The sequence below is a fragment of the Neomoorella stamsii genome, from assembly GCF_002995805.1.
Taxonomy (GTDB): domain Bacteria; phylum Bacillota; class DSM-521; order Neomoorellales; family Neomoorellaceae; genus Neomoorella; species Neomoorella stamsii.
The window spans coordinates 1-57,671 of the sequence record NZ_PVXL01000040.1; the positions used below are offsets into that span (position 1 = coordinate 1).

A 57,671-nucleotide genomic window follows, 5' to 3' on the forward strand; every position below is an offset into this window, starting at 1 on the left:
TATCTTCCGGCTGAATAATATGTCCTTTCTTAAATCGCCTTCCCTTGAACTCGCCAGGAACGATTTTGGTCAGGTCGTGGGCCAGGACCGTGCCCACGCTATCTTCGACCCGGACTTTCTGGAGCATCTGCCCTACCTCCTTTTATGATATGACCCATGGTTAAAATTCCAGTTGATCATTTATTTTTTTCGTAAAAAGTGTTTGACCTTTGAGGTATCCTTTGGGACAATCACAGTAGAACCGCTGGCGGGGCAGTTAAGGTTCTTCGCTATTTCGTGTTGGTAAAAGGTAAAAGCCATAGAAATAAGTAATACTGGCAATATTTCGGCAAACCATAGTCAAGACCCACAATCACCAGGAATTTTTCTACTTCCAGACGATTGTCGCCGGTATTTTTACGCAGTAAAGGATCGCCAACTACCGACTTACGGAGGTAGCCTTCCGCATAGTCCTGCCGCACGCCAGCATTGACGGTTTCATACAGTTTGCCACCCGTCACATGTACTTCCTGTCCCACTTCCACAAAGACTACCGCCACCCCGGTATCCTGTCAAATGGGCTCCCCCCTACTGGCCGTCAGCCTGGTGTTCTCCTGTGCACAAGCCTGGCATTATTATAACATGTTTTCTCTCTGGTGCTAGCCGTTTCATCTGGTCTACCAGGTTAAAAATAAACAACCGGGAAAACCTGATATTTACCCGGTTGTTTTAGTTTCTAACCTTTAAAGGAACTTATTCGGCTTTCTTGAAAATAAACCCGTAGTAATCCTGCCCTACCCCCTCTTTTACTACACCCACAGTGGCTTTCAGCCTCATACCCACGGCCAGATCTTCACAATCAATCTGGCCGGCAACGCGGAGGCCATTGTCAAACTCGACAATGCCGAAGGCCAGCCAGGGCTTCATATAACCCTCGGGGAGGTTATACACCCGGGTATAAGTTAAAAGGGTGGCTTCACCTTCTAACGGTATCGCTTCAAACTGGCGCTGACCGCACTGGCGGCAGACGAAATAGGCCGGATGATGGAGCTTACCGCAGCTGGTACACTTATAGGCATACATCTTCGCTTCCATGGCCTACTCCTCCTCCCTGCTCAAGATGGTAGCTACGACGTTATTGCCAAAGCCACCAAAGTTCACGGCCAGCCCGTTTTTAGCGCTTGCTACCTGGCGGCCGCCGGCTTCTCCCCGCAGCTGGCGAACCAGTTCGACAATCTGGGATATACCGGTAGCGCCCACAGGATGGCCCTTGGCCTTCAGGCCACCGGAGGTATTGATGGGGATCCTGCCCCCGACTTTGGTATCTCCCCGCCGGACGGCCAGGTGTCCCTCACCCTTGGGGAAGAAGCCAACTTCCTCCGAGATAGCGATCTCCAGAATACTGAAGGCGTCATGCAGCTCCGCCACGTCGATATCTTCCGGCTTTAACCCGGCCATCCGGTAGGCTTTTTCGGCCGCCCGTCGCACGGCTAGTAAGTCCGTTGGTACCTCCCGTTCAGCAATCACATGGGTGTCCGTAGCTTGGCCGATGCCGGCGATGCGGACCGGCTTTTTGGCAAAACGGTCAGCTACATCCAGGGCACAGAGGACCAGGGCCGCCGCCCCGTCGGACACCGGGCAGACGTCATAGAGTCTGAGGGGCTCGGCAACGTAGGGGTTAATGACACCGGCGTCTTCGTCTTCGGTAATGGCGTATAAATCGGGTACCAGCTGGATGTGGGCCACCGGGTTGTGCATGGCGTGCTCGTGGTTTTTGACGGCTACCATGGCCAGGTCTTTGGCCGTGACGCCGTATTTATCCATATAGAGGCGGGTAAACATCCCGGCAAAGGCCGGCAGGGTTAGGCCATACCTATACTCTGCTTCGGGGTGTAGCATGGTGGCCACAAAATCGGTAGCCTCCCAGCCGGTGACCACCCGCATCATTTCCCCGCCCACAACAAGGGCCACATCGCACATGCCGCTGGCAATGGCCATAAAAGCCAGCTTTACCGCCGAGGCGCCTGAGGCCGGGCCGTTTTCCACCGTTTCCGCCATGGCCGGGCGCAAATTCAAAGTATCCACCAGGGCTGAAGCCACCCCGCTCTGGCGGTTGAGCATGCCGGCGCCCATGGTGGCCACCAGGACCTGGTCCACGCCATGGCCGGGTCCAGTCTTAATTCCGGCTTCATCCAGGGCTTCGACAGCAGCAGAGCTGAACATTTCGAGAAAAGAGCCGTTGGCGCGGCCAAATTTTGTATGGCCAACGCCAACGATACCGACTTTACGCACTGCCTACTGACCTCCTTCATTAAATTTACAAAAGTTTACATTGAAGGAACAATCAGCTTTTTAGCTGTAGCCAGCATCTCTTCGGGGACCGGGCGGCGGCCGGTGCACTTGGCAGCCTTGTGCTTTTCCCACAGGGCCCTGGTCAGGACATAGGTGGGCACACCGCCGAGTTCATGCCATTGTTCCGGCCGCGGTTCCAGCTCGTACTCAATCATCCAGCGCCGGAAACCTATGGGGCTCTCCGCCACAATCCAGACTTCTTCCTGGCCCAGATAATCCAGGTGGTACTCCATCTTGGCTGCAAAGAGCTGGGCGCCGATGCGCAGGCCCCGTTTCAAAGTTATGGTGTGATAGGACATGCCAACCTTCTCATTAAGCATGCGACCATTGACAATGCCGGCAATAACCCCATTGATGGTACCGACCAGGCAATATTCATCCTTGACCCGGTAGCGGTAATAGCCAAGGAGTTCGGCATACAGGCGGGCGGCGACGATGTCGTAAAAGTCCTTTTCCACGGCAATCATGGGCTTGACGGCTTCTAGAACCCGCGGCACGTCTTCCCGGCTGATCTGGTGTACGACCATTTTCTCGCCGGAAGCCAGGGTGATGTATTTGGGCGGGTAGGGAACCATGGGCGTCTCAGGTGGGCGCAGGGACTGCTCCAGCTTGTCAATTATCATAGAGAATACCTCCTCCTCCTCAAAGTTATGGTTTTTTCAGTACCCTAACTACCTGCTCGACAACTTACAGCCTATTCTTTACAGACGTCAAAATTATCATCAAAAAGGCCAGGAAACAAAGCAGGGCATTTCTATCCTGCCCGCTCCACTACAGTGGCCACTCCCATGCCGCCACCCACGCATAAAGTCGCTAGTCCATAGAGGCCGCCCTGCTTCTCCATTTCGTAAAGGAGAGTTACCATAATGCGCGCGCCGCTGGCACCTATAGGATGACCCAGGGCTATGGCCCCGCCGTTCACGTTGGTCTTGCTTAAATCCAGTTCCAGCTCTTTGGCCACGGCCAGGCATTGAGCGGCAAAGGCTTCATTGGCCTCAATCAGATCCAAATCAGCCACGGTTAGCCCCGCCTGCTTTAAGGCTTTGCGAGAAGCTTCTACCGGACCGATCCCCATGATGCTTGGCTCTACTCCGGTTGCAGCCCAGCTACGGAGTACAGCCAATGGCTTAAGGCCCAGGCTTTCGGCCTTCCAGGCGGAAGTTAAAACCAGAGCTGCCGCCCCGTCATTTATTCCCGAGGCATTGCCTGCGGAGACAGTGCCATCCTTTTTGAAGGCCGGCCGGAGTTTAGCCAAAGCCTCTAGAGTGGTGCCGAAGCGGGGATGTTCATCCTGGACAAAGGTTATAGGTTCCCCCTTTATCTGGGGAACTATTAAAGGGACGATCTCTTCCCGGAAACGGCCTTCTTTTATAGCCTTTTCCGCCCTCCTCTGGCTCTCCAGGGCAAAAAGATCCTGCTCTTCCCTGGGAATGTTATACCGCTGGGCCAGATTTTCGGCGGTAATGCCCATGTGGTAATCGTTAAAGACTTCCCACAGGCCGTCCTTGAGCATGAGATCCACTACCTGGCCATGTCCCATCCTCATGCCCCAGCGGGCCCCGGGCAGAGCATAAGGTGCCTGGGACATGTTCTCCATCCCGCCGGCCACGATTATATCTGCCTCGCCAGCGGCGATAAGGCTGGCAGCCAGGTTGACAGCCCGTAGGCCCGAACCGCAGACCATGTTTATTGTCATGGCCGGGACTTCCACCGGGAGCCCAGCTTTTATGGCTGCCTGACGGGCCGGGTTCTGCCCTTGGCCGGCCTGCAACACGTTACCCAGGATCACTTCATCCACTTGCCCCGGCTCTATGTCTGCCCGGCGCAAGGCTTCTCTTACCACGATGGCTCCTAGCTCGGCTGCCGGAATATCCTTCAAGGTGCCTCCAAAGCTGCCTATGGCTGTACGTACGGCGCTAACGATGACTACATCAGTCATTATGGGTTTCACCTCCTTCTTTCAGCTCCTTTATGGTGTCCACTTGCAGCCTCTCAATTGGCACCTCGTGGGTGACGGCAGTAGTCAAAACAAATAGTGAAGAACAGCTTCATCAGGTGCTGCCGAAAAGCTTACCGGCCCAGGCCATCATCGTTTAAGTCTTCCGGTCTAACACGCTGCTCGCTTCCAAAACAACACCTCCCCCTCGTGGCCTTTATAATACCCGGCTATGTGGCAGAGGGCCCACCGGTCAACCAGGAAGTTGACGAAAACGCCTTTACGCATGTGCCCGCAGAGAGGCAGCACTGGCTAGGTCCCAGTCCACCATGGAGTCAACAATCTCCGGAATCTTCAACACCTCACAAAGCCCGGCGATAACCGTCGAGGGTCCTGCACGGAACAGACGAAAGCCGCTTGTATCTAGGGATATCGAATATTCCTTCAGAAAATATCCATTCTTTGATGCCTCTCAAAAATGCTTACTTGCAACATTATAGGGTGCGGAAAATGGGTCATAAGCCCAAATACTACAGCCGCTAAATCCTCCTGAGGGTTTGATCCGCGCTGTTGCCTAGAGAACAATATCAAGCTTCAAATATCCAGAAAGGCCACAACCCTGCAAATAGATGCTTCGCCCCCCACGAACTTCCACGGAAAGACCCCAATGAGGTTAATTCTCTGATTAAGAAGCTCATCGATATCTCCACCGATATTCTCGACATGTATCAGTTCGTGAGGGAACAGGTGGAAGTGCATCACTTGATAATCCTCTGGAGGAAACGCGTCGTCAAGTGGCCGTCCAATTACTTTTTCGACTCTTGCGGCATGATCTGGCCTAAGGCTCCTTACCACCGTGTTCATAGGATGGTCTGCGGAACCACAGTCAACCCCTATCCATCTAAGTTCCATCGCAAGAGCCCACTCTGCGAATTCCCTTGTCGGGCCCGGATGTTTGCAAAAGTACGCGTCCTCGTCGAAATCTTTACTCTCGCAGGAGTAATGATGAAAGCCCGTATGAATTATCAGCACGTCTCCCTTTTTGACTTCGACCTTCTTCGTAATATTCTCCGGCCTGTATATTTCATATGGACCAACTTCGTCACTTATGTCCACAACAACACCTGGGCCTATAAGTCGCTCAAGAGGAATGCTAGCGATGTCTCTTCCACTGTCCACAAAGTGTAATGGCCCATCCAGATGCGTGCCGACATGCATAGTCGTCTCAACGCGCTGAGCAACGACCCTGTTGGTCGACAGCCGTTTAATATACTGAACAATAGGAGCAGGATAGGTCGGAAAAGGGGGGGTCTTTATGCTCCATGGCTGGGTTAAGTCGACAAATCTTTTCATGCTCTTTCCTCCCAATCAGATTTTTTCTTCCAATTTTGGGCTAATAGCCAACTTTGTCCATTCCTTTCAATCCAAGGATATCTCGAGCTTCATCTGGAGTCGCTATGTCAAAATCTAAGTTCCTTGCTATTTTCACCACCTTCTCAACGAGCTCGGCATTACTCTTCGCGAGGATACCCGGGCTCAGCTTGATGTTATCCTCAAGTCCAACCCTTACGTGGCCTCCCACCAGCATGCCGTGAGTAGCCATTACAAACTCCGCCGGATATCCGATGCCGGTGACAGACCAGGTAAACCGATCTTGAAATAAACGGGTAGCAACAGATTTAAGATGGAGAAGGTTTTCGATAGAAGCACCTATGCCTCCGAGCACACCTAAAACAAACTGTATATGAATTGGCAGCTCAATCCATCCCTCTGAAACCATAAAAGCCACATTGTACAGGTGTCCTACGTCATATATCTCAAGTTCAGGTTTTGTTCCAGTTTCCCTAAAAACGCTACCCATATACTGCAAATCGCTGAATGTGTTCTTGAATACGAAGTCTCTCGTCGACTCCAGATAGTCCCTTTCCCAACTAAACTTGAATTCTGAGTATCGCTTCACTATGTTAAACATTCCAAAGTTCATAGATCCCGTATTAAAGGAAGCAATCTCTGGACGATACCGGCGCACAACGGCTACCCGATGTTCTACCGACATTCCAGGTCCGCCCCCGGTAGAAGGGCACACAACCGCATCGCACTTTGCCTTAATCTTTGTAAGTAGCTCTCCAAAAAGCTCGATACTAGGGACAGGCCGCCCATTTTCTGGATCCCTGGGATGAATGTGTATTATCGCCGCACCGGCTTCCCAACAACGTCGAGCTTCCTCTGCGATATGGTCAGGTTTGTATGGAAGGTACTCCGTTTGAGTGGGAACAACCATGTTTCCCGTAAGTGCTGCGGTCACAATTACTTTACGCACATGTTCCCCCTCCATCATTCGTCTTTAACAAGGCCAGCCCGTCTGTATAAATCCATATCAAAGGGGCTCTGCGCTCCGACCACTATATAATCGTCGGGGCCAAAGCACTTTACAGTATGACGAATCCCCGGCGGAATATATATGACCGAACCTGGTTCAAACTCGTATTCTTTACCGTTGTCTAAGTCAACTACCACGCCCCTCCCTTGCACCACAAAAATGATGTCCTCGGATTCCCTGTGAACGTGAGGAATATTTTCTTGGCCAGGTTTCATCACAACATAGTGAAGAGCACAATTTTTAGCCCCCATACCTGGCCAAACGATCGCCTTTGCTTCTCCGCCATCCACTATTGGTATAGTAACGTAATCCCGATTAACGTGAAGAACCTTGATCACTGTTACTCCTCCTGTTCTCAACCATGTAGTGTTCACCGATAAATGTTAATCCACAGCGTTCTTGTCCTGGAATCTCCAATATTTTCAAACCGGTGAGGCTTCCCCGAATCAATACTGACAGCATCTCCCTCAAATGCGTCAAAAGCGCTATCTCCTACCCAGATCCTCAGCTGCCCTTCAATAATTACGCCATATTCCCTCCCCCGGTGTCTCGTCGGCACGTCTGAACTGCTTGTGCCAGGCTCATAGATATTCTCGGCAACCTCTACGTTCTGCTCGAGGTCGTGAAGCAAAATTCTCCTTACTACACCACTTTTGGTCTGGAAAACCGTCTGTTCCGCTCTCCGTATTATAACCTTCGAAGTTCGTTCTCCACCATCGTCAAACAGGTCTGATAGACTCACCCCGAGCGCGTTAGCTATAGCAACCAAGGTCCCTATCGAGGGATTTGCTTCCCCCCTCTCAACCATACTTAGCATTGAGACACTGAGTCCCGTAAGGTCGGAAATTCTTGCTAAAGTCATTTCCCTTTCTTGGCGCAAACTTCTTATATTTTCTCCCAAGCGCCTTAGGGTTTCCGCCTCAGACCGAGCGAACTCTGTTTCGTTGGCTCCGTTGTTAACTCCCACCTTTTAATGCCCCCTATTTTAGTCGCATTATAACCACATTATAACCAGATTTAACAGATTGGGCAATGTCGCTGCTTAACGTATCTAACCTAGTTTGCCTTGAAAAAGTTTCAAGCTGCAGTTCCGGCATCGGTGGGATATGAGATACTGGCTTCAACAACGTGGTGGCAGAACATTTCCTCCACCTGTCTTTCTGCATGTACCTCTCATTTGCTACCTTAACATAGTGCTATTCTTCCCAACGGGTATTCTACTATATTTAGGCCATCCTGCGGAGGAAGGACACGCATCATTTCAAGCAAAACCTATTGAGTTTTTCAGGATGGAATAATTACTGAAACCTCTCTATCCGCTCGGGTATGCGAAGATCCGCTCCAGTTTTAGCAACCACCTCCTCAACACTCGTCCCCTCCCATAACTCTCGCAACTCCAGTCCCTGCACCGTAACCTCTATGACCGCAAGATCCGTCACTATGAGGTTGACTACTCGCGCAGCCGTAAGCGGAAGGTCACATCGTTTAACGATCTTCGGTCTACCGTCTGGTCCCACATGCTCCATTGCGATGATTACCCTTTTGGCCCCTACTGCAAGATCCATCGCGCCCCCCATTCCAGGAACAAGCTTTCCCGGAATAATCCAGTTGGCCAAGTTTCCCTCTTCGTCTACTTGCAGTCCACCAAGCACTACGACATCCAGATGCCCGCCGCGTATGAGGCCAAACGAAGTAGCGCTGTCGAAACAAGCCCCGCCCTCGAGTATCGTGATCGGCTGACCACTTGCATTCACAAGGTCGGGATCCTCCTTGCCAGGTGGTGGGGCCGATCCGATTCCAACGATACCGTTTTCCGATTCAAAATACACCGTAATATCTTGGTTGACATACTCAGCAACCAGAGTCGGAATCCCTATCCCGAGATTCACTACATCTCCATCTTTAAGTTCCAGCGCCACTCTGCGTGCTATCCGCCCACGCGCCTCTTGTCTTGAACGCTCACTGCCGGCAACTTTCAAATGATTCCCCATACCGTTACACCATCCTCTTTTCCGCGATAACCAGAGAATCAATAAATATTCCCGGTGTCATCACGTCATCCGGAGAAAGATATCTATCCTCCAGTAGCTCGTCAACTTCGGCTATAACCCATTCAGCGGCGGTTGCCATGATAGGGTTAAAATTCCGGGCGGTCAAGCGGTACCTCAAATTTCCTATTCTGTCTGCCACATGTGCCTTGATTAGCGCAAAGTCCGCTCGTAGCGGTTTCTCAAGCAAGTAATTACGTCCGTCTACGTTAATTACCTGTTTCCCCTCCTGAGCCATCGTGCCAAGCCCCGTCGGCGTCAAGAACCCACCTAGACCCGCTCCTCCGGCTCTAATCCTCTCAGCCAACGTGCCCTGCGGCACAAGCTCTACATCGAGCCCCTCCTTCATCTGAGCTTCAACTTCTGGATTAAGACCAATATGAGATGCTATAAGCTTTTTGATCCGGCGTTCACGAATCAGCTTGCCAATCCCCTTCCCTGGAAGCCCAACGTTGTTGGAAATAATTACCAGGCCCCTTCGCCCAAGGCCTACCAGCGCATCGATCAGCGTTTCTGGAACGCCGCACTGGACGAAGCCGCCTATCATAATTGTCGCCTCGTCAGGAATGCGGCTTACTGCCTCCTCAGCAGAAGATATTTTCTCGTGTCTAGGCTTGAGCAATCTGCTGGCTACTTCAGCCTTCCTCACGGTGTTTCCCCTTCCTTTGCGCTTCGAGTCCTTCAAGCAACACATGGGGCTCAATCGGTAAGTTGAAGCACCTTACACCGATAGCGTTATAAATTGCGTTGCCAATCGCCGGAGCAGTCGCAACCATCGTACCCTCACCGAGTCCCTTTGCCCCGTACGGACCGTCACGGTGAAGGGCTGGTATAAGATAAACCTCATTTTTATCCCCCGTGGGAACGTCTTCTGTTGTAGGTAACAGGTAATCGGTGAAACCCGCGTTTAACTGTTTACCGTCCACGAATACCATCTTCTCGTACAATGCGCTCCCTATTCCCATGCCGGTTCCACCCTCGATCTGACCCTCGCATAACTGGGGATTTATAGGCTGACCGCAGTCGAAGGCGCTTATGACTCTTTCAATGTTGACTCTTCCAGTTCGGACATCGACGGAAACAAGAACCGCCTGGGCACCATGAGTGTAGAAAGACGTAAGCCGTTCGCCTGTTCCCGTTTTTCTGTCCACAGGGGACGTAGCCTGATAGAAAGTTGCCTTACCCAGAATCTCTCCTAGTTCAGATACATACCGCCCCCAACCAAGCCGGTTCACCGTGAAGAGGTCCGAAATCCTTACACGTTTAAGGGGGTCCACCTTTGAAAAGACGATGCCCTGGGCCACCTCGAGCTCACCCGGATCCATTTCGAGCACCCGGGACGCACGCTCGAAGAGCTGCCTCTTCGCTTCGGTAGCCGCCCGCCGAAGCGCATTTCCCGCCATATAAGTGGCCCTACTTGAGATCGATGCCTCATCGTATGGACATATGTCTGTATCGCCGCAAATGACGCGCACAGAACCAATGTCCGTCTTGAACTCCTCTGCCAGGATCTGGCTCATTACGGTCTGCATTCCCTGACCTACCTCGTCCACGCCGACTCTGGCTTCAACCACTCCGTCCTCGTGGATTTTTACTATCACCGTCGATGCCGTAGGGGCCAGACTGTATTTATTCCCGAGCGCTATTCCCCAACCGTAAACGACGTCACCAGAATTCTTGTACTTTCCCTCGAATGCCTTAACCCGCTCGGCCACCTTCCTGAGACACTCTGCGGCACCGATGCTATGAACTATCTCACCAGCAGGATTGCGTTCCCCTTCCTTGAGAATGTTCTTCAATCGAAATTCAACCGGGTCTATTCCCAACTTTTCGGCAATAATGTCCATCTGGGTTTCAATAGCCCACTGGACCTGCGGATTACCAAAGCCACGAAAAGCTCCGGCCACGGGTTCGTTTGTATATACCCCATAAGATCTGATCCTGAAGTTGGGAATCCTATACGAACCGACTGCCCCGAAGCAACCCGTGACCGTGGTCAGAAATCCGTAGTTCGAGTATGCGCCTCCGTTTTGAATGAACAGTATATCACGCGCCAGAAGTTGTCCGTCCCTGGTAACCCCATCCCGAAGATAAATGACAGCCGGATGCCTGGTTACCGCACCGTAAAAAACTTCCGCTCTTGTGAACGCCACCTTTACCGGTTTTCCGGTAACCTTCGACAAGCCCGCCGCAACTCCTGCGGCGACCAAATCCTGCTTACCGCCGAAACCTCCGCCAACAGTAAGCTGAATAACCCTGACTTTACCCCAGCTCAAACCCAGAGCTTGGCAAAGCTTCCCCTTCACGGGATACAGGGTATTTGTCGACGCATACACCGTCAGCAAGTCGTCATCCCATATGGCGATCGCACAATGGGGTTCCATCTGACAGTGCTGGATTCTGGCCAGCTCGTACCTGTTTTCCACCACGAGATCCGCCTTGGCGAATCCCTCATCGATATCTCCGGACATTATGACGTGGCTCTTGTAAACGTTCGGCCTTTCCGGAATCAACCCTGGGGTCATATTAGGCGAATGAGTGTATTTTGGGAGGTCAGGATGAATTACGACGGGCGGATTGGTACTGAAGGCCTCCTCAACGTCAAAAACCGCCGGGAGAGGTTCGTAATCTACTACAATCTCCTTCAGGGCTCTTTCGGCAATTTCAGGAGTATCAGCCGCCACGGCAGCAACGGCTTCACCAACGAACCGGACGACTGCCTGGGCAAGAATCGGCTGATCGTGAAGGCCAGCTCCGTACAGCCTGTGCTTGAAGTTGTCCGCCGTTAACACGGCCCGGACGCCGGGGATTCTGAGGGCGGCAGAGTAATCAATGCTCTTTATCCTAGCATGGGGATGCGGACTCCTAAGTATTTTCCCCCAGAGCATGTTAGGAAGCGCCATATCATACACATACATTGCTGAGCCTGTTGCTTTCGCGATCCCGTCTACCCGAGGAACGCTGTGCCCAACGCTCCCAAGACCATTCTCACTGGTAACGTCCCGATAGCATCCGCCCATGAGCTTGTTTTCGGCAAATGCTTCCACAGTTCTCTCCTCCCAGTTAAAGCATTCAGCTAGGTTTACCCAGCAGCCGATGCTCTTTCCATGCTCACCCAGTCCCAGCCGCCTTTTTACCGGCCTGGAGCGACAACCTTTTTGCGGCCTCCAATACAGCTTTGACTATCTTCTGGTAGCCAGTACATCTACACAGGTTACCTGACAAGGCTCTCCTCACTTCGGCTTCTGTGGGTTCGGGATTGTTGTCGAGTAAAGCCTTAGCCGACAAGATCATGCCAGGGGTACAGTACCCGCACTGAATCGCACCTTCGTTTATGAACGCTTCTTGAATGGGATGCAGCTGACCAGGCTTGCCAATCCCCTCTATCGTGGTGATTTTTCTCCCGTCCACCTGGACCGCAAGGACAAGGCACGAGTTAACCGGCTCGCCGTCTAGTAGGACAGTACACGCACCGCATTCACCTTCTCCGCAGGCTTTCTTCGTACCGGTAAGTCCCAGCTTCTCTCGAAGAACATCAACCAGTAGTTCCGTTTCCTCCACGATTACTTGCTTCTTATCCCCGTTTATTTCGAGCTCAATCGCAACCCACGACACCACCACTCACCCCCGCGTCAATTTGTCCAGCCGCCCTTCTTAGAGCACTTTCTACTGCGCGTCTCGCCAGCACACCTACCACCATACGGCGGTATTGGGCCGAACTTCGTATATCGGTTATGGGGCTTGATTCTTCTGTAGCCGATTTTTCAATATCCCTTAACTCCAGGCTGTCAACTTTAACTCCTTTAAGCATTTCTTCGGTCCTTACTGCCCTTAACGGCACCGGAGCGACCGCTCCCAGACAAACCTTAGCCTCCTCCACTACGCGGAAATCGGCGGACAACTTAACCCAGGCCGCGGCGCTAGCTATCGAAATCGCTAACGCATTTCTTCTTCCAAGCTTAAAGAAAGCCCCTCCCTCGGTTGGTTCAAGTGCCTTAAACTTTATCTCCGTCAGCAACTCATTCTCCCGAAGCGCAGTTTCCCCTGGACCTAAAAAGAATTCCTGCGCCGGAATTATTCGTTGCCCTGCCGTTGACTCTATTACAAACTCCGCTCCAAGTGCCAAAAGTGCTAAGGCCGAATCCGCGGCAGGAGAAGCGTTAACAAGGTTTCCCCCAATTGTACCACGGTTTCTTATCTGGGGAGACCCGATCTGGGCACATGCTTCACAGAGGGGTTCTGCCTTCCTCATCAGGGACGGGTCTGAACAGATCTTCGAATGAGACGTAAGAGTCCCGATGCGAATGACGTGGCCGTCTACCTTTACGAACCTCAATTCGTCGAGCCTGCTTATGTCAATCAAAACCGACGTAGATATATTCTTACGCTTCAACTGAACCACAAGGTCTGTACCACCAGCAAGCACTTTGGCTCTTTTCCCATACTTCGCCTTCATATTCAGAGCTTCCCGCAGGGAGCTGGGCCTAAGTACGGCAAATTCATTCATTAGCCTAGTTCACACTCCTTTCCTGTTCTAGTTGGTCGTAGGTATATCCGTGACACGGCTTATCTTTCGGCTAACATCTTTGCTCTATCATTTTCAATATAACTAAATATATTTTAAATGTCAATGAAACCAGACACTGGTTTTTGGAAGAAAATTGGCTAACATGTCAAGATATGCTCACTAGGCTCTTCATTACTACTGAAATCTTGTTAAATCATAGTCTTAAACGATAAGCTTCTACTATTCTCTCTAAAGTTATAGGCAACTCGTAAAAACTAATACCCAAAGCATCAGCCAGCGCATTAGCAATAGCTGGTGCTGTAGGTATTAAAGCAGGTTCTCCTATCCCTTTGGCTCCAAAAGGACCAGTAATTTCCGGGTCTTCCACAATTATGGTGTAAATCTGGGGTATGTCTATAGCAGTAGGAATAAAATACTCGGCAAAGTAAGGATTAAGAATCCCTCCTTCCTTTAGCTTCACTTCTTCCATCAAAGCATACCCGATCCCCATCACACACCCACCCTCTATTTGCCCTTCTACTGCGGCAGGATTAATAGCTTTACCCACATCATGGGCTGCTACAATGCGCTTAACTTCCACTTTACCTGTCTCGGTATCTACTTCTACCTCTACAATGTGGGTAGCAAAGGCGTAAGTAGCATAAGGGATTCCTTCGCCTGTAATGGGATCCATAACAGTAGTTGCAGGGTTAAACCAGCCATGACCTAAAGTCAATATTCCTCGGCTTCGGCAATATCCAACCACTTCTTTTAAGGTAAGATGTGTTTCTTCTCCTTTTAAAATGATCTTGCCTTTATCTATGAAAAGATCAGATATAGGCACATTTCCAAGCATCTCTGCCGCCGCCATAAGAACATTCTGTTTAGCCTCTAAACTGGCAGCAAGAACAGCATTGCCAGAGATATATGTTTGGCGAGAAGCAGAGGTAGCCCCCGCTTCAGGGGTGACTCCTGTATCTGCGCTCACTACCACTACATCTTCGTAGCTAATCCCTAAAGTTTCAGCTGCAATCTGAGCTAATATGGTGCTTGAACCCTGGCCAATATCGGCACAACCTGTTAACACTATAGCGCTCCCATCATCCAAAAGTTCAACAAAAGCTGAGGCGGGATTAGGCATTCCTGTGACACCTATTCCATACCACATGCTGGCCATCCCTATGCCTCGCTTTTTAGCCATGATTCTATCTTCCCTTCTGTCATAACTTCTTTCGCCTTTTCCCAAGCCTTAAGCATGGTTTCTCTTATACCCACACTTCCTTTTAACTCTTGTCTTGTAGCTGTAATTGAACCAACTTTAAAGGCATTACGCAATCGCATCTCTAAAGGGCTTAACCCTAATTCTCTAGCTAAAATGTCCATTTGTGATTCATGGGCAAAGGCAATTTGGGGGACACCGAATCCCCGAAATGCTCCAGCCCTAGGATTATTGGTATATACACAATAAGCTTCAATATCTACATTGGGTACTTCATAGGGTCCTGTAGCATGGACTGCAGCTCTCTTTAAAGTAGGTGGCCCGTACGAAGCATAAGCTCCTGTATCCCCAATAATCTGGACCCGTACTCCCAAAAGCTTTCCTGTCCTGTCTGCTGCTGTAGTATAGTGCATTATAAAAGGATGTCTTTTAGGGGTAGCTATAAAAGACTCCTGCCGGTCGTATACCATTTTGACAGGCCTTTTAAGTTTATAGACGGCAAGGCCTAGATAACACTGTACAGAAACATCTAGTTTTCCTCCAAATCCGCCTCCTGTATAAGCTTGAATCACTTTTACTCTGTTCAATGGCAACCCCAGCACCCTGGCTATTTCTTTCCGGTCATAATGGGGATTTTGGGTGGAAACCATTACTACTATTGTATCTCCCTCTAGCCAACCGACTCCTGCTTCCGTCTCGATATAACAATGTTCTAGCAAAGGTGTTTTATACGTTCTACTTACTACTACATCTGCCTCTTTTAAGGCTTTATCTATATCTCCCCTTTTTATCCGTGTAACAGTTAAGATATTCCCTTTTTCATGGATTTTTGGAGCTCCTTCTTGCATGGCTTCTATCGGATCAAATACCGGAGGCAATTCTTCATATTCTACCTTTACTAACCCAGCCGCCCTTTGGGCAGCCCCTTCATCTTCAGCAACAATTAAAGTCAAAGGGTCTCCAATTTGCCGTACTTTATCGTAAGCTAAAACACATTCATCCTTAACAACAATTCCTATTTGGTTGATCCCGGGAATATCCTTAGCTGTAAAAACCGCTACTACTCCTGGTAGCTCGCAAGCCTCTTTAACATCTATTCGTTTTATTATTGCATGGGGTACATTGCTTCTTACAACTTTTAACCATAGCATGCCTGGTAAACATTTATCTCCAGCATAAATTGACTGGCCTGTTACTTTTTGGCGGGCATCCAAACGAACTACCCGTTGCCCAATTACCGTCGGCAAAGATTTTTCACCTCCATTAACAGGTCATTCATCTTCGCTACCAGCGGCTGCTGCTAATCGCAAGGCTCTGCCTTCCTATAGTTTAATTTAGTAATACTGAGCAAATAGGGCTATAACTAAAAGGTAATACAAAGTCACGCCCCCTCTGGCCACCCGCCACAGCAGCCAGAGGGGGAGCCACAAGTATCCTGCGCTAATACCTGTCAAATTTCGCCCACTTTAGCGCTACAAGACATTCTTTTCCCGCAAAGTAGCGTTGACGCCGTCCACAAAAGCCGCCCCGCCCTTGGGCGGTTCTGTCACGGCGCTGACCACGACAAACAACACCGCTGCTACAATTAGGCCCCACACGCCGGGCCAAAGGCCCAAGGGCTCCAGCTTGCCAAGTTCGAACCAGATCACCAGCACCGCGCCCACTACCATGCTGGCCACAGTCCCGGCAGCCGTACCCCGCTTCCAGAAGAAGGTCCCGAAAATTGCTGGCATCGTTACCAGGAGACCAGCCGCGGAAGCTATTGAAAGCACGGCGATAAGGTCAAGCTTCAGGAAGGCAAACAACAAGGCTGCTACAGACATAATGGGAATGACCCAATGGCCGACCTGCAACTGCCGGGCCTCGCTGGCGCCCGCCTTCAGGTTGCCATAGATATCGCGAGCGAACAAAGAAGAGACGGTAAGCAGGACGGAATCAACGGTGGAAACAGCGGCCGAAGTTATGCCGACCATGGCAATCAGCGCCAGCACCAGCGGCACGCTAGTCGAACCGAGGAGCGTCGGCGTGGCCATATCCGCATTTGGCAGGTTGGGCAGAAGAACCCGCGCCGCGAAGCCCCACGTTATTGAGATCACGGTGTAGATAAATCCAAATATGCAAAATCCCACGACCATGCCGCGCATGCCGCGCAGAGAAGCTGGTACGAAGAGGCGTTGACTTACGTGGGGCATAGTGACGCAGTAGAACAACCAGGGCAATGCGAGGCCGAGAAAGGTCCGGAACTTAAAGTAGCCGGGCCCAGGTACCGTCAACCACTTAGGATACTCGCTACCCAGCCGAGCAAAAAGCTTCCCAAAGCCGCCAATCTCACCATAGACCACAAATAAGGAGATCGAGAGGGCAGTAACCATCATTATCATTGCCTGCAGAGCATCGGTCCAGGCCACAGAACGCAGGCCCCCGATCCAGACCCAAGCCACGGCCAGTAGGGTGGCTAGAATTACGCCGGCGGCAAAGGGGATTACGCCTTTGCTCAACCCTTGCATTAGATAGGCTATCCCCATGAGCTGCACGGCGCAGAATGGGATGAGGAAGATAATCGAGGCTAAGGCGGCAATGGCGGCCACGGCGCGGCTTTCGTAGCGGTCGCCCAGCATTTCCGCAGGCGTCACATAGCCCCGCTCCTTGGCGGCCAGCCAGAAACGCGGACCAAAAAAGACGGCCAGCATCAAGCCCGAGAGGTAGATTAGCTCAACGCCCATGGCACCCACGCCGGCCTGGTAGGTGAGCCCGGCCAAGCCGACCATCATAAAGGCACTGTAGGTGGTGGCGCTGTAGGTCAGGGCGTTGACAAAGGGGCCAAGGGTGCGGTTGGCCAGAAAGAAGTCAACCATGCTATGACCGCCCTGCCCCAGCCCGCGGCGGGCGGCAAAGGCCACAGCCATGCCAACTACAATGTAAAGCCCGATGGCCAAATATACCCATATAGCGTTCACCCTAATCCCTCCAACTCCGAGTCATAGTAAATATAGAGATGATTGCCACTATGGCATAAACCGCCCAGTACAAAAAGGTGCCCGCGGCGCTGGCAACATCGCTCAGCAAGGTAAAAGGAACGATAAAGCCCGAGAGCACCAGGATGCAGCACCAGATCACCCAACCTATGCGAACATGGCTTAGGCTCTTCTCCTCAAATTCTGGCTTTCCAGCTACGCTAACATGGGTTAGGCTCTTCTCCTCAAATTCCGGCTTTCCAGTAGACACTGGGCTATCCCTCCTCCTTAGAATTTATTCTTCCTAATTCCACTATTTACGCCATAAGCAACTTTTCTAACAATGCTCTTGAGTTATTCTTTTACCTATTATCCCTCCCTTCTTTTCTTTCAAACTAGCGTACTGAATTCATCCCCCCCTTTCTCTACCTTTCCTTTTAGGATCAGGGGACAATCACATGGGGTCCACCTTTATACTCCCCCTTCATCTTCAGGGCTTCCTGCAGAGTTCTGGGCCTAAGTACGGTAAATTCAACCATTACTCTAGTTCACATTCCTTTACTTGGCTAGTCGATTATAGCGAATCCGTAACATCGCTTACCTTTTTAACCGCGCTCCGCCTATAAATCATATAAGCCATAAGTAAGGCACCTAAACCAATTGCCCCCTTTACAGGTCCTGGTGAAACAAGGAGTAGTCCAGCGGCAAGGAAAAGAAACCTGCAAAGAACACCAAGGGGTACACGTATGTTTCCCGCCAGCCCAATTGCTAAGGATACTACCCCTATGGCAGAGGTGACTACATCCACAAGCACTTGGGAAACATCGCCCTGAAGAAGTAGCCCCCGTGAATACACAAACATAAATGGAATTATCAAACCGGGTAGCCCCATACGAACGGCAATCCAGCCCACCCGCATCGGATTACCTCCGCATATCCCTGCTGCAGCAAATGCCGCAACGGCTACTGGAGGAGTTATTGCGGATAGGACGGTATAGTAGAAAATGAAGAGATGCGCCACCAACGCTGGCAGGCCCATTTGTTCAAGCGCGGGAGCAACAAGCACCGCTTCTACAATGTACGCAGCTGAAGGCGGCATGCCCATTCCAAGTATTATAGCTACCACCATTGAAAGGATAAGTGCAACAAAGAGATTTCCTCCAGACAATACTATGACCATTTGCGAAGCTTTAAGCCCAAGGTCGGTAAGCGTTACGACTCCCACAAGTACACCTGCCAGAGCACAGGCAACCGCTACAAGTGAAAGGTTGCACGCCGCGGACTCAAGGCCGTCCAGTATTTGTCTAGCCGATAGCCAAGTACTCCTCTGAAGATAGCATAGAACAATATTGGCAAGAAGGGCATATGCTCCAGCTTTAATTGGAGTATAGCCCGCAAAAATCATGTAAAGAATAATACCAATGGGTATTAAGAATATCCAGCCGTCCCGCAATACCCGCATAAGAACAGGGCGCTCCCCTTTGGCCAGCCCGCTCAGGTTACGCCGCAGGGCTTCGAGATCCACACTTGTGTAGACCGCAAGGTAGTACAAAACAGCTGGAATCGCCGCCGCGAACGCTATCTCTTTGTACGGTATATTTGCTAACTGAGACATAATAAATGCTGCCGCTCCCATAATAGGAGGCATAATTTCACCACCGGTTGAGGCCACTGCCTCAACCGCTCCTGCAAAATGCTTCTCAAATCCCATTTTTCTCATAAGCGGAATTGTAACGCTACCCGTAGTTACAACGTTACCGGTTGCTGCCCCACAGATCATGCCAAATAAAGCCGACGCTACAGTAGCTATCTTGGCGGGGCCTCCCCGTACGCCTCCCATTGCAGCTAATGCAAAGTTAGTAAGAAATTGACCACCACCTGATGCACTAAGCAAAGCACCGAATATGACAAAAATCGCAACATATGTTGATGAAACCCCAAGTGGGACACCAAACACTCCGCTTGGAGTAAAGTATATGTGATCCACAGTCCACATCGCCGAAAAACCGCGGTGTCCCAGTATACCTGGAATGTAAGGTCCTGCTGCCACATAAATCAGGAAAGCAACAACCACCAATGGCAGGGCAAGCCCCATCATGCGCCGGGCTAATTCCAAAAGAACTACAATCCCTATAATACCAAGCACTAATTCAAACCCGCTTAGTGGGGTAATGTATGAAAATCTATTGGATATCGCACTAGCATTCACTGCAACATAGCCAGCGGAGAGTAAGGCTAACCCTGCCAGCAACCAGTCATATCCCTTTATCTTAGCTCCTTTTACCATAGGGAAAGTCAAAAAACCAATCCCCGACGCCAGTGCCAAGTGAATAGCTCGCTGCTCAAGTGTCCCTACCATCCCAAATACAGCTGTGTAAATCTGAAACAGAGACAAGGAAACTGCTAGTATACGTAATATAAGACGTCCTGTTTCTCCTAAACCCCGTTGACTGTTACTGAGATCCTCCTGTACTAAGACCGATTCATTCAGCGACGCCAACGCTAAAACCTCCATCTGCACATGTTTTATAACAAATATGTGAGGACCTACATTACGTGATTATAGAGTGCCCTTTTCTTTGTAATACTTTTCCGCACCCGGATGAAGTGAAATACCCAGTCCTTTAGAACTTTTATCGGCACTAATATATGACAGATCTGCAACGGCCTTGGCGAGATAATCTGCATTCTTTATAAGCGCTGAAACAACATTATAAACAACCTCCTCCGACAGATCGGCTCTTGTAGCAAGCATACCCACAGTTCCCTCAGTCGTAACTTCCTTGGATAGCCCTCTGTATAGATTTGCCGGAATTACTACTTTTTGATGACCAGGATTCATCTCCCTAAGCTGCTCCATAATTTGATCATCAATCCCGAGAAGGGTAATCGGAGTCTGAGAAGCGATATCCTGAATCATAGGAAATGGTACCCTAATGGTGCTGTGAACCGCACAGAAATCTATAGTCCGATCCTTAAACATACCTGCTATGTCGGACGCAGTTCCAGATACCCACTTCACGTCCTCTTTCTTAAGACCATATAAAGGTAATATTTGCTCGAATATTCCAGTTGTAGCATAACCCGGCATTCCTGTACTAATCTTTTTCCCTTTTAGGTCGCTTATTGAATTAATGCCCGAATCCGGCCTTACCACCATCTGGAGAGCAGCCAGATAAAGCCCCATCGCTGATGAGATATTCTGCAGAGGCTTTTCAAAACGGCCTTTCCCTGCCTTGGCATCAGCTGCAGTTACACCAAATGTAATTCCAAAATCAATTTTCTTTTCTTCCAAAGCTTTGAGATTAATATCGCCGCCACCGTAGAAAATGTCGACTTTCGTTCCAGGAAATTCTTTTTCCAATACTTCTTTCATGGCTGCGGCCATGGGATACCATGAGCTGCCCGGCTCGCTTGCTCCTATAGTGAGCCTTTGTGGCATCCCACCTTTAGACTGCTTTCCACCCGCCCCTCCTGCACAACCGACAACCACACCTGCCATAAAAACCATCACGACTGCCGCTATAATACTTTTAAGTAACCTGCAATTTACCTTCATTCTTACGCCTCCGTTTCTTTCCATTTTTTCTTTATCCCTGGCTATCTCGTGCTAATTTTCTTGTAATGCTGTTTTCGGCTACCACACACCCCCCTTTTATAACATATCTCCGCACGGCCTGAGTCCGAATAGCTTCAGCTGCGCTTGTCGCATCCAATACAACTAAATCAGCTGTCTTCCCTACTTCGAGACCGTAATCCGACAACTGCATGGCGCGAGCAGCATTTAAGGTCACCATGTCGAACACAGTTTCAATTTCGTTAGGAAAAGTAAGCTGGGCGGTATGAGCAACAAACGAGGCAACTTCCAGTTGATCGCAACGTCCAAAGGGGTAGTAAGGGTCGTTTACATCATCCTGACCGGAACAAATGTTGATACCTGCTCCGAGAAGCTCCTTGACGCGTGTTATTCCCCGTCTGACAGGCTGTTTGTCCCTCCGGCCGTTAAGCACAAGGTTAATGTGAGGATTACAGCAAATGCTAATTCCGGCTTCGGCAACCATTCGAACCACGCGGGCAGCATGATAGTCGTCGTAGGCCGCTAATGCTTCACTGTGGCTCGCAGTTACCCGGCCTTGATACCCGTATCGGATTGTAGCCAGGGCAACAATTTCCAGGGTTCTCGAGGTAGGATCATCTGTATCATCAACCAACATGTGTACATCTGCTTTGAAGTCTTTAGCTATTTTAAAAACCGTATCAATATGAGCTCTTGCATCGTATTCATCGAATTCGTACCACGGAATACCGCCGACAACGTCGGCGCCCATTTCCATTGCCTGCCTGAGCAATTCTTCAGTCCCGGGTTGACGGACAATTCCCTCTTGCGGGAACGCTACTACCTGAAGGTCAATAATACCCCGGTTGAGCTCCCTGAGCTTAAGCAAAGCCTCAACAGGCCGCAGGCCACCATAAGGGTCAACATCAGCAAATCCCCTCATTGCAGTTGTACCAGCGAGGATGGCCATATCGATGACAGCCTGGGCTCTCTGGCAAATCTCGTCTACACTATAATGAAGCTTACGGTCGATGGTCAGCCTTATAGCCTCTTCAAAGGTCGCGCTCAGGTTTTTGGCTTGTTCTCCTAGCAATGCCTTATCTAAATGCATGTGAGGATTGACAAACCCTGCCGTAACCAATCGCCCTTCGGCATCGATCTCCTGCTTAGCCGGAGCATCTATTTTAACCTGAATCTCAGCTATCCTCCCTGCATTAATACCTATCTGAAACAATCCGTCCTTCCCGCGGAGCCTAGCATTTTTTATTATGAGATCCATCATGGTCCCACCCCACCTTTCAATATCATAACAGGCCAGTATTTTTACTCTGCCAATTTTAATTTAGTTCAATATAATTTTAAAGTCAATGAATTCCAATACTAGCTATTAAGGGAAATTTGGCAAATACATAAAATATATATTCCTTAGGCTTTATTACTGCTGAAATTTCATTCAAGCGTGATGTTTACTTTTTCACCACCAAAGCTCTAGGAGTCTCCATAAATTCACTTGCCAATACTACTATTATCAGGATACCACCAATTATATCTGTAATTAGGCCAGCATCCAGCAAAAGGATCCCCCCTATCAAGGCGAATACTCTTTTCCAGATAACGAGTTTTTGGGCCAGGTAGCCTTCTAGACCTGCAGCAATAAAGAATACCCCTATTGCACCAGCGATAGTTGGCCAAATGGCTTCACGTAGCGGTTCCTGTAGTAAGAGTGCCGGGTAGCGAATAAAAACAAAAGGAATTACATATAATGGTATGCCCACCTTAAAAGCCGTCCAACCAACCTTATTGGGTGGGCATTGGGCAATAGCAGCTGCGGCATAGGCAGCCAGGGCAACTGGAGGGGTTATCATAGACAACATACCGTAATAGAAAACAAATAAATGGGCGGCCAGTGCATTCACCTTCATTTGAACAAGCGCCGGTACTACCAACGCCGCCAGGACAATGTATACAGCAGTTGTTGGCATACCCATACCCATGATCAAGGCTACTATTGCAACCAGGACCAATAACAGAAAAACCTGGTCGCCAGCGATCGTAACCAACACAGATCCCAGACGGGGCCCTAATCCCGTTAATGTAATAACCCCCACAACTATCCCAGCAGTAGCCGATATGGGAATCAAGCTACTTAATTCACGGGAGGCATTTTCTAACCCTCTGAAAAGGTTTACCAGTCCGGCTACAGGTCCTTCCTTCCATTTACTTAAAAAGCAAATTACTCCTGTTATCAAAACCCCCAAAAACCCGGCTAGGGTAGGAGAAAAACCTTTTATTAGCAACAATATAATTACTATAACTGGTATCAAATAATATATCCTTAAAATTATAGTGTTGATTTTTGGTAAATTTTCCCCTTTTTCTCCTTGTAGTCCGTGGTGCCGTGCATATAAATAAATGGCTGCAAAACAAGCGAAGTAATAAAGAAGTGACGGAATAATTGCTGCTATAGCTACTTTCAGATAGGGAATGCCCAAAGCATCCGCGATCAGGAATGCCGCCGCTCCCATGATTGGCGGCACCAATTGACCACCAGTAGACGCCAAGGTTTCCACAGTTCCAGCAAAGTGTGGCTCATAGCCCCCTTTCTTCATTGCAGGGATAGTCACGCAACCGGTAGTGGCTACATTGGCTACCGCTGATCCGCTAATCATTCCCATAAGGCTGCTGGCGACAACAGCAATCATTCCCAGCCCGCCCGTTATTCGCCCTACTACTACTTTAGCAAGATCAATTAAAAATTGTGCTCCGCCACTTACTTCTAAAATGGCTCCGAAGGATACAAACAAAGTTACATATTGGAGCATAACTTGTATCGGTGTACCATATATACCCCCTTTAGTAAGATAAATCGTCGAAGCCACCCTACCTAGTTCGTAACCCCGGTGGGCAATAAGAGGCGGGAAAAGGTAGCCAAAAAAAGCATAGAATAAGAAAAAAGCGGAAATAACTACTAGCACCCATCCCGTAGCCCTACGTACAGCCTCAAGTACAAGAATAATGGCTATTAATCCCATAACGGTGTCGGCAACATTAGGCATCCCTGGTCGGATAAAAATGAGGGCTTTATAGTTGGTAATTTGATACCAGCAGATGATGAACGACAGGAATACCAATGCCAGATCTATGGCTTCCCCCCAACGTTTGGGTCGCCCATCCGAACTTTTCACAACTGGGTATCTGCAGAAGGCTAACGCTAAGAATAATGAAGTAAAAATGGGCAATTGGAGTTCCAGGATCATTAAATTAAAAGTTACTACTACAATAACATAAAGAACACCACCAATTCCGAAAAGTAAACCGGCAATTTTTCGCCATTTCATAATATAAGTACCTCCACTCTTCTTTAGATCGGGGGAGCTGTACGCTCCCCCCAATCGACTTCGCTTTTAATCTTATTTCCAAATACCTTTTTCCTTGGCGTATTTTATAACGCCTGGATGTACTTCGACTCCTAAAGCTTGCGCTTCCTCAGGTGTCAAAAGATGTTGATCTTTACCTGTACGATGAACTGTTCCCAAATAATCTAAATTGGAGAATATAGCCTTAGTTATCTCATATACAAGATCTTCCGGTAGATCCGACCGGATCCAAGCTCCTGCACTTATTCCCAGTACGGTAACGTCTTTGTCTTGGCCTTTATACGTACCAGCAGGAATAACTACAGGATATACAGGTGCCTTGAAATTAGCCTTGATAACTTCAGGGTCTGCCTGGAGTAAATTGATATTAGCCCTTGCCTGCACACCCTGAATTGCAGGGATCGGGTATGCTCCCATGCCGGCAGTTGCATCAATCAGGTGATCCAATAAAGCATCTACTGACTTCTCCCATTCCAGGTACTGTGGACTAAAGTTCTTGACACCATGGGCTTTTAGAAGATCAATAGTTAATTTATTAGCTGCTGACCCAGCAGCACCAACAGCAACCTTTTTGCCATCTAAGTCTTTAATACTCTTAATACCAGAGTCAGCCAGTGCAATGTATTCGAGAGTGTCTTCAAAAAGCCTCCATCCATACTTAAAGTATTTACCACCTTCATACTTTTCTAATGCAACACTATCCGTCGCAAAGCCAATTTCCGCTTTCTTTCCCATTAAAAGATTAGTATTCTCCACTGACCCGCCAGTCTGTTCAGTAATTGCCCTTACATTAGGTACGTTCTTATTCAGGATGTCACACATTGCTACAGCTAAAGGATAAAAGACACCGCCAGGTTGTGAAGTTGCAAAAGAAATTTGCTGAACTGATGCCTGGGAAGATGTACTTGGAGAAGGACTGGTTTTTTCTCCGGTTGCCTTCCCACCACCTCCACAACCATTCGTAATTAACATAAACGTAAAACTTAAAGTCAATAATGCTATAACTATTAAAACTTTCTTTTTCATAAGTAGAACATACCTCCTTTTTTCTTGACAATTATTTACTTAAGGAACTCTACGCAATGTCACACAAAAACAAGCTTAAAGCTAGCTTCTCTACATTGCTCACCTCCTTTCCAACAGTAGTTTGCAAAACGTACAATTAGAGGTTGATCTTTTCTCTACGTTAGCAATCTTTTTAAATAATACAACCGGATATAATTTTCCTCTTTCTAATTTTTCCATCAATGGGGGCGTCTCAAACATCTTTGCTCTAACAATTTTAATATATCTCAAGATAATTTCAACGTCAATGAAACTTAACACTGGTTTTAGGGAAAATTGGTTTAATACGCCAAGATATGCTCGCCAGGCTCTTCATTGCTACTGAAATCATATTCAATCATAGTTTTAAACAATTATGACCTGATACCCCATTGATTCCACTACCATTAGCTTCTGCCTGACCCAGTCTGACCCAGTACCGTGGGCCGAGTTCCGCAAGATTAGAGGCGGTGTCAAGCTCCACCTACGCTTAAGGTTCTTTGAAGAAGAAGTTTTACCTGATAAAGCAGTCATCACCCCGGCCCGGCCGGCAGATAAAACCCAGATGGATATTCTCGTAGTCGAGGAAAAAGATGCTTTAAACGTCTTTGACCGTGGCTACGTCGACTACAAAAAGTTTGATAGGTACTGCGAAGAAGGCATCCGCCCTCTACGAACCCTTTACATCTTCGTCCAAACCCTGCATCGTAAGCCTCAACATAGTTCCCGGGGTCGACGAAGGGTAGATTACGAAAGAATCTACCAGGAAACCGTAAGGCAGGTTTTGGCGGGCGAAGCAGGCTATCTTAACGACGTAATTTATGACCCTTTAGTTCTCTAGCAAGTTTGGTTCTCTAGCAAGTTTGATACTGGCAATATGTGGATAAGGACTACCCCTGATACCCTAAGTCCTTTGACCAGGGAAGGGGAAAGACCATGGTTGTATACACCATTACTGTTATTATGTTACATGTCCCTACTTTCCATATATTGCCTTGATGTGAGCTACAGATTTTTATGCAACGCTAGTGAAAAACAATACCTTTGCCGCTCCTTAGGCTATCCCACAATTCATTTTGTTCCCTGTTAATCCCAATTTGAGTGCCTATAATATGCTTCTACTTTGCGTTTCCTTTATCTTATAGTTCTAAACCTTCACTCCGTAGCGGAACTTACTTGTGCAGCAGCGTTAACTAGTGCCACGATAGAAAAATATCATAACATCCTGGGAAAAATAGCCAATAACTAAATAGCGTTGATTTTACATAACTCCTGTATTGATTTCCCTGCTACCATTTCATGCCATTTTATATGCAACTAATTTTGGTCCGGCACTAGATGATGCATTAGTAAAGCAACCCGGCAACGGTACGATGCTTCAAAACACGCCAGGGCCATAACCGTGGTACCGGCGCCCAGGAGGATAGTATCCCTCTACTGCGCCAATTCCGCCGCCTTCCGCGCAATGGCTAGCTTCTCCGCCGGGAACTTATCGGTCTTTCCAATAGTAGTTTGCAAAACATACAATTAGAGGTCAAAGTATTCAGTAATATTGATTTTTCTAACCACCTCCTCCGGTGGTTGCGCTATCGGCGGAAAAATTTTACCCTTAGGCTTAGTAGCATCGATAATCATCCCGGAGCCTCTTATTTCGTCGGGCAACGATGGGTCGAGCAACTGTCCTTGAATCCCTTCAATAATTTTAACATCTCGGTCAGCTTGAACTCGCGTAGCTATAGCCCACATAATTTTCTCGTTATCGGTTACATCTATATCTTCATCAACTATAATTACATGTTTTATAAAGTTGCTCATACTCATTGCCGCCATTGCAGCCCGCAATGGTTCTCCCTCTGTCCGTTTTTCCATACTGATAACCATGTGCAATGGACCACCTGTTTCAACCCAGGCTATATCCTTTACATTAGGGAACATATTTTTTAAATGGGCAAAAATACTCGCTTGTAGAGGAAAATGAGCGTACATATTATCCCTGTGGGAAGAAAATACCTGCAAAATAATCGCGTCCGGACGATGATGTACTGCAGTGATTTCAACCAGCCATGATAATCTTTGTGACCCGATATAACCGGTGAACTCACCAAACGGTCCTTCTACTGTGCGCTTCAGAGCTTTAATTTTGCCTTCTAAAACCGCCTCCGCATCCGCCGGAATAAAGAAATCCTCCCCAAGGGTCTTTGAGGGTACGACGCGGATAGATTCGCCGAGTATGCTCGCGGCTACGCGATATTCGTCTTTGTCAAGCCCCACCAGGGCAGCGCCCGATAAATAAAGTGCAGGGTGATGGCCTAGTACCAACGCTACTGATAAATCTTCACCTCGCTCCTCCGCCTCACGCGTATACTGCCAAAGGTGGCGCGGGGACATGTAAATCGCTAAATGGTTGTGATCAAGAAGCATACAGCGGTTAAACGAAAGGTTATAACGCCCTCCGGGAACTTTTGTAATAACTAAAGGGGTTAAATAGTGGCCCCCATCAAGAGCGCTTACCCGGGGGATGGGGAGAATGTTCAGATCAACCTGGGAACCTAAAAGGGAATGGCTATATATTGGCGCTTCATTTTCATCAATTAGAAGGACATCGATACTATTGCTCATTCTCTTGGTAAATTCGTTATATAACTCTTCCCTTTTTTCTCCATCAACCCCTAAAGCTGCTCCAATCTTGGCCATATTGGCAAAGCAATTAAAAATAATACGCATCGAGGTTGTTCTTTCCTCTACGTCAACAACATTTTCAAATAATACAGTCGGATATAATTTTCCCCTTTCTAATCTTTCCATCAACGCGGATGCCTCAAACTTAGGGTCAACACGTTTAGTGACCCTCCTTAATTCGCCAGCACCTAATTTTTCTACTGATCTTAACCAAGTTCGCAGATCCTTGGGCATATTTATCCTCCTCACTATTTATTTGCAGGACGATACACAATTGATCCAACTTGAGCATCAGTCATGTTTTTAGGTTTAACCAAATCGGGCACATTCGCCCCTTGAGGCACAAAATCTCTATATTCCTCCGCTTCGATAAAGGTTTCGCAAAATGGACAATAAACAGGAGCCTGCGCAGCCAATACCATTACATCACACAAAATGGGACCCCCACACTTTTTGCACTCTAACTTGAGCATTTTCATCTCCCGCAACCTCCTTTCTATTTTTTAAATCTTAGTACCCCGACATAAATCGGCAATCTCTTCCAAAGCTTCTAAAATTAAGCCCTCGATAGCAATGGTTTTATACGGCGCGGAAGCTCTCCCGACAACAGCTTTTCTAACTGCCACCACTGCTTTTTCTACCACCTCAGACCAAGATTCGATCGCAAGGTTACCGGCAACAATAATGCTTTCGGCTTCTTTTAATCGCAGCGGATAAGGTGCGACGGCACCGATGGCTAAATACGCCCTTGTAATCAACCCTCCCTGAATAAAAACCACTATGGCTACACTCATCCGGGATATGGCAAGTGCATTTCGACGACCTAATTTAAGAAAATACCCCAATGGTCGGCACTCAGCAGGAATCTGGATTTCCCTGATAATTTCCCCTGGTTTAAGAGCCTCATCTGGATTTTGCAATAAGGACTCTATAGTAACCCGACGTTGCCCTTGCCAATTCTCCACTAAGGCTTCCGCCTGGTGAGCTACTAAAGCAGGTAGGGAATCTCCGGCCGGGGAGGCTGTGGCAATATTTCCACCTATTGTTCCTACGTTGCGTATTTGTGGCGAACCCACCGTCCTAACCGCCTGAGCCAGGGCAGGGGCCCATAAAGACACCAAAGGAGAAGATCCCACCTGGCTAAAAGTAAGAGCGGCACCGAGCCGTAATCGATTGCCTTCCACAGTATGAACCATTAACTCTGGTAATCTCGAAATATCAATAAGTACTTTCGGTTGTACTTCCTCCCGTTTCATTGCTAAAATTAAATCAGTTCCCCCTGCCAAAAGGCGCGCTTGGGAATTATATTTTCTAAAAAGCTCGCAAGCCTCTGTTAACGTTTTTGGACAATAATAAGCATATTCGACAGGTAATAACAAGGCGGGAACCTCCTACTGATTTAAAATCTATTTTTATGCGCCAACAGATTACCTACTAATGCACCCCGAAGTGCTACTCTGCCACCTTTTCTTTTAACTCCTTGGCTGCTCTTTGCACGGCGCGTACTATAGCGGCATAGCCTGTACAGCGGCACAGATTGCCTGATATAGCCTCTTTTATTTGATTCTCGTCCGGATCAGGGTTTTTGTCTAACAGGGCCTTAGTACTAAGCAACATTCCTGGGGTACAATACCCACATTGTACGGCACCCTCCTTAATGAACGCTTCTTGTAAAGGGCTCAACTTATCAGCGGCCAACCCTTCCACAGTAATGATTTCTTTGCCATCAATTGTCACAGCTAAAGTAAGACATGAGTTTACGGGCTCTCCATTAATCAATACCGTACAGGCTCCGCACTCTCCGATGCCACAGCCGACCTTAGTACCTGTTAAGCCCAACTCGTTCCTGAGAAAATCAACCAGGAGAAGATTTGGTTCTATATATTTTTCCATGGCTACTCCATTTAAACTAAAAGAGATCTTATTAGCCATTTTAGCAACCTCCCAATTTTGAAGCGCGTACTAAGAAATGGCTTGTCTTTCTCTTTGCCCTAAGTAGTAAGCCAGAAGGGCATAAATTTTTGCCGCTCGCACCAGTTCCTCTATCGTGATCGCGTTCACACCACCACCAGCTCCCCCGCCAGGGCCATACGTAATCGTTGGAATATTGAATTCGGCATAGCAGTTAGTATCCCGCCACATGCTAGTTACCGGAGGATCAGCCCGAAGAGTCAATTCTTCCCCGCTAACCATCTTATAGGCTTTTTGGAGGTCAGCGATAAGAGGTTCGATGCCTTTTGCCTCGTAACCAGGACGATGTAAATAAATTTCAACCTCTCCGTCTACGCCTACTTCCTCCAGCAAGGCACAGAGTTCTTGTCGAATATCCAGAGGGTTGACCCCAGGCAAAATCCGTACATCTAAATAAAGATGACACACCTCGGGTGGGCGAATGATCTGATAGGGAAGGCCGCCCCTGATTGCACCTAAGCTAGCTTTAGGAATAACCGTACCGCCCGCATAGCTACGAGTATTTCTCTTTGAGTACTCCCGGGCCCACTTTTCTAAGGCCAAAATTAGAACTCCGCTATGGACTATAGCGTTACTACTTGCTAACGGATTTTCCGGGTGTTCTATATAAGGAGTATATCGCGAAGGTCCAGCAAATACAGTTATCTTAAAAAATGCCTTACCAGCTTCTACCCAGCCAGGCTTAAAATTAGTGGCCTCTGCTACAATTGCAAAATCCGTTGTTCCCCCATGCGTCAAGAGATAATGGGTTCCGAAATCTTTGCCAAGGTATGCGGAACCAATAAATTCATCGACGGGCTCGGGACCGATCTCCCCGATTACTGCTGCTAAAAGAATGTCTCCTTTCAGTTGCAGGCCACATTTCCGGATGGCGTCAGCTGCTATTAACCAGCAAGCCAGCGGGCCTTTATCATTCACTACTCCATTACCGTATATTGTATCGCCTTCAAGCCAGGCCTCATAAAATATTTTCTGTTCGGGCATCCGGAGCCGCCATATTTCATTTTTCCCCATAGTCACATCCATATGACTGTTAAAAGTAATGCTAAATCCTTTCCCTGTTCCCCGAAGCTTTCCCAATACGTTAGCTCTATCGGGCGAAGGACCAATAAGGCAAGGGTTAAAGCCTCGCTCTTCCATCCATCTATAGACAAACTTCATCATGTCGCCTTCGTGACCCGTTGGACTATAAATATTACCTAAAGTTAAGGTAAGGTCAACGAGTTCTGATTTACTCTTCTCGATTTCCTCCATAATTATAATTTCATCTTCTACCAATTACCCAGTCGCCTCCCCTATATCCCGGAGCTTTCTAGTATCTTATTTACATAACCAGCAAATATTTTCTCGGCTTACCTCTGCAGCCCTTTGAACCTCCTCCAGATTCAAGGGCAAGTTATAGACATCGACACCCAGGGCTACTGATAAGGCATTGGCCACTGCAGCAGCTACAGGCAATACCGCTGGTTCTCCTACTCCTTTGGCTCCAAAAGGTCCAATGTGGTCTGGTATATCCAACGTTATAGAATAAACGCTAGGCATATCGAGACTGGTAGGTATAATATATTTATCAAAATTGCAATTGCTAACCCGTCCCCCTACAAGCTGAAGTTCTTCTGTCAAGGCATAACCGACGCCCATAGCTATGGCACCCTCGATTTGTCCAGTCAGCAAGGCGGGATTAATAACGGTACCCACATCGTAGACACTAATAAACCTTTCTACTTGAACTTTACCGGTATAGGTATTCACTTTGATCCTTGCGCAATGAGTGCCGTAAGTATAAGTAGCGTAAGGAGTGCCTTGCCCTTTCTCGTCTAACGGAGTGGTAGGTGGATTATAATCCTTAAGGGTTTCGATATTTTTCCGAGAAGCAAGTTCCTGGAGAGGCAAAATAATATCATTTGGACCAGATATTACAGGACCATCGAGGCCATCGTTTAAACGGAGAGATTGGAGAGGGGTTTTTAAGATGGAAGCAGCTTCCGAGAGAATTTTCTCCCGCAATTCCCGCGCCACTAATTCAACAGCCTTTCCGACGATGACAGTGACCCTAGTTCCGGAAGTAGTCCCTGAATCCGGTGTTTGGACAGTATCACCTGAAACCACTATGACATATTCAGGGGCAATCCCTAAAGCTTCAGCGGCAATCTGTTTGAGGATAGTGTTCGACCCTTGACCAATGTCAGGCGAACCAGTGGCTATTTCCACCATACCATTACCTAATAACTTAGCCCTAGCTACGCCAGGATTAGGCATACCCGTCCGCCCATTTCCATAATATCCGCAGGCTACACCCCATGCTCTTTTCTCGTAAGGCTTGAGGGATGTTTCCTCATTTTGATCCTGCTCCTTCTTTAATAATTGCCGCGCCTTTTCCAAAGCCTCCTTAATGTGCACGCCTTTTAAAACTTGGCCGGTAGAAGTTGTATCGCCCTCGACCAAACAATTTTTCAAACGTATCTCCCAAGGGTCTAAACCGACGGCCTTACCCAAGCGGTCCATTTGTCGTTCAATGGCAAATGTAACCTGCGGGAGGCCAAAACCCCGCATAGCTCCCCCTGGAGGGTTGTTCGTGAGTGCTCCTCGCACTTCCACATAGACATTCGGAACACGATAAGGCCCTGCCCCTCCAATGAGACTACGCAGAAGAACAGTAGGCGAGTAGTCAATATAAGCGCCAGCATCCGCAATCATGTCTAACTTTACTCCGATTAATGTACCATCTTTTTTAGCAACATGGGTATACCTCATAACGGCAGAATGCCGTTTAGTAGTCACCTGAATGCTTTCTTCCCGACTATAAACCATTTTCACCGGCCGTTTTGTTTTAAAAGCAGCCAGGGAAACCATACAGTCCAGAGGCAAATCCGGCTTTCCCCCAAAACTACCGCCAATAGTTGCCGTAGTTACCCGAATCTTTTCAGGAGGTACCCCCAGAACCCGGGCAACCTCTTTTTGTTCGATGTGAGCACTCTTAGACGTCGTAAAAAGATGTAATTTATCTTCTTCAAAAAAAGCAAATGTGCCCTCGGGTTCTATATAAGCATGCTCTACCGGACCGGTCCTATATTCCCCCTGGATAATTACATCTGCTTCAGCTAGCGCCTGTTCAAAGTCACCCTTAATTATGCGACGATGAAAACAAAGGTTTGTATCTTCTCCAACAAGGGGGGCATTAGAAACTAAAGCTTCTTCGGGATCTGTAACTACAGGAAGTTTTTCATAAACCACTTCTACCAGCTTAGTTGCCAACCGGCACGCTTCCTCACTTTCACCCACTACTACGGCTACTGCTTCCCCCAAAAACCTCACCTTATCTTCAGCTAACACCCGTTGATCCTTAACCCCAGTCATACCAATACGATTTTGTCCAGGTATATCCTTAGCCGTTAATACACATACCACGCCTGGTACCTCTAACGCCTTTGTAAACCTGATCTCCTTAATAAGCGCATGGGCATAGGGACTACGTACAGCCCTGGCAAATAGATGCCCATTCCCTAAATCAGCCACGTATTTTGCTTCTCCCTTAACTTTTTGGTAAGCATCTTCTTTCGATAAATTGCAACTTATAAACCGCTTTGGATCCATCACTGCTCCCCCCGAAAGTATCAAACATAGTATCTGCACTCAAATTATAATTTTTAAGAATTGCCATATCGATGATATCTGGGCTTTCCGACAAATCTCGTCTACGCTGTAATGCAGTTTACTGTTGATGGTCAGACTTATAGCCTCTTCAAAGGTCTAACTCGGGTTTTTCACCTGTTCTCCTAGTAAGGCCTTGTCTAATTACATATAATATTATGAGATCACTCAAGATTCACCCCTATCTCTCCGCATCATAGCACGCTAACATCTTTACTCTAACAATTTTAATATATCTCAAGACGATTTCAACGTCAATGAAACCCAACACTGATTCTGATGGAATTTGGTTTAATACGTCAAGATATGCTCGCCAGGCTCTTCATTGCTGCTGAAATTGCATTCAATTATAGTTTTAAACAATCATTTGCCCTCATTCAGCACCCTGGGGCCCGGCGATACTTTGCCCGGCCGCTGGCATATAAATCATTCCCCTGGCAGTCGATACCCACAATCACCGGGAATTCTTCTACTTCCAGGCGGTAGATGGCCTCCGGCCCCAGGTCTGCGTAGGCAACGACGGTAGCCTTTTTAATGTGCCGGGCCAGGAGGGCCCCCGCACCACCGGTGGCCAGGAAATAGACGGCCCCGGCTTGCTGCATGGCCCGGATTACTTCCGGGCTGCGGCCGCCTTTACCAATCATGCCCCGCAGGCCCTTTTCCCTGATGAGCAACGGCGCGTAGGCATCCATCCGCCCGCTGGTAGTGGGTCCGGCAGAGCCGATCACTTTACCAGGCCGGGCCGGGCAGGGGCCGACGTAATAGATAATCTGGTCGCGGAGGTCCACAGGCAGCTCGCCGCCGGCCCGGAGGGTTTCCACCATCCGCTTGTGGGCCGCATCCCGGCCGGTTAAAATGGTGCCGCTAATTAAAACCTGATCCCCGGCCCTTAACCTCCGGGCCGTTGCCTCATCCAGAGGAGTTGTTATGTTAAGCACAGGCCCACCCCCTACAAAATTGCGGTAGCATGCCGGGCGGCATGACACTGCAGGTTGACGGCTACTGGTAAAGAAGCGATGTGGGTCGGGTAGATTTCAATATGGACATCTAAAGCAGTCACCCTTCCCCCCAGGCCCTGGGGGCCGATGCCGGTGGCGTTAATGGCCTCCAGCAGTTCTTCTTCCAGTTCGGCAACATGGCTTAAAGGATGGCGCTGCCCCAGGGGGCGCAGGAGGGCCTTTTTCGCAAGGTAAGGGGCCTTTTCCAGGTTGCCGCCGATGCCCACGCCGACAACAATGGGCGGGCAGGGGTTGCCGCCGGCTTCCTCCACCACCTGGAGCACATATTTCTTTATGCCTGCCACGCCGTCGGCTGGTTTGAGCATCTTTACCCCCGACATATTCTCGCTGCCGGCGCCCTTGGGAGCTACCGTAATCTTCAAGCGATCCCCGTCAACTATCTCCGTATGGATAATTGCCGGCGTATTGTCGCCGGTATTTTTACGTAGTAAAGGATCCCCCACTACCGAGTTGCGGAGGTAGCCTTCCGTATAGCCCTGCCGCACCCCAGCGTTGATGGCTTCATAGAGATTGCCGCCCGCTATATGTACCTCCTGTCCCACTTCCACAAAGACTACCGCCACCCCGGTATCCTGGCAAATGGGCTCCCCGGTACCGGCCGCCAGCCTGGCGTTCTCCTGGAGTTGTTGTAATATATCCCGCCCTAAAGGCGCCTCTTCCCTGGCCAGGGCTGCCGCCATGGCCTGCCACCAATCCGGCCCCAGCACCGAGCAGGCCTCAATGCACAGCCTGGCCACTGCTGCCGTGATTTCCTGGGCTTTAATTTCGCGCATTGTCCCACGCCTCTTTCAACATAAAATCAGGTTATATTATTACCAAAGCGATTGAAAACCTGCGATAGGCGCATAGCCACCTGCAGATTGAGCATTTGATCAGGATTGTTGAAATCTACGCCGGTCAATTCTTTAATTTTATTCACCCGGTACAAGACTGTATTGTAGTGGGTATAGAGTTTTTCTGCCGTTTCCTTAACATTACAATTAGTCTCTAAAAAAGTCCCTAGTGTCTTAAACAATTCTCCTTTCTTGCTATTATCATAAGCCAGTAGAGGCCCTAGCATTTCCTGCACAAACTCTTTTAATTCGGCCATACCTGCATGCTTTAGCAGCAAACCATAAACGCCCAAATTTCGGTAATAAATAATCGTCCCGTTGCCAAACAGGTATTTCCCCAGTTCCAAAGCCAATTTAGCTTCGCGGTAACTTTTTTTAATGCCTTTGATGCCGTTATAGCCGCCACCAATACCAATAGTAACCTGCCAGTAATTAAGAACCACCTTTAATTGATGTAATATGTTCTTCGTCCCGGTATTTCTTTCAGATAGTATCATATCAGGTTCCAGAAAAAGTGTAATACCGTCTTCATTGTTAACCAGAATATATTTTAAGCGTTGCCGCTGGCAAAAATTTTCTATTAAAATGGCGGCCTGAGTTTTTATATCTTGCTGCTTCCTACCCTCAACATTCAAGTTGCTTTCTTTTTGCGCCGGTAAAACCTCCAGCAATAAGGCGGCATAGTTACTACTAAGGTCCCAGCCAAAGGTCTTCCCACGTTCCAAAAATAGTTTTTCGTCATACTCCGAAGACGTCAGTAGCTGGCTTAAAAATTCAGCTCTATATTTATTCTCCACCTGGGTTACATTGTGCTGCCTTAAAATATCCAGGGCTGCTATCGAACAGACTCGTTCTACCGTTATTAGCTCCAATAGCGAAAAACGCCTCTCCGTAATTACTACTTTTACCCACCCATATTGCCGCCCTTCAACAATAATCGGTAAAGCGGCGCTATCCGCTTCCTGCCCGTTAAAACTTAATTGCTCCCCGTAAAAATCGCCGGCCTCATGTCCACTTATTTTCTTGCTATGGTCTTGACGCTCAAAATAACGGGCAATATATACAGGTACATCAAGGGGATAGATAACCCGCCTGAAATTTAAAAAGTCTTCCAGGCAAACATAGGCATCAATGAGTTCCGCCAGGGCCATAGCTATTTGATCAAGCTGGCCACCATTGAGGATCAGGTCGGTAAATTGTTGATGAACTCTGACACTGTGTTCTAAAAAAAAGGCCTGGCGATTAACTATCTGGGACAATACGCTTGAAATCAACTCAGAAAAATTCACTTCCACCGGTAATTCCAGCAAGGGAAAGGACAGGTTATTGGCGGCTTCAATCATATACAGGGGAATAGTTTCAATATATCTTTGGGATTTAATGGCCAGGCCTGCCGCCCCCTGCCTGGCTAATTGGGGAATAAGGCTTTTCTGGGCTTCAATGTCATCTTTAATGGCATAAGCCGTGGTTAAAATAAAATCACCAGGCTTTATCCAGGGCAAAATATCCGGCACTTCCATAACGTTAACATTAGTAATTACCCGTTTTAAACCTTCAGCTCCACCCAGCAAGCGGCATTTTTTAAAAACAGGCAGGTTAAGTATCTCTTCCACTCTAATTCCAAAATCCTCATTCATTACTTTTCCCCCTTTATCCCCTCCTTTATTTTTCGCTAAAAATATTTATGATCCTTCCTGCTCGGGTTAATTGGCAAGCATATGGCGCGGGTCAAGAAGTTCACGGGCCTGCCCTTCGGGTAGTAATTTTAACTCCCTGACAATATCAATAATGCTCTTGCCACTGGCCAGGGCTTGCTTGGCTACCCTGGTTGCCGCCTGGTAACCTATATAAGGTACTAATGGCGTCACCAGGCTCAAGGCACTGTTAACATAGTTTTCGCAGCGCTCTAGCCTGAACTTCATCCCTTTAATAGCTTTCAAAGCCAGGGAATTAATAGCTTCGCTAAGCATACCCAGGCTTTCAAAAAGGGCAAAGGCCAGGACCGGCTGCATAACGTTAAGCTCCAGTTGCCCGGCTGCCGCTGCCAGGCTTATAGTCAGGTCATTACCGAAAACCTTAAAACAGACCTGGTTGACAACTTCAGGAATGATGGGATTAACTTTACCTGCCATAATACTTGAACCGGCAGCCAGGTGCGGCAATTCTATTTCGGCCAGTCCGGCCATGGGGCCAGAAGCGAGCAGCCGCAGGTCATTAGCTATTTTTGTCAGGGTGACTGCCCCGGCCCGCAAAAGACCGGCAACCTCCACCATAACATCTAAATTTTGGGTGGCATCAATCAGATCGGCAGCGCGCCTCAACTGGGGAATGCCGCTGGCGGCCCGTAATTCTTCAATAACTATTTCACGATAGTGCGGGTGAGCGTTTAACCCGGTCCCAATAGCAGTACCACCCAGGTTAACTTCGACCAGTAAATTAATAGCCATTTCCCCGCGCCGGGCATCGCGCCGGATAGCCTCAGCCCAGGCCTTCAGCTCATCCCCGATTTTTAAAGGAACGGCATCCTGCAGGTGGGTACGTCCTAATTTGATAGCGTCCTTATACTCTTCAGCTTTTTCCCTCAAGGTACGGACCAGCAGCAAATTGGCCTCAACATAACGCTGCAGGAGCCTGATGGCAGCAATCCTGATAGCCGTAGGTATTACATCATTGGTGGATTGGCCATAGTTTACATCGTCCACTGGATTGAGCTTATCATATGTTCCGGGTCGGTAACCTAAAATTTCCAGGGCGCGATTGGCGATTACCTCGTTGGCATTCATGTTGATGCCCGTGCCGGCTCCACCTTGAATAGCCTCGCCTATGAAATACTCATGCCATTTACCATTGATAATTTCATCGGCCGCCCGGGCGATGGCTAGGGCCTTGCTGCGCTCGAGGGTCCCCGCCTTCATATTGGCCAGAGCAGCAGCCTTTTTGACTATTGCCAGGGCTTTAATTAGTTCGGGATGCAGCTTGTAACCGCTGACAGTAAAATTCTCTTTAGCCCGCAGGCTATGAATGCCATAATAAGCATTGTCAATAATTGTTTTTTGCCCCAGGGAATCCTCTTCAACCCGGCTAAAGCTAATCTTTTCTGCCAACATAAGCGCCCTCCTTCCTTAATCCAGGAAAACCAGGAAAAATCTCCTTAACTTCATTATAAGTATATTGTGTTCTGTATACAATATACTTGATTATTTTTTTTAGTAGCGAAGGGAATTTCGTCCTTCGCTACTTTATTAAAAACAGCTTATGAGTTCTTTTCTTTTAATGCAGGCATTTAACCTTTGTAAATAACTATAATCCCGACACGGTTTTTATATACTATATTACCAATAGCATTTTTCACTGACTGTCGTGTATATCTATAGTATTAGCCAGTTACCCCTCCTTTACCTGCGTTATTAAAGCGGCCTCTTTGACGGCCTTAACAATAGCTGTGTAACCGGTACAACGGCAGAGGTTGCCGCGAAGATATTCCCGGATTTCCTCTTCGCCGGGACAGGGGTTTTCATCCAGCAAAGCCTTGGCCGTCAGCAACATGCCTGAAGTACAAAAACCACATTGCACGGCACCATGATCCAGGAAGGATCGCTGCAACGGATGCAGTCGGTCATAATCCCCCAGGCCTTCTACGGTCGTGATCTCCTGGCCCTCCATAGTAACTGCCAGGATCAGGCAGGATAACATCGCCTGGCCGTTTACCAGTACTGTACAGGCACCGCACTCGCCGATACCGCAGCCATACTTGGCCCCCATAAGACCCAGCTCATTTCTGAGAACATTGAGCAGGAGTTCATTAGGCTTTATATATAGCTGTCTTTCCTTGCCGTTAACCTTTAACTTAATCCACTGTCTGTCCATCCCTATAATACACCTCCCGCCCGCTGCCAGGCTGCCCGCAAAGCCTCTTCGAGCATCACCCTGCTTACCTTCAGGCGATATTCCCGGGTAGAACGATTATCGGTTATAGGTTTAATCTCCGCTGATCCAGCTTTTGCGGCTAAAGTTATCAGATCCTCATTTAATTCCTTACCTTCCAGGAGGCTCTCTGCTTCCTGGACCCTAACAGGCGTAGGTGCCACAGAGCCAAAGGCAATACGGCAACTGGTACACGTCCGGCCCGACCGTTTTAAACAAACGGCGACATTAATTTTAGCGATGTCGGCAGCTACTCGTCCTAGCTTTAAGAAACTGCTGCCCGTATCAGCCCCTATTTTAGGGATAGATATTTCCAGCAGCAACTCGTTGGGGGCCAGAGCTGATTTGCCGGGTCCTAAAAAGTATTCTGTTATCGGGATTTCTCTGACACCATCTTGACTGGCAATCTTTAAAGAAGCGTCATAAACCAGTAAGGGTGGGGCCGTATCGGCCGCCGGCGAAGCATTGCCTAAATTACCGCCTATAGTACCCATATTTTTTACCGCTACAGCAGCCATGGAATGAACGGCTTCGTAAAGCGCACTATAATAACCCTTGATGGCTTCATGGCGCTCTATCTGGCTCAAGGTAGTTGTAGCACCTATCTTTAAGTTGCTGGCATCTAATTGGATGTAACCTAGAGAGGCAATTTTTTTGATAAAGATAATATATTCAGGTTGGACATGACCAAGTTTCATTTTTACCAGCAGATCCGTGCCACCGGCCAGGACTCTGGCTTTTTCCCGGTATGTCGCCAGCCATGATAAAACCTGGTCAAGATTTTGACCCTCTAAATATTGAAATTCCGCCGCTAAAATTTTTGTGTTAGTTTCCAACCTTACCACCTCCCTCTAAAGCCTGCAGAATTCTCTCGGGTGTTATTGGAGTGCGGTAAAATCTGATACCTATGGCATTGTAAATGGCATTGGCAATGGCTGACGCTACGGAATTAAGGGCCGCTTCCCCAATACCCTTTGCTCCAAATGGGCCGGTAGGCTCATAGGTGTGGGCAAAATAGACTTGAATATCATTAATATAAGGCATCTCGCAGGAAGTGGGGATCTTATTGTCGGTTAAAAACCCGTTGCATTTTAATTTCCCCGTTTCCAGATCATACTCCGTTTCCTCATAAAGGGCATATCCCATCCCCCGAGATAGAGAACCGATTAACTGCCCGGCAACCATATCGGGATTAATCGGCGTTCCCGTATCCGAAAGTAAAATGGCCCGTGGTATTTTGACAATACCAGTCCACGTATCAACCTCCACTTCGATAAAATGCGCAACAAAACAGGGTGGGCAATTTTTTTGCCGCAAGCTGTCGGTAGCCGCAATGGTACCCCAGCTATAAATTTGCGCCAGTTTGGCGACCTCGCCAATTGTAATTTGCTTTTGTGGAAACCCTTTAACATGAATAATAGTGGCGTCTTTTTCTTCATCATACGCCAGTTCCAGATTACCGGGATTTTCCTCCAAAATCTTTGCGGCGAATTCTAACAATTTGCCCTTCACCTGCTGAGCCACATGATATACTGCGCCACAACCACAATAGACACCGCGGGTGGCGTGGGTGCAGACATCATATCCTGTTGTTTTGGTATCAACCTGAGACAATTCCACCCTTTCATAGGGGACCTTAAGCACTTCCGCTGCTACTTTAACTGCCGCTTCGCCCGTGCCGCCGCCCAGATCCATTACTGGCGTTAGCACGTCCACAGTGCCGTCTTCATTTATCTTGATGGTGGCACTGGAATAATCGATTACCTCGCCCGGTTTGGGCCCACCGGTACCCGAAGTGTGGAAACCGCGGGCCATACCGATACCCCGCCTGTACCGTCCCGTTTTTTCCTGAGGCGGACGGCGGTTAGACCAGCCTATCAGTTCGGCACCTTTACGTAACATCTCTTCCACGCCGCAGCTTTTAATAATCGATTTAACTGTCGGGCCCTGGCCCCAGAACTCGTCGCCTATACCGACATAGTTTTTAAGCCGGAACTCAACTGGATCAAAACCGCATTCTTCGGCAATTATGTCCATGTGAGATTCAACGGCAAAATTAACCTGGGGATTGCCATAACCTTGCATGGCGCAGGCAGGAACTTTATTGGTATATATTGCCCTGCCTTCATAGTGGAAATCACCCCACTTATATAGAGAAGCGTACCATCCGGCCATACAGCCGAGCAATGGATAGGCATTAATCTGATGAGCCCCAATATCCACCAGGACCCGCATATCGGCAGCTACAATAGTGCCGTCTTTTTTAACCCCGACTTTGAGCCTGATCCGGGCTGGAAATTTAGCATGATCGTATATATCATCCTCACGGCTGCTAACCATCTTAACCGGCCGCTTGGCCTTCAGGGCCAGGGCCACGCAGATGGGAATTATCGAGTTCATCTGGATGCTAGAGCCAAACGAACCGCCAATGGCCAGTTTTTTCACGTTAACTTTACTTAAAGGAATGTTAAAGATATGCCCTAAGAGCTGGCGAACATTGTGAATAGTCTGGGTGGTGGCCCAGACGGTAATACCTCCATTAGGCTCCGGCCGGCAGACAGCCGTCTTCGTTTCCATCTGGTGATGATATACGCGGGGTAATTCGTATTCGCGCTCGACTATATGATCGGCTTTAGCAAAACCAGCTTCAGGGTCACCAACGGTAATAATCCGCTCGCAGGCAATATTATTATTGACCTCAATTTTGTTATCACCAAGGTAAATTTCATCGTAAAGGGCCGCAGCACCGGGTTCCATGGCTTTGTCCAGGTCCAGCACTGGCGGCAGGACCTTATAATCGACCTTGATGGCGCGCATGGCACGAAAAGCCAATTCTTCCGTCTCTGCTGCCACAGCAATTATAGCTTCACCGACATGGCGTGCTCGCCGGGGCAGCACACGGCGATCACGGTAAGTTTTTTCGGGTATACTTACGGTACGTTCATTATAAATGACATCGGGAACTTCATCCGGTGTCACGCAGATAGCGCCCATAGCTTCGGCTGCCGATGTGTCAATACTTAAAATTTCAGCATGGGGGTAAGGGCTGCGTAAAGTTACCCCATACATCATATTAGGTACCACAATATCGCTAGCATATACCTCCTGGCCACATACCTTGGCTATCCCATCTTTGCGCGGTAATACTTTGCCAATTACCTGGAAGCCCATTTTGGCTGCCCTCCTTTAAGGTACTATCCATGTACCTGATTGCCCTTCCATGGCAGCTACTATTTCTGCCGGGGAGGTTATTAAACCCTCACCACCATTATTTTTAAGGTATCGTAAAATCGCCGTAATTTTCGGGCCCATATTTCCTGGCGGGAAATGTCCTTCTGCCAGGTAAGCTTCGGCTTCAGCCGCTGTCATGCGATCTATTTCTTTCTGTTCCGGCTTGCCAAAATTAATGGCTACTTTATTTACCCCCGTTGAAATAACCAACCTGCTGGCACAAATTTCCGTAGCCAATAATGAGGAGGCGTAATCCTTGTCTATGACGGCAGCTATACCTTCCAGCTGGCCTTCGTTTTCTATTACCGGAATACCACCCCCACCAACGCAAATGACAATATAACCCTCTTTAATTAAATCTTTAATGGCTTCACTCTCTACAATTTTTTGTGGCTCCGGGGACGGGACTACCCGCCGCCAACCCCGCCCTGCATCCTCAACTACAGTCCATCCATCCTTTTCCCTATGATACATTGCTTCTTCTTTAGTCATAAAACTACCAATCGGTTTAGTCGGTTTCTGAAAGGCCGGATCATTCTTATCAACCACTACCTGAGTAACAACTGTAACAGCTTTTCTTTTGATACCACGCCGGCAAAATTCGTTCATGAGGGATTGCTGGATCATATAACCTATAGCACCCTGGGTATCAGCTACAGCAAATTCCAGCGGTATCAAGGGCAGTTCCTTCGTCGCCAGTTCCGCCCGGCGGATTAAAAAACCTACCTGAGGTCCGTTACCATGGGTTATGGCCACATTCCAGCCCCTGGCTACCAATTCAGCAATATTGTGGCAAGTTTCTTTAACGGTTGCCAGCTGGTCCATAAGACCGATGCGATTCTTATCCTTAATTAATGAATTGCCACCAATAGCAATTACTGCCAGTCTGTCCATGTGTTTCAGTTTCACTCCCTTAGTGAAGTTTGCTGGGGGGTGCCGGCACGCCGACCCTCCATTACGTACGAGGAGTAAACGTACCTGCCAGCAAACCCCCGCCATCTTTTTACCAACTTATTTTAAATACCGGAAGAAACCGTCGTTCTGTTCCAATCTTAGCACACGCTGCCGGTAGTGAGGGCTAACAGCGCCATCCGGATCGGAACACCATTATGAGCCTGCCGGAAATAAGCTGCTCCAGGGTAGGAGTCGACTGAGACGGCAATTTCATTAACCCTTGGCAGCGGGTGCAAGATGCTCATACCCTTTTTGGCCACAGCAACAATTTCATCATTGACGATATAAGAGTCCTTCACACTCTCATATTCTTCCTTGCTGGGGAAGCGTTCACGCTGGATACGCGTTACATAGAGTATATCGGCTTCGGCTACCGCTGCTTTTAAGTCTGTTGTTTCTTCTATTTTGATGCCGTCTTCTTTCAACTCGGCGGTAATCTCTTCCGGCATCTTTAGCTGCGGCGGCGCTACAAAGATCATGTCGCAGCCATAATGTTTCAGTAAATACACCAGGGAATGGACGGTACGGCCATACTTCAAATCACCCAGCAGGGCTACTTTTAAGCCTTCAACACTGCCATGCTCCTTGATGATGGTATAAATATCCAGCAACGCCTGGGTAGGATGCTGCCCCGTACCGTCACCGGCGTTAATTACCGGATGGTCTGCGGCATCCGCCGCTTCCTGGGCCGCTCCTTTGATGGGGCTGCGGACTACGATTACATCTACATACCCGTCGACTACTTTGATGGCATCGTGCAGGGTCTCCCCTTTGGCCGTGGATGAGGTCTGCATCTGCGGCGTTTCTGAAACCGTTATTACGTTTCCTCCCAGCCGCTGCATGGCAGCTTCAAAAGACAGGCGCGTGCGCGTGCTGGGCTCGAAAAACAGGGAAGCCATGATCTTACCGTCCATGTCATACAGGCGGCGCTTGTTGACCAGGGCATCTTCATAATAGGCTGCCGTTTTCATGATTAACTGCAACTGTTCAAAACTTAATTCCCTGGCAGACAAAACGTCCTGCCCTTTTAAAAGTACCATTTCTTCCATTGTGGGTTTCTTAATCATAAGGGTTAATTCCTCCTATTTTTAATTTCTATAATGGTGGTTTAGGCTAAGAGTTTACCATCCTGCATAACTATACGGCCTCCGACTATGGTCATTACGGCCCTGCCTTTTAGCCAGCGGCCGTGCTGCGGGCAGTTCCTGCTCTTGGAGGCACCCTGGTTCACGTCAACTTGCCATTCTAAATCAGGATCGATAACCACAACATCGGCATCCTGGCCAATTCCAAGGGTACCTTTATTTAATCCCAATAGACGCGCCGGGTTGCAGGTCATCTTAGCTATTGCCGCTGGTAGGGTTAACAAACCGCTATGTACCATTTCAGTCAACACTACCCCCAGGGCAGTCTCCAGGCCAATTAACCCAAAGGGAGCCTCCTTAACAAAATCACGTTGTTTTTCGGTAATGGTATAGGGCGCATGATCAGTCGCAATTACTTCGAGGGTACCATCAACCAATCCTTCTTTTAAAGCTTCCTGATCCCGCTTGCTTCCAAAGGGGGGTTTAATCTTAAAACGGCCTTCCAAGGTTTGCATATCTTCCTCGGTTGTATTTAAATAATGAGGAATTACCTCCCCTGATACAGCAATACCCCGCTTTTTCCCCTCGCGAACTAATTCCACTGAACGTGCACAGCCCACATGGCAAATGTGCACCTGGCTTCCCGTTTCTTCTGCTAAAAGAATATCCCGGGCTACCATTACGGCTTCCGAAGTATAAGGGATACCTTTTATACCCAAGCGCCGGGAGATTTCACCGTCATTAATCACTCCTTCGCCAGTAATGGTCCGGTCTTCACAGTGGACTGCCAGTACTTTATTAATAGCCTTGGCTATAATTAATGCCTGGCGCATCAAACCTGAATTGGTTACCGGCTGGCCGTCATCGGAAAAAGCAACACAGCCTGCCTCTACTAGATCGACAAAGGGAACCAGTTCCTCGCCCTTTTGTCCCTTGGTAATAGCGCCAAAGGGCAAGACATTGACGATGCCTTCGCGTTTGCTCTTAGCCAGCACGTATTCGGCCACAACAGGATGATCGCAAACTGGATTGGTGTTGGGCATGGCGATTAAGGTTGTGAAGCCGCCCCTGGCAGCAGCGCGGGTTCCGCTTTTAAAGTCTTCCCGCTCCGGGAAACCGGGGTCGCGGAGGTGGCAGTGGATATCAATTAAGCCTGGCGCTACTACCTTACCAGCCACATTAAAAATATCTGCTGTCCCTGCATCTATACCTACCCCAATTTGAGCTATCTTACCATCCTCAATCAGGACATCGGCTAACTGGTCAATTTCATTGCCAGGATCAATGACCCGGCCGCCCTTTAATAAAATTTTAGTCATATTAATTTAATCACCCTCCTCCATTAAAGATATTTAAATGTAACTAAATTAGTTCCTTTGATAAGGAGTTAAATTTAACTTCTAAATGATTCTTTTCTCGGAAAATAGGTGTCTCACCTTTGTATGCCACTCATAATTTCAAAGTATTCTTTGTGTAAACCGTTACTAGTTAGCTTGTTGCTGAAAGGTAAGATTCTTTAACAATACTATTTTCCTGCAGTTCTTTTGTTGAACCCTCCAGGATTATAGTGCCCTTTTGTAAGACATAGCCTCGTTCAACGACTGATAAAGCCTTCTGGGCGTTTTGTTCTACTAGCAGGATAGCTATCTTCTTTTCTTTTTTAATCCGGTCTATTACCGCAAAGACTTCATTGACCGTTGCCGGCGCCAGCCCAAGGGAAGGCTCATCCATTAATAACACCTGGGGGTCGGCCAGCAAAGCACGGGCAATGCCCAGCATTTTCCGTTCGCCACCGCTTAGCGTCCCGGCTTTTTGGCGGAGCCTTTCTTTTAGCCTTGGGAAAATAGTTAATACTTCTTCCAGTCGCGAGGCAATTCTGCTTTTGTCTTTTTCATAGTAAGCCCCCATCAGGAGGTTGTTTTCAACTGTTAATTTGGGAAACAATCCTTCCCGTTCAGGGACAATGGCAATGCCGGACCGGATAATTTTATAGGAGGGCCAAAGATCAATCCTTTGACCTCGAAAAAGAACTTCCCCGCTTACAGGTTTTACCATGCCGATAATAGTCTTGAGTAGAGTAGTCTTACCGGCACCATTGGCTCCGAGCATACAGACCGCTTCACCTTGATCGATCTTGATACTAACCTGCATCAGCATAGGTATTTGGCCGTATTTAGTACTAACTTGACGTAATTCCAGCATGGTTTAGCCTCCTAGATATGCAGTACGCACTTGCTCATCTTTGCTAACCTCGCTAAAAAGGCCTTCGGCAATTTTTTTACCCGCATTTAAGACAACCACCCGGTCCGTAATGCGGGCAATAACGGACATATCATGTTCAATAATGATAATGCTGATTTGCCTGTTGCTCTCCCTGATTTTGCCAATATCCCGGATCATCTGTATGGTTTCTTCAGCATTTAGCCCGGCAGTAGGCTCATCAAGCAATAACAGCCTTGGTTCGCCCACAATAGCCCTGGCAATTTCAATCCGCCGCCGGTCAATGAGCGGTATAGTGGTTATAGGATCATAGCATTTCTTAATAAGCTCCGCATTAAAATGGGCCAGTACTTGGAAACACTTTTCGATACTAGCTTTAATCTCAGCGCGACAGTAAGCTGGTTGGAAGATAGCCTGCCACCAGGTGGTTTTTTGCTGGCTGTAAAGGCCCAGCAGCATATTATCAATGACACTTAGATTTAAACACAAACGGTTGGTTTGAAAGGTACGTGCAATTCCCTTACTGCGGATGATATCCGGGCCAGCGCCGGTGATGTCTTCTTGCTGGAAAATAATTTTACCGCTTGTCGGTTGATAGATACCACTAACCAAATTGAGAAAAGTTGTCTTGCCGGAACCGTTAGGACCGATTAAACCCACAATTTCATCGCCAATTGTGAAATCGACTCCATCTACTGCCTTCAAGCCGCCAAAATTAATTGTCAGGGCCTCTGTCCTTAATACTTCCATGACTATTTACCTCCCATTGTTACCGTGACATTATATCCAGCATCACTTTCCTGCTTTATCTGGTACTTGCGGTTACGCTTGGGAAGTAGGCCCTGAGGGCGAGTAATTAGGATTATAATCAAAATCAAAGCATACATGAGCATACGGTAATCAGCAAAATCCCGGAGTTTCTCGTCGATAATTGTTAACAGGATGGCTCCCAGAGTAACACCGACAACATTGTCCATCCCACCCAGGAGAACCATACAGATCAATACCAGTGATTTACTGAAATCAAAATCTTCATTACCAATAAAACTGGTATAATGGGCATACAAGGCACCGGCAACGCCCGCGAAGGCAGCCCCCAGGGAAAACGCCAGCAGTTTAATTTTTGTTAAGTTTATTCCCTGGGTGGCAGCCACAATTTCATCCTGCTCGATAGCATTCCAGGCGAGGCCAATGCGGGAATTATACAAGCGGGAAGCAGCTAATGCCACTAAACCTAACAGTAAGAAAATCAAGTAAAAATAATTAGTCTGGTAGGGTAACTGGAAACCCAAAATTTCCAGGGGTTTGCGAAATGAGTAACCGAAAAGCTGGTAAGCAGGAATACCAGGAATACCATTGGGCCCCCCAAGCCAGCTAGTATTAATAATCATCAGCGTAAAAATTACCTGCAAAGCAATAGTTACCAGAGATAAATAATAACCCCGGGTTTTCAAGGCCGGAAAGCCAAAAACTACTCCTAAAAGAGCTGCCATGAATAAGCCACAAATCATTCCTAGCCAGGGAGATATACCAAATTTAACCGCTAAAACCGCCGAGGTATAAGCGCCCGTACCATAAAAAGCTGCCGGCGCAAAATTGACCATACCGGTACTACCCACCTGGAAGTTGAGCCCCAGGGCAATAATACTATAGATACCTCCTATAACAATGACATGGAGAAGATAATTATTGCCGCTTAATAAAAACGGCAACACCAGGGCAAAAAGCACCATAATGCCCAGGGCCTTACCTTTATGTCTTTCCATAACCCCGTAGATCTTTTCGATACCTCCGGTGCGCTCGCCATAGATGATTAATCCTAAACCTATAGCCAGGATAACCAGGGTTATGGCCAAAGAACTTATCAAGGCAATATAAAGCATTAAACAAATGCCTACGCTAACTGCCATGGCCATTAGACTATCGTTTAAACCATTACCCGCCTTATTTAACACTTTGTTCCCTGCCTCCCTCAGGCAAACCTTATTAAACCTTCTCAATAGTTTTTTCGCCAATAACTCCTTCAGGTCTAAATAAAATGAAGATGACGACCATCAGAAAGGCTACCACACTGGCATAAGCTGTTCCCCCGGGAATAAAGGCACTTACAAAAACCTCAACAAAAGCAATCAACATGCCACCCACTATGGCGCCATAAACGTTACCAAGGCCCCCTACAACAGCAGCACAAAAGCCCTTCAAACCGTACATAGCTCCCATATCAAAGCGAACAACGTCATAATAGGAAGCTACCAGGAAACCGCCAATGCCTAAAATAAAGCCGCCAATTAGAAAGGTAATCGCCACAATTTGCTGCCAGTTAATACCAACCATAATGGCTGCTTCTTTGTTCTGGGAAACAGCCTGGATTGATAATCCTGTTTTGGTTTTATTAACAAATAAATAGAGCAGGGCTACCAGTACCAGGGTAGCAACAATAATAATTACATTACGCCAGGATATTAAAGCATAATCAGCTAAAACACCGCTGGGAAGCAACTGGGGAAAAGTTTGGGGATTTCGGCCCTGTGGGTAAAAAATACCAATTAATTCTCGCAGGGCAACTCCAGCCGCGATGGTGCTTAGCAGCGGCATCAGGGCGCTTTTGCCTTCAAAGGGTTTTATTACCAGCCGGTACATGGCTAACATTAGTATTCCTGTTAAAGAAGCACCGATAATTACGATCATCACTGTACTTAAAAATTGTGGCAGTACCCCGTTTAAAGCAGCATAGAGTCCCGCGATGCTGACAAGGGCAGTAATACAAAAGGCGGCAAAGATAGCTACATCCCCCGCACAAAATACCACGACATCCATAACCCCAAAGAATAACGAAAAGCCGATGGCAACCAGAGAGTAGGTACAGCCCAGCATAATAGCATTGATGGTTTGTGATAACAAAAGCGACATACCTATTGCCTCCTTAAATCCTTGCTGGCTGGCAACAACATTTGGGGCGTTGTCACCAGCCAGCAAATTATCTCTCCGCTTTAATTTTCCTTATTTAGCGCCGGGCAATTTACGTTCACCGCTCTTATACTTGGAAGCGTCCCAGTCTACCCACTTACCGTCTTCCACTACATAGATGGTACTCACTACATTGGTCGTTTGGCCAACCTCATTAAAGGTTGTTACACCCAGCAAGCCGTTATAGCTGATCTTAGCTATAGCATCAACCAGCTTCTTGCGATCCGGTCCAACCTGCTTCAGGGCCTCGACAATAATATTGGCCGCATCATAAGCATAGGGCCCATAAGCGCCGTAGGGTTCTTTAAAGCCGGCTTTTTGATAGGCTTCCTCAAAGGCTTTACCGCCCTCAAGCTTGCTAATACTTTTACCGGGCTTAGTTGCGATTACACCCTCGGCAGCCTCTGTACCCGCCGTCTCTATAAATTTATCGTCAACTATACCGGAAATACCTACCATCAGCGTGTCTTTCATGCCCAACTCGACCATCTGGCGCCGTACCAAAGCCGCTTCCATGACTACGCCACCAAAGTAAACCCCGTCGACATTGGCCGCTTTAATTTTACTTAAAATGGGCCGGAAATCGTTTTGGCCAACCTGGATTTCGTCTATAGAGACAATTTCTGCTCCGGGATATTTCTTGATTTCAGTCTTCCAGGCTTCGGTATTGCTCTTGCCGTAAGTGGTTGTATCCGAAATAACCGCCCATTTCTTACGTCCTAAGTTGTTAACTACAAAGTTAGCCAACGGCAAGTTTTCCTGCTCCTGGGTCGGGCAAACACGTGTAATATAAGGATAATTCTCTTTACTGGTAAGGGTTGGCCTGATAGCACCCCAGATTATCAGGGGCACCCCGGCTGATTTGAAGATTGGAATAGTGGCTTCAGCCACAGGGGAATTCCAGTGCCCGCTAGCGGCAACCACATCTGGATCAGCAACTGCTTTCTGGGCCACCGATGCTCCGGTACCTGGGTTGGAGGCATCATCGAGATCTACTACTTCAATCTTAAAGGGCAGCTTGCCAGAATCATTAGCCTGCTTGATGGCCAGCTGGAAAGCGTTCCGGGCGCCAACACCTTGCATGGCGTTAGGTCCAGTCAAAGGACCCAGAAAGGCTACTTTGACTGCTTTAGTACCAGCAGCTTTGCCCTCTTCTTTGCCCTTACTGCTATTACTGCAGCCAGCTAGTAAGGTAAAAACCACTGCCATAACCATAAATAAAACTAGCCATTTGATCGTTCTTCCTTTTAACATCTGCTTTCCTCCTTCTTTTTTGTTGTTTGTCGGCTCTTACTTTTTCATCTTTAATTTTGGTTTGTTATTTAGATACGCCTTTCTCACCCCCTTCTACCTGGCTAACAGCAAATACTGTAAGCTATAATGTAAGTACAGTCTATTGCTTTTTTTGCAGGGCAAATACTATTTTTTCTGGCGTTGCTGGTAAAGAGGTTATCCGGACGCCAACGGCATCGCGAATGGCATTGAGAATGGCCGGAGCGATAGAGTTACAAGCCGGTTCGCCCACACCTTTAGCCCCATAGGGTCCCAGGCCAGACCCGGATTCCACCAAAATCGTCTCTACATCCGGCACATCCGCCGCTGTAGGTATCAAGTATTCAGATAGTGAGGGTGTTTTCAATCTGCCCTGGTCGACCACCAGTTCTTCCATCAAAGCATAGCCCAGACAATAGATAGCGCCACCCTCAAGCTGACCCTCGACGTTAAGCACATTAATCGCCTTGCCGATATCATAACATGCTACCACTTTCTGGACTTCAACAGCACCAGTCTCGACATCGACGGCAACTTCGACAGCATGCGCGCCAAAAGTAAAATCAGGATGGGTTTGACCCGTTATCAGCTCCGAAGACGGTATATCAGTAAATGGAGCATTGAACTGGGCTTCGCAGAAAAGCTCAATACCTTCGGCAGAACACTGAGCAATAACATCTTTTAAAGAAACGAAATTACCAGGCTCAACTAAACTAATGATTTTTTCGTTTTCTATTTTCAGATATGCCTTTCTAACATTGAGCATGGTTGAGGCTTTAGTTAACAACCGTTCCTTAATTTCCCTGGCAGCCTTCAAAGTAGCATTCCCTGACATATATAATTGCCTGGTAGCTGTTGTTGTGCCGGCCAGCGGGGTTAAAGCCGTATCGGAAATATAAATCTTGATTTTCTCCAGGGGTATCCCCAATTCTTGTGCCACAATCTGGCAAAGCGCCTGGGCCTGGCCGCCGCCCAGATCAGGTACGCCACAACGGATTACCGCGCTGCCGTCCAGTTCCAGCTTTACATAGGAGCGGGAACTATCATGCAGGAAAGTTAAACGACCATAACTCATCATGCCTATCGCCAGGCCCCGACCAATCTTAATATTTTTGTCCTGGCTTTTTTTGACTGGCCCCAGAGCTTGCCAGGCTTTCTCGGCAACCTCAGGCAAAGCGACATAGCGGTCAAAGGTAAATCCCGTGGCCAGCGACCCGCCCTGGCGTAAGCAGTTCTTTTGCCTGATAGTAAGGGGATCAATACCCAAAACCCGGGCCAGTTCGTCTACCTGGGACTCATAGGCCACATTAGGCTGGATAGCACCAAAGCCCCGGTTGGCGCTGGTAAAAGGATTATTGGTCAAGACCGCCACACTATCTACTTTGACATTGGGTATATCGTAGGGTCCAGCAGCATTAACAGTAGCATAGAGCAAAACCCATGGTGTTAAATAAGTATAAGCACCGGCATCAGCGATGAGTTCGGCCTCTAAGGCTATTATGCGCCCCTCTTTAGTGGCGCCGGTTTTGTATTTCATAACAAACGGGTGTCTCTTGCTGTGGGCCAGGAGAGACTCTTCCCTGGTATAAGTTAATTTTACCGGTCTTCCCGTCTTCCACACCAGCAGGGCCAGGAAACTCTCTACCGTAATATCTTCCTTGCCGCCAAAACCTCCCCCCAGCCAGGTACCAATGACGCGCACCCTGTTTTGCGGCAAACCCAAAACTTCAGCCACCGTTCGGAAATGTTCTATCACCTGGGTTGATACCCGGATGTTGATCACGCCGTCTTCATCTAACCATGCCACTCCTGATTCAGGTTCCAGATAAGCATGATCAACAAAGGGGACACGGTAGGTATTCTCGATCACTACATCAGCTGCAGCAAAACCGGCATCTATATCTCCCTTGCGGATTTTAAACCGGGAAACAATATTGCTCTCGCTCTCGCCAACAGGATAGGCCCCGGGCTTGAGGGCTTCAACTGGATCAAAAACACCCGGTAAAGGTTCATAATTAACTTCAATCAAATCACGGGCTTCTTCAGCAGTCTTCAAGCTTTCAGCCGCTACCAGGGCTACCGGCTCACCTAAAAAGCGTACTTTTTCTTCGGCAAGCACCCTGTATAACCCTTCAAACTGGGCACCAACATCCGTACTCTGGCCAAACTTAGCTCTCAAGTTATTGTTCGGTACATCTTTGGCCGTGAGGACTGCATGCACGCCAGGTAGTTGCTTCGCCCGGCTAGTATCAATAGACAGAATTCTGGCTGCCGGATATTTACTCCTTAATACTTTGGCATAAAGCATGCCTGGCAAACTAAAGTCATCAGCATAAACAGTTTTCCCTTTAACTTTAGCCCAGGCGTCGACTTTTGGCAGCCCCTTACCAATTACATTCATTTCCATCTAGTTGTTTCCCCCCTTAAGCCCTGTCGCCCGCTCTGCTTGCTGCAACTGCAGCTATAGCATCTACGATTTTCTTATAGCCGGTACAACGGCAAAGATTACCCGCAATAGCCTCTTTAATGTAAGCTCGGTCCGGCTTAAGGTTATGTTCCAGGAAATTTTTCGCTGTCATCAGCATCCCGGGTGTACAAAAACCACATTGCACGGCGCCATGGGTAGCAAAGCTCTCCTGTAAAGCCTGCATCAATGAATCTTCTTCCAGGCCCCTTACCGTCCAAACATGTCTGTTGTCGGCCTGGGCGGCCAGGACGAGACATGATTTTACTGCCTGGTCATCTAAAATTACCGTACAGGTGCCGCAGTCGCCCTTGTTGCAACCGCATTTTACTTCCGTGGCCTGGGCCCGGTAACGTAAGAAATCTAACAACGATTCTTCTGGAGATACGGCGGCCTTAATTGGCTTGCCATTGACGTTAATGGTGACGGTAATTTCCCGCATTATGTCCATTATCTTTACCTCCCTTAAGCTAGTGCAGCCTCAATTGCCCGTCTAAAAAGTACCCCCGTAAGATGCCAGCGATAAGCCTGCGAGGCCCGCACGTCGCTAATGGGCTTAACTTCTGTTGTAATCAGTTCCGACGCCCTTGCCATTACTTCATCACTAATTTGCTTTCCGCTCAAATAATTCTCTGTCTCCCTGGCACGCAACGGCGTTGGCGCCAGTGCACCCAGGGCAATACGAGCCTGGGTAATGGTATCTCCGCTAAACCCCAGCACAATACCAATACTGGCCAGGGAAATGGCCATGGCTTTTCTTAAACCAAACTTAATAAACGCACCTTTCATAGCAGTCGTTTTCGCAAAGGATACTGATGTTATCAGTTCCCCGGGTTGCAAAACGCTTTTACCCGGTCCGGTAAAAAACTCGGTTAACGGGATCTCCCTTTTGCCCGCCGCCTGGCTTTCGACATTCACTGTAGCTTCAAGGGCAAGTAAGGGGACAACCCCGTCGGCCGCCGGGGATGCATTGGCTATATTGCCGCCGATAGTCGCCCGGTTGCGCACAAGCGGGTCGGCAAAACGCCGGCACGCCTGCCATAATACCTTAGCGTCCCTGGCGATTATTTCTGACTGCAATAATTCACTTATCGTTGTCAAACTGCCAACAGTTACAGTCTCTCCTGCAGCCTCGATACCTTTGAGCTCGCGCAGACCGCTAATATCAACCAAAATACAGCCCGTGATTTTTCTTGCCCTTATATCAGGTAAAATATTGGTACTCCCGGCTACAATCCGGCCTTTCTCTCCTGTCTCATTTAAAACCATTAACGCTTCCTGTTTAGTTTTAGGCAAAATATAACCAAAGCTACTCACACCCAAACCCGCCTCCTTTTTGTCAAATCCTTCCGGAATACTTAACTAGAATTGCGAATAAAGTAGTTTTTTATTTCTCTTTTGGACTGGAAATCACCTTTGTTATCATTTACAAACAGTATGGCCAGAAGTTATTAGATGTTTCCTAAAAATGCTGTGAGACACCCTTCAAATCATAGCTAACCGCAGTTTAGCCACTCTTTACCCAGGAAAAGGCGTTTTCTTTCCAGGGGTAGAGGCGGTAAAAAAGAGTGGGCTTTCTTCAGCATTTCCAGGGCGGCCGCCCGTGCCAATGCTCCATTGGCTAATGTTGCCATGGCGTCGACAATAATACCAGAGCGAACATCGAGCAGGTCGTGGGCCAGATAGCTGAGTTTCGCTTCCTTACCAGGCCCTTTGCGGAAGAGCCGGGCCTCCGGGTCGGTGGTGGAACGATGGGTGGCGTTGCTGAACTTCATTTGTTGCCAAATACCTGCCAATTAGAATGGGTTTTTCACAACACTTCTAGTAACGGCAAAAATAAAGCCATCTATCGTGCGATAGATGGCTTCTCTGCCTGTAAGCTTCCTTGCTTATCTCTCAAGTTCGGTTTTATTATAACCTCCTGCGTTCCTTATGTCAACCCCACCCTCCCCCTTAGCGGCTGTACATATGTTCGAGGGTCAGATAGATAACGTTCCAGGTGTTTTAACGCTTGGGGGAACCTTGCCCGGTAGGCAACCCGGAGACGCTTTACCGCGGCCTGGTACGGGTTCAAAGGATCAAGATAGACTTCTCTGACCCCGGCGCCTCTTAAAGCAGCTATAAGCCTTTCTAGCGCCCCCGGGGCATCGCTCACCCCGGGAAGGACGGGCGCTATAAAAGCCCATACGTTTATACCTTCAGCAACAAGCCGTCCTGCGGCCCTGAGGCGCGCCGACGGCGGAGCGGCCCCGGGCTCCAGCACGCCCGCAGCGGCATCATCGGGAGTAGTTACTGTAAAACCGACGGAGCAATTCCTGAGTTCCTTAAGCAAATCAACGTCTCGCACTACCAGATCAGACTTGGTGAGCAGGTCAAGCTCTATCTCCGGCCTTTCTTCCACAAAAACCGCCAGGACAGCCCTGGTAAGGCCGAACTCTGCTTCTGCGGGCTGGTAGGCGTCGGTAACGGTAGAAAGAAGCACCCGGCCCGGGGGTGTCCGCTTCCGCCGTAGCTCGCGCCGCAGGACTTCCGGGAAGTTCTCTTTAGCGGCTACAAATTCGCCCCATTTCTCTGCCAGGTTGGAGAACCGGAGTACCGTGTCCGCGTAGCAATAAAGGCAGCGGTGGGAACAGCCGGCATACGGGTTCAGGCAGTAGCGATAACCCGGGATACCGGTCTTGTTCAGGGCCGTTTTACAATAGATTCGTTGCAGCACAGTTTCAGGCATTTTTAAATGGCTTCATTCCTTTCCCAAATAAATCCCAGGCCTGGCGACCGTCTGAAGAACCTCTACGGTGAAAGGGTCATCCACCGGGCGGCGTTCTGACAAAGGCGGATCTCCTCTCCGGGCGGGACTGAGGCCTGGTACCGAGGCCGGATGGGAAATAGGCCGGGGGCGGGAGGCCATGCTCCGCATCCTAGGCAAAGAATTGGATTATAAAGAGAACGGCCAGAATGCACATGGTAATACTGACTTTTTTCGTATTACCGGCTTTGCCCCAGGCAAGGGAGGAAAAAATATTGCCATTACTCCAGTAAAGTTTTACCTGAATCCGTGATAATAACAACTGGGTAGAACTCATACTAACAGTAAATGGTTGCGCAGCGGTACCTCCTTTAGCGGGAGGCTAAACTGCCCCAGAAGCCTTAGAATGTTGTAGGCGAAAATACCAAGGTGCAGCACCAGGTCATTGGTGGCAAATTTGCCACTGGGCAACCGTTCCGGGTCTAAATCGTTTTTGATTTGCAGTAACTATTAATACCGCCGAATGCTTTGGTGTCGCGCGGGACCTGGGGGCCATTGCTCCCGGCCGCTGTGCCGATATCCTCTTCCTAGAGGACCTGGCCGGCGTGGAGGTGGATAAGGTCATGGTCGACGGCCGGGTGGTCGCTGCCGGCGGCCGCAGATAAATTTTACCTATGACGGGGTCAGATTTTAGATTATTTTACAAATACACTTATACGCCCAAATAAGCCTCACGTATTGCGTCATTGTTCAATAAATCCTTGCTGGAACCTGATACCGAGATACGGCCGTTCTCCAGGACGTAGGCCCGGCCTGCCACTGAAAGGGCCAGCTCCATATCCTGTTCTACTATTAAAATTGTTATCCCTTGTTCACGATAGATTTTTTGCAGGGTTTCATAAATCCTATCCACTATAACCGGGGCCAGACCCAGGGATAATTCATCAATGAGCAGTAAAGAAGGGTTGCCCATTAAACCCCGGCCAATGGCCACCATTTGTTGCTCGCCGCCGCTGAGGGTGCCTGCCAATTGGTTGCGGCGTTTAGCAATTTCAGGAAACAAATTATATATCCATTCCAGGTTATTTTTAACTTCCGCCCGGGAGCTTTTTAAGGCAAAAGCGCCCATGCGCAAATTCTCTTCTACAGACAAGCCAGAAAATAATTGCCGGCCTTCGGGCACATGACAGATACCTCTATGAACCAATTCCGGGGCCGTATATCCTTTGATAGTCTCCCCGTGCAGTTTAAACTCGCCGCTCCACAAAGGCAAAACACCGGACAAAACCCTGAGCACCGTTGT

At 48.2% G+C, this 57,671-nt stretch carries 52 protein-coding genes and 3 pseudogenes (1 of these 55 running past the window's edge); 3 read left to right on the forward strand and 52 right to left on the reverse strand.

What is annotated here, in order from left to right; translation table 11 throughout:
- The 24 genes and pseudogenes from MOST_RS18485 to MOST_RS06435 all read right to left on the reverse strand — a co-directional run.
- On the reverse strand, positions 1-127 hold a 127-nt coding region (locus MOST_RS18485), incomplete at its 3' end, for a DUF8806 domain-containing protein (protein WP_489676595.1).
- 217 nt (positions 128-344) lie between these two features.
- Positions 345-596 (reverse strand): annotated as a pseudogene (locus MOST_RS18195) (fumarate hydratase); the annotation flags it as partial.
- Positions 597-732: 136 nt separating this feature from the next.
- Positions 733-1,074 (reverse strand): Zn-ribbon domain-containing OB-fold protein, encoded by a 342-nt coding sequence (locus MOST_RS06330; RefSeq protein WP_054938041.1) that lies wholly within the window; start codon positions 1,072-1,074, stop codon positions 733-735.
- A gap of 3 nt (positions 1,075-1,077) precedes the next feature.
- Positions 1,078-2,271: a thiolase C-terminal domain-containing protein gene (locus MOST_RS06335; protein ID WP_054938042.1), complete on the reverse strand. Its 1,194-nt coding sequence runs from the start codon at positions 2,269-2,271 to the stop codon at positions 1,078-1,080.
- Positions 2,272-2,306: 35 nt separating this feature from the next.
- Positions 2,307-2,954: a hypothetical protein gene (locus MOST_RS06340; protein WP_083476819.1), complete on the reverse strand. Its 648-nt coding sequence runs from the start codon at positions 2,952-2,954 to the stop codon at positions 2,307-2,309.
- A gap of 131 nt (positions 2,955-3,085) precedes the next feature.
- Positions 3,086-4,270: an acetyl-CoA C-acetyltransferase gene (locus tag MOST_RS06345; protein ID WP_054938043.1), complete on the reverse strand. Its 1,185-nt coding sequence runs from the start codon at positions 4,268-4,270 to the stop codon at positions 3,086-3,088.
- Between the two features lie 591 nt (positions 4,271-4,861).
- Positions 4,862-5,620: a cyclase family protein gene (locus MOST_RS06350; protein WP_054938044.1), complete on the reverse strand. Its 759-nt coding sequence runs from the start codon at positions 5,618-5,620 to the stop codon at positions 4,862-4,864.
- Between the two features lie 40 nt (positions 5,621-5,660).
- Positions 5,661-6,587, reverse strand: a complete 927-nt coding sequence (locus MOST_RS06355) for a beta-keto acid cleavage family enzyme (RefSeq protein WP_054938045.1) — start codon at positions 6,585-6,587, stop codon at positions 5,661-5,663.
- 14 nt (positions 6,588-6,601) lie between these two features.
- On the reverse strand, positions 6,602-6,985 hold the full coding sequence (locus MOST_RS06360; RefSeq protein ID WP_054938046.1) for a cupin domain-containing protein: 384 nt from the start codon (positions 6,983-6,985) through the stop codon (positions 6,602-6,604).
- Between the two features lie 32 nt (positions 6,986-7,017).
- Positions 7,018-7,614, reverse strand: a complete 597-nt coding sequence (locus MOST_RS06365; RefSeq protein WP_054938047.1) for a cupin domain-containing protein — start codon at positions 7,612-7,614, stop codon at positions 7,018-7,020.
- Between the two features lie 331 nt (positions 7,615-7,945).
- Positions 7,946-8,638, reverse strand: coding sequence for a 3-oxoacid CoA-transferase subunit B (locus tag MOST_RS06370; RefSeq protein ID WP_054938048.1), 693 nt, complete (start codon positions 8,636-8,638; stop codon positions 7,946-7,948).
- A 4-nt stretch (positions 8,639-8,642) separates the two neighbouring features.
- Positions 8,643-9,344 (reverse strand): CoA transferase subunit A, encoded by a 702-nt coding sequence (locus MOST_RS06375; RefSeq protein WP_244267249.1) that lies wholly within the window; start codon positions 9,342-9,344, stop codon positions 8,643-8,645.
- Positions 9,331-11,742 carry a xanthine dehydrogenase family protein molybdopterin-binding subunit gene (locus tag MOST_RS06380; protein ID WP_054938049.1) on the reverse strand — a complete coding sequence of 804 codons (2,412 nt, stop codon included), beginning with the start codon at positions 11,740-11,742 and terminating at the stop codon, positions 9,331-9,333. Before MOST_RS06380 ends, MOST_RS06375 begins: the two co-directional genes overlap by 14 nt.
- Positions 11,743-11,806: 64 nt before the next feature.
- Positions 11,807-12,310, reverse strand: a complete 504-nt coding sequence (locus tag MOST_RS06385) for a (2Fe-2S)-binding protein (RefSeq protein WP_054938050.1) — start codon at positions 12,308-12,310, stop codon at positions 11,807-11,809.
- On the reverse strand, positions 12,291-13,202 hold the full coding sequence (locus MOST_RS06390; protein ID WP_054938051.1) for an FAD binding domain-containing protein: 912 nt from the start codon (positions 13,200-13,202) through the stop codon (positions 12,291-12,293). The genes MOST_RS06385 and MOST_RS06390 overlap by 20 nt, the downstream gene beginning before the upstream one ends.
- 214 nt (positions 13,203-13,416) lie before the next feature.
- On the reverse strand, positions 13,417-14,403 hold the full coding sequence (locus MOST_RS18200) for a xanthine dehydrogenase family protein molybdopterin-binding subunit (RefSeq protein ID WP_054938052.1): 987 nt from the start codon (positions 14,401-14,403) through the stop codon (positions 13,417-13,419).
- The gene (locus MOST_RS18205) at positions 14,382-15,668 is read right to left on the reverse strand and encodes a xanthine dehydrogenase family protein molybdopterin-binding subunit (RefSeq protein WP_054938053.1); all 1,287 of its coding nucleotides are present in this window, start codon (positions 15,666-15,668) and stop codon (positions 14,382-14,384) included. Before MOST_RS18205 ends, MOST_RS18200 begins: the two co-directional genes overlap by 22 nt.
- Before the next feature lie 225 nt (positions 15,669-15,893).
- Complete coding sequence (locus tag MOST_RS06405) at positions 15,894-17,378, reverse strand: sodium:solute symporter family protein (protein ID WP_054938054.1); 1,485 nt, start codon at positions 17,376-17,378, stop codon at positions 15,894-15,896.
- A 1-nt stretch (position 17,379) separates the two neighbouring features.
- A complete protein-coding gene (locus tag MOST_RS06410) occupies positions 17,380-17,646 on the reverse strand; it encodes a hypothetical protein (protein WP_054938055.1) in 267 nt (88 codons plus the stop codon).
- Between the two features lie 303 nt (positions 17,647-17,949).
- Entirely contained in the window at positions 17,950-19,875 is a 1,926-nt protein-coding gene (locus MOST_RS06415) for a TRAP transporter permease (RefSeq protein ID WP_054938056.1), read from the reverse strand.
- 60 nt (positions 19,876-19,935) lie between these two features.
- The gene (locus MOST_RS06420; protein WP_054938057.1) at positions 19,936-20,934 is read right to left on the reverse strand and encodes a TAXI family TRAP transporter solute-binding subunit; all 999 of its coding nucleotides are present in this window, start codon (positions 20,932-20,934) and stop codon (positions 19,936-19,938) included.
- A 31-nt stretch (positions 20,935-20,965) separates the two neighbouring features.
- Positions 20,966-22,213: an amidohydrolase family protein gene (locus MOST_RS06425; protein ID WP_083476823.1), complete on the reverse strand. Its 1,248-nt coding sequence runs from the start codon at positions 22,211-22,213 to the stop codon at positions 20,966-20,968.
- Between the two features lie 184 nt (positions 22,214-22,397).
- A complete protein-coding gene (locus tag MOST_RS06430; RefSeq protein ID WP_054938058.1) occupies positions 22,398-24,269 on the reverse strand; it encodes a TRAP transporter permease in 1,872 nt (623 codons plus the stop codon).
- Positions 24,270-24,341: 72 nt separating this feature from the next.
- Positions 24,342-25,334, reverse strand: a complete 993-nt coding sequence (locus MOST_RS06435) for a TAXI family TRAP transporter solute-binding subunit (protein WP_083476824.1) — start codon at positions 25,332-25,334, stop codon at positions 24,342-24,344.
- Positions 25,335-25,737: 403 nt separating this feature from the next.
- On the opposite strand from MOST_RS06435, the pseudogene MOST_RS18490 reads away from it, so the two are divergent.
- Positions 25,738-26,019, forward strand: a pseudogene (locus MOST_RS18490) (IS4 family transposase); the annotation flags it as partial.
- An 860-nt stretch (positions 26,020-26,879) separates the two neighbouring features.
- Here MOST_RS18490 and MOST_RS06445 read toward each other — a convergent pair.
- The 26 genes from MOST_RS06445 to MOST_RS06570 all read right to left on the reverse strand — a co-directional run bounded on the left by MOST_RS06445 (position 26,880) and on the right by MOST_RS06570 (position 56,350).
- Complete coding sequence (locus MOST_RS06445; RefSeq protein ID WP_054938061.1) at positions 26,880-28,265, reverse strand: UbiD family decarboxylase; 1,386 nt, start codon at positions 28,263-28,265, stop codon at positions 26,880-26,882.
- A gap of 14 nt (positions 28,266-28,279) precedes the next feature.
- Positions 28,280-28,510, reverse strand: coding sequence for a hypothetical protein (locus MOST_RS06450; RefSeq protein WP_054938062.1), 231 nt, complete (start codon positions 28,508-28,510; stop codon positions 28,280-28,282).
- Between the two features lie 24 nt (positions 28,511-28,534).
- Positions 28,535-29,410 carry an FAD binding domain-containing protein gene (locus MOST_RS06455; RefSeq protein WP_054938063.1) on the reverse strand — a complete coding sequence of 292 codons (876 nt, stop codon included), beginning with the start codon at positions 29,408-29,410 and terminating at the stop codon, positions 28,535-28,537.
- Between the two features lie 73 nt (positions 29,411-29,483).
- Positions 29,484-29,963 (reverse strand): (2Fe-2S)-binding protein, encoded by a 480-nt coding sequence (locus MOST_RS06460; RefSeq protein WP_054938064.1) that lies wholly within the window; start codon positions 29,961-29,963, stop codon positions 29,484-29,486.
- A gap of 30 nt (positions 29,964-29,993) precedes the next feature.
- Positions 29,994-31,280, reverse strand: a complete 1,287-nt coding sequence (locus MOST_RS06465) for a M20/M25/M40 family metallo-hydrolase (protein ID WP_054938065.1) — start codon at positions 31,278-31,280, stop codon at positions 29,994-29,996.
- A 42-nt stretch (positions 31,281-31,322) separates the two neighbouring features.
- Positions 31,323-33,596, reverse strand: coding sequence for a xanthine dehydrogenase family protein molybdopterin-binding subunit (locus MOST_RS06470; protein ID WP_054938066.1), 2,274 nt, complete (start codon positions 33,594-33,596; stop codon positions 31,323-31,325).
- A 434-nt stretch (positions 33,597-34,030) separates the two neighbouring features.
- On the reverse strand, positions 34,031-34,591 hold the full coding sequence (locus MOST_RS06475; RefSeq protein WP_054938067.1) for a Fe-S-containing hydro-lyase: 561 nt from the start codon (positions 34,589-34,591) through the stop codon (positions 34,031-34,033).
- Between the two features lie 11 nt (positions 34,592-34,602).
- Complete coding sequence (locus tag MOST_RS06480) at positions 34,603-35,445, reverse strand: fumarate hydratase (RefSeq protein WP_054938068.1); 843 nt, start codon at positions 35,443-35,445, stop codon at positions 34,603-34,605.
- A gap of 26 nt (positions 35,446-35,471) precedes the next feature.
- Positions 35,472-37,142, reverse strand: a complete 1,671-nt coding sequence (locus MOST_RS06485) for a PucR family transcriptional regulator (RefSeq protein ID WP_054938069.1) — start codon at positions 37,140-37,142, stop codon at positions 35,472-35,474.
- Between the two features lie 66 nt (positions 37,143-37,208).
- Positions 37,209-38,612, reverse strand: a complete 1,404-nt coding sequence (locus tag MOST_RS06490) for an aspartate ammonia-lyase (RefSeq protein WP_054938070.1) — start codon at positions 38,610-38,612, stop codon at positions 37,209-37,211.
- Between the two features lie 277 nt (positions 38,613-38,889).
- Complete coding sequence (locus MOST_RS06495; protein WP_054938071.1) at positions 38,890-39,372, reverse strand: (2Fe-2S)-binding protein; 483 nt, start codon at positions 39,370-39,372, stop codon at positions 38,890-38,892.
- Positions 39,373-39,374: 2 nt separating this feature from the next.
- Positions 39,375-40,265, reverse strand: a complete 891-nt coding sequence (locus tag MOST_RS06500) for an FAD binding domain-containing protein (protein ID WP_054938072.1) — start codon at positions 40,263-40,265, stop codon at positions 39,375-39,377.
- Positions 40,255-42,600: a xanthine dehydrogenase family protein molybdopterin-binding subunit gene (locus tag MOST_RS06505; protein ID WP_054938073.1), complete on the reverse strand. Its 2,346-nt coding sequence runs from the start codon at positions 42,598-42,600 to the stop codon at positions 40,255-40,257. The genes MOST_RS06500 and MOST_RS06505 overlap by 11 nt, the downstream gene beginning before the upstream one ends.
- 15 nt (positions 42,601-42,615) lie before the next feature.
- Positions 42,616-43,554 (reverse strand): carbamate kinase, encoded by a 939-nt coding sequence (arcC, locus tag MOST_RS06510; protein WP_054938074.1) that lies wholly within the window; start codon positions 43,552-43,554, stop codon positions 42,616-42,618.
- Between the two features lie 158 nt (positions 43,555-43,712).
- Positions 43,713-44,681 (reverse strand): aspartate carbamoyltransferase, encoded by a 969-nt coding sequence (gene pyrB / locus MOST_RS06515; protein WP_208974875.1) that lies wholly within the window; start codon positions 44,679-44,681, stop codon positions 43,713-43,715.
- A 41-nt stretch (positions 44,682-44,722) separates the two neighbouring features.
- Entirely contained in the window at positions 44,723-46,018 is a 1,296-nt protein-coding gene (locus MOST_RS06520) for a dihydroorotase (protein ID WP_054938075.1), read from the reverse strand.
- A gap of 169 nt (positions 46,019-46,187) precedes the next feature.
- Positions 46,188-46,901 carry an ABC transporter ATP-binding protein gene (locus tag MOST_RS06525; protein ID WP_054938076.1) on the reverse strand — a complete coding sequence of 238 codons (714 nt, stop codon included), beginning with the start codon at positions 46,899-46,901 and terminating at the stop codon, positions 46,188-46,190.
- 3 nt (positions 46,902-46,904) lie between these two features.
- Positions 46,905-47,669 (reverse strand): ABC transporter ATP-binding protein, encoded by a 765-nt coding sequence (locus MOST_RS06530; protein WP_054938077.1) that lies wholly within the window; start codon positions 47,667-47,669, stop codon positions 46,905-46,907.
- A 2-nt stretch (positions 47,670-47,671) separates the two neighbouring features.
- Positions 47,672-48,874, reverse strand: a complete 1,203-nt coding sequence (locus MOST_RS06535; protein ID WP_054938078.1) for a branched-chain amino acid ABC transporter permease — start codon at positions 48,872-48,874, stop codon at positions 47,672-47,674.
- A 31-nt stretch (positions 48,875-48,905) separates the two neighbouring features.
- Positions 48,906-49,829 (reverse strand): branched-chain amino acid ABC transporter permease, encoded by a 924-nt coding sequence (locus tag MOST_RS06540; protein ID WP_054938079.1) that lies wholly within the window; start codon positions 49,827-49,829, stop codon positions 48,906-48,908.
- Positions 49,830-49,919: 90 nt separating this feature from the next.
- Positions 49,920-51,140: a branched-chain amino acid ABC transporter substrate-binding protein gene (locus MOST_RS06545; RefSeq protein ID WP_054938080.1), complete on the reverse strand. Its 1,221-nt coding sequence runs from the start codon at positions 51,138-51,140 to the stop codon at positions 49,920-49,922.
- A gap of 139 nt (positions 51,141-51,279) precedes the next feature.
- Complete coding sequence (locus tag MOST_RS06550; protein WP_054938081.1) at positions 51,280-53,565, reverse strand: xanthine dehydrogenase family protein molybdopterin-binding subunit; 2,286 nt, start codon at positions 53,563-53,565, stop codon at positions 51,280-51,282.
- A 16-nt stretch (positions 53,566-53,581) separates the two neighbouring features.
- A complete protein-coding gene (locus tag MOST_RS06555) occupies positions 53,582-54,073 on the reverse strand; it encodes a (2Fe-2S)-binding protein (protein ID WP_211295966.1) in 492 nt (163 codons plus the stop codon).
- Positions 54,074-54,087: 14 nt separating this feature from the next.
- On the reverse strand, positions 54,088-54,939 hold the full coding sequence (locus MOST_RS06560) for an FAD binding domain-containing protein (RefSeq protein ID WP_054938082.1): 852 nt from the start codon (positions 54,937-54,939) through the stop codon (positions 54,088-54,090).
- A 179-nt stretch (positions 54,940-55,118) separates the two neighbouring features.
- Positions 55,119-55,397 (reverse strand): hypothetical protein, encoded by a 279-nt coding sequence (locus MOST_RS18495; RefSeq protein ID WP_054938083.1) that lies wholly within the window; start codon positions 55,395-55,397, stop codon positions 55,119-55,121.
- 155 nt (positions 55,398-55,552) lie between these two features.
- Positions 55,553-56,350 (reverse strand): SPL family radical SAM protein, encoded by a 798-nt coding sequence (locus tag MOST_RS06570; protein ID WP_054938084.1) that lies wholly within the window; start codon positions 56,348-56,350, stop codon positions 55,553-55,555.
- A 178-nt stretch (positions 56,351-56,528) separates the two neighbouring features.
- On the opposite strand from MOST_RS06570, the gene MOST_RS17210 reads away from it, so the two are divergent.
- On the forward strand, positions 56,529-56,681 hold the full coding sequence (locus tag MOST_RS17210; RefSeq protein ID WP_161952810.1) for a hypothetical protein: 153 nt from the start codon (positions 56,529-56,531) through the stop codon (positions 56,679-56,681).
- Between the two features lie 41 nt (positions 56,682-56,722).
- Here MOST_RS17210 and MOST_RS17905 read toward each other — a convergent pair.
- Positions 56,723-56,869: pseudogene (locus MOST_RS17905) on the reverse strand (IS1380 family transposase); the annotation flags it as partial.
- A 53-nt stretch (positions 56,870-56,922) separates the two neighbouring features.
- Here MOST_RS17905 and MOST_RS06575 point away from each other — a divergent pair.
- The gene (locus MOST_RS06575) at positions 56,923-57,033 is read left to right on the forward strand and encodes a hypothetical protein (protein WP_244267265.1); all 111 of its coding nucleotides are present in this window, start codon (positions 56,923-56,925) and stop codon (positions 57,031-57,033) included.
- 47 nt (positions 57,034-57,080) lie between these two features.
- Here the strand turns inward: MOST_RS06575 and MOST_RS06580 are convergent, their stop codons facing one another.
- Positions 57,081-57,671: the 3' portion of an ABC transporter ATP-binding protein gene (locus tag MOST_RS06580; protein WP_170067051.1), read on the reverse strand. Its footprint extends 153 nt past the window's final position; the window shows 591 of its 744 coding nt (coding positions 154-744); its start codon lies off the right edge, out of view — the gene reads right to left on this strand; it ends in the stop codon at positions 57,081-57,083.

Coding starts and splice junctions, on each gene's coding strand:
- MOST_RS06330 (WP_054938041.1), bottom strand. CDS start 1,074: ATGGAAGCGAAGATGTATGCCTATAAGTGTACCAGCTGCGGTAAGCTC.
- MOST_RS06340 (WP_083476819.1), bottom strand. CDS start 2,954: ATGATAATTGACAAGCTGGAGCAGTCCCTGCGCCCACCTGAGACGCCC.
- MOST_RS06345 (WP_054938043.1), bottom strand. CDS start 4,270: ATGACTGATGTAGTCATCGTTAGCGCCGTACGTACAGCCATAGGCAGC.
- MOST_RS06350 (WP_054938044.1), bottom strand. CDS start 5,620: ATGAAAAGATTTGTCGACTTAACCCAGCCATGGAGCATAAAGACCCCC.
- MOST_RS06370 (WP_054938048.1), bottom strand. CDS start 8,638: ATGGGGAATCATTTGAAAGTTGCCGGCAGTGAGCGTTCAAGACAAGAG.
- MOST_RS06390 (WP_054938051.1), bottom strand. CDS start 13,202: ATGAATGAATTTGCCGTACTTAGGCCCAGCTCCCTGCGGGAAGCTCTG.
- MOST_RS18200 (WP_054938052.1), bottom strand. CDS start 14,403: ATGGCTAAAAAGCGAGGCATAGGGATGGCCAGCATGTGGTATGGAATA.
- MOST_RS06420 (WP_054938057.1), bottom strand. CDS start 20,934: ATGAAGGTAAATTGCAGGTTACTTAAAAGTATTATAGCGGCAGTCGTG.
- MOST_RS06425 (WP_083476823.1), bottom strand. CDS start 22,213: ATGATGGATCTCATAATAAAAAATGCTAGGCTCCGCGGGAAGGACGGA.
- MOST_RS06430 (WP_054938058.1), bottom strand. CDS start 24,269: ATGAAATGGCGAAAAATTGCCGGTTTACTTTTCGGAATTGGTGGTGTT.
- MOST_RS06435 (WP_083476824.1), bottom strand. CDS start 25,334: ATGAAAAAGAAAGTTTTAATAGTTATAGCATTATTGACTTTAAGTTTT.
- MOST_RS06445 (WP_054938061.1), bottom strand. CDS start 28,265: ATGCCCAAGGATCTGCGAACTTGGTTAAGATCAGTAGAAAAATTAGGT.
- MOST_RS06450 (WP_054938062.1), bottom strand. CDS start 28,510: ATGAAAATGCTCAAGTTAGAGTGCAAAAAGTGTGGGGGTCCCATTTTG.
- MOST_RS06460 (WP_054938064.1), bottom strand. CDS start 29,963: ATGGCTAATAAGATCTCTTTTAGTTTAAATGGAGTAGCCATGGAAAAA.
- MOST_RS06470 (WP_054938066.1), bottom strand. CDS start 33,596: ATGGATCCAAAGCGGTTTATAAGTTGCAATTTATCGAAAGAAGATGCT.
- MOST_RS06480 (WP_054938068.1), bottom strand. CDS start 35,445: ATGCGCGAAATTAAAGCCCAGGAAATCACGGCAGCAGTGGCCAGGCTG.
- MOST_RS06485 (WP_054938069.1), bottom strand. CDS start 37,142: ATGAATGAGGATTTTGGAATTAGAGTGGAAGAGATACTTAACCTGCCT.
- MOST_RS06490 (WP_054938070.1), bottom strand. CDS start 38,612: ATGTTGGCAGAAAAGATTAGCTTTAGCCGGGTTGAAGAGGATTCCCTG.
- MOST_RS06495 (WP_054938071.1), bottom strand. CDS start 39,372: ATGGACAGACAGTGGATTAAGTTAAAGGTTAACGGCAAGGAAAGACAG.
- MOST_RS06505 (WP_054938073.1), bottom strand. CDS start 42,600: ATGGGCTTCCAGGTAATTGGCAAAGTATTACCGCGCAAAGATGGGATA.
- arcC (WP_054938074.1), bottom strand. CDS start 43,554: ATGGACAGACTGGCAGTAATTGCTATTGGTGGCAATTCATTAATTAAG.
- pyrB (WP_208974875.1), bottom strand. CDS start 44,681: ATGATTAAGAAACCCACAATGGAAGAAATGGTACTTTTAAAAGGGCAG.
- MOST_RS06520 (WP_054938075.1), bottom strand. CDS start 46,018: ATGACTAAAATTTTATTAAAGGGCGGCCGGGTCATTGATCCTGGCAAT.
- MOST_RS06525 (WP_054938076.1), bottom strand. CDS start 46,901: ATGCTGGAATTACGTCAAGTTAGTACTAAATACGGCCAAATACCTATG.
- MOST_RS06530 (WP_054938077.1), bottom strand. CDS start 47,669: ATGGAAGTATTAAGGACAGAGGCCCTGACAATTAATTTTGGCGGCTTG.
- MOST_RS06540 (WP_054938079.1), bottom strand. CDS start 49,829: ATGTCGCTTTTGTTATCACAAACCATCAATGCTATTATGCTGGGCTGT.
- MOST_RS06545 (WP_054938080.1), bottom strand. CDS start 51,140: ATGTTAAAAGGAAGAACGATCAAATGGCTAGTTTTATTTATGGTTATG.
- MOST_RS06550 (WP_054938081.1), bottom strand. CDS start 53,565: ATGGAAATGAATGTAATTGGTAAGGGGCTGCCAAAAGTCGACGCCTGG.
- MOST_RS06555 (WP_211295966.1), bottom strand. CDS start 54,073: ATGGACATAATGCGGGAAATTACCGTCACCATTAACGTCAATGGCAAG.
- MOST_RS18495 (WP_054938083.1), bottom strand. CDS start 55,397: ATGAAGTTCAGCAACGCCACCCATCGTTCCACCACCGACCCGGAGGCC.
- MOST_RS06570 (WP_054938084.1), bottom strand. CDS start 56,350: ATGCCTGAAACTGTGCTGCAACGAATCTATTGTAAAACGGCCCTGAAC.
- MOST_RS17210 (WP_161952810.1), top strand. CDS start 56,529: ATGCTCCGCATCCTAGGCAAAGAATTGGATTATAAAGAGAACGGCCAG.